This window comes from Nonomuraea glycinis, from assembly GCF_014646515.1.
In the GTDB taxonomy this organism is placed as follows: Bacteria; Actinomycetota; Actinomycetes; order Streptosporangiales; family Streptosporangiaceae; genus Nonomuraea; species Nonomuraea glycinis.
Map to the genome: position 1 here is coordinate 241,381 of NZ_BMNK01000005.1, position 54,778 is coordinate 296,158.

General features: G+C 71.4%; 56 protein-coding genes and 1 pseudogene (2 of these 57 running past the window's edge). 30 read left to right on the forward strand and 27 right to left on the reverse strand.

Annotation, left to right across the window (positions count from 1 at the left end):
- Positions 1-70 (reverse strand): annotated as a pseudogene (gene tnpA / locus IEY87_RS17025) (IS200/IS605 family transposase) (it extends 324 nt beyond the left edge of the window).
- 75 nt (positions 71-145) lie between these two features.
- Between tnpA and IEY87_RS17030 the strand changes: the two are divergent.
- The gene (locus IEY87_RS17030) at positions 146-1,288 is read left to right on the forward strand and encodes an RNA-guided endonuclease InsQ/TnpB family protein (protein ID WP_189139638.1); all 1,143 of its coding nucleotides are present in this window, start codon (positions 146-148) and stop codon (positions 1,286-1,288) included.
- A 53-nt stretch (positions 1,289-1,341) separates the two neighbouring features.
- On the opposite strand, the gene IEY87_RS17035 is transcribed toward IEY87_RS17030, so the two are convergent.
- Entirely contained in the window at positions 1,342-2,589 is a 1,248-nt protein-coding gene (locus IEY87_RS17035) for an NAD(P)/FAD-dependent oxidoreductase (protein WP_189139639.1), read from the reverse strand.
- 161 nt (positions 2,590-2,750) lie between these two features.
- Here IEY87_RS17035 and IEY87_RS17040 point away from each other — a divergent pair, with 161 nt between their 5' ends.
- From IEY87_RS17040 to IEY87_RS17050, 3 genes are all read left to right on the forward strand, one after another.
- On the forward strand, positions 2,751-3,167 hold the full coding sequence (locus IEY87_RS17040; RefSeq protein ID WP_189139640.1) for a hypothetical protein: 417 nt from the start codon (positions 2,751-2,753) through the stop codon (positions 3,165-3,167).
- A 245-nt stretch (positions 3,168-3,412) separates the two neighbouring features.
- Complete coding sequence (locus IEY87_RS17045) at positions 3,413-4,702, forward strand: BtrH N-terminal domain-containing protein (protein ID WP_225277050.1); 1,290 nt, start codon at positions 3,413-3,415, stop codon at positions 4,700-4,702.
- A 231-nt stretch (positions 4,703-4,933) separates the two neighbouring features.
- A complete protein-coding gene (locus tag IEY87_RS17050) occupies positions 4,934-6,211 on the forward strand; it encodes a hypothetical protein (protein ID WP_189139641.1) in 1,278 nt (425 codons plus the stop codon).
- A gap of 99 nt (positions 6,212-6,310) precedes the next feature.
- On the opposite strand, the gene IEY87_RS45780 is transcribed toward IEY87_RS17050, so the two are convergent.
- The 3 genes from IEY87_RS45780 to IEY87_RS17060 all read right to left on the reverse strand — a co-directional run bounded on the left by IEY87_RS45780 (position 6,311) and on the right by IEY87_RS17060 (position 8,118).
- On the reverse strand, positions 6,311-6,973 hold the full coding sequence (locus IEY87_RS45780) for an RNA-guided endonuclease InsQ/TnpB family protein (protein WP_308426446.1): 663 nt from the start codon (positions 6,971-6,973) through the stop codon (positions 6,311-6,313).
- A gap of 15 nt (positions 6,974-6,988) precedes the next feature.
- Positions 6,989-7,528: a hypothetical protein gene (locus IEY87_RS45785; RefSeq protein ID WP_225277048.1), complete on the reverse strand. Its 540-nt coding sequence runs from the start codon at positions 7,526-7,528 to the stop codon at positions 6,989-6,991.
- A 239-nt stretch (positions 7,529-7,767) separates the two neighbouring features.
- Positions 7,768-8,118, reverse strand: coding sequence for an arsenate reductase family protein (locus IEY87_RS17060; protein WP_189139642.1), 351 nt, complete (start codon positions 8,116-8,118; stop codon positions 7,768-7,770).
- 146 nt (positions 8,119-8,264) lie between these two features.
- Here IEY87_RS17060 and IEY87_RS17065 point away from each other — a divergent pair, with 146 nt between their 5' ends.
- A complete protein-coding gene (locus IEY87_RS17065; RefSeq protein WP_189139643.1) occupies positions 8,265-9,011 on the forward strand; it encodes a helix-turn-helix transcriptional regulator in 747 nt (248 codons plus the stop codon).
- Between the two features lie 44 nt (positions 9,012-9,055).
- Here IEY87_RS17065 and IEY87_RS17070 read toward each other — a convergent pair whose 3' ends face one another.
- Together IEY87_RS17070 and IEY87_RS17075 are read right to left on the reverse strand one after the other, a co-directional pair.
- Positions 9,056-9,964 (reverse strand): NAD(P)H-binding protein, encoded by a 909-nt coding sequence (locus IEY87_RS17070; RefSeq protein ID WP_189139644.1) that lies wholly within the window; start codon positions 9,962-9,964, stop codon positions 9,056-9,058.
- A complete protein-coding gene (locus tag IEY87_RS17075) occupies positions 9,961-10,995 on the reverse strand; it encodes a saccharopine dehydrogenase NADP-binding domain-containing protein (protein ID WP_225277047.1) in 1,035 nt (344 codons plus the stop codon). Before IEY87_RS17075 ends, IEY87_RS17070 begins: the two co-directional genes overlap by 4 nt.
- 84 nt (positions 10,996-11,079) lie before the next feature.
- Between IEY87_RS17075 and IEY87_RS17080 the strand changes: the two genes are divergently transcribed.
- Positions 11,080-11,670 (forward strand): TetR/AcrR family transcriptional regulator, encoded by a 591-nt coding sequence (locus IEY87_RS17080; RefSeq protein WP_189139645.1) that lies wholly within the window; start codon positions 11,080-11,082, stop codon positions 11,668-11,670.
- Positions 11,671-11,800: 130 nt separating this feature from the next.
- Here the strand turns inward: IEY87_RS17080 and IEY87_RS17085 are convergent, their stop codons facing one another.
- Positions 11,801-12,751 carry a GlxA family transcriptional regulator gene (locus tag IEY87_RS17085; protein ID WP_189139646.1) on the reverse strand — a complete coding sequence of 317 codons (951 nt, stop codon included), beginning with the start codon at positions 12,749-12,751 and terminating at the stop codon, positions 11,801-11,803.
- A 187-nt stretch (positions 12,752-12,938) separates the two neighbouring features.
- On the opposite strand from IEY87_RS17085, the gene IEY87_RS17090 reads away from it, so the two are divergent.
- The 3 genes from IEY87_RS17090 (at position 12,939) to IEY87_RS17100 (ending at position 14,510) form a co-directional block, all read left to right on the forward strand.
- Entirely contained in the window at positions 12,939-13,361 is a 423-nt protein-coding gene (locus tag IEY87_RS17090; RefSeq protein ID WP_189139647.1) for a DUF6010 family protein, read from the forward strand.
- 66 nt (positions 13,362-13,427) lie between these two features.
- Entirely contained in the window at positions 13,428-13,910 is a 483-nt protein-coding gene (locus tag IEY87_RS17095; RefSeq protein ID WP_189139648.1) for a DUF4396 domain-containing protein, read from the forward strand.
- Positions 13,911-13,973: 63 nt separating this feature from the next.
- A complete protein-coding gene (locus IEY87_RS17100; RefSeq protein ID WP_189139649.1) occupies positions 13,974-14,510 on the forward strand; it encodes a hypothetical protein in 537 nt (178 codons plus the stop codon).
- Here IEY87_RS17100 and IEY87_RS17105 read toward each other — a convergent pair.
- Complete coding sequence (locus IEY87_RS17105; RefSeq protein WP_189139650.1) at positions 14,500-15,258, reverse strand: SpoIIE family protein phosphatase; 759 nt, start codon at positions 15,256-15,258, stop codon at positions 14,500-14,502. The genes IEY87_RS17100 and IEY87_RS17105 overlap by 11 nt on opposite strands.
- 279 nt (positions 15,259-15,537) lie before the next feature.
- Between IEY87_RS17105 and IEY87_RS17110 the strand changes: the two genes are divergently transcribed.
- The 3 genes from IEY87_RS17110 to IEY87_RS17120 are packed head-to-tail and all read left to right on the forward strand — an operon-like array spanning position 15,538 to position 18,472.
- A complete protein-coding gene (locus IEY87_RS17110; RefSeq protein ID WP_189139651.1) occupies positions 15,538-16,692 on the forward strand; it encodes an ATP-binding protein in 1,155 nt (384 codons plus the stop codon).
- Positions 16,689-17,807, forward strand: coding sequence for a hypothetical protein (locus tag IEY87_RS17115; protein WP_189139652.1), 1,119 nt, complete (start codon positions 16,689-16,691; stop codon positions 17,805-17,807). The genes IEY87_RS17110 and IEY87_RS17115 overlap by 4 nt, the downstream gene beginning before the upstream one ends.
- Positions 17,777-18,472 (forward strand): helix-turn-helix transcriptional regulator, encoded by a 696-nt coding sequence (locus tag IEY87_RS17120; RefSeq protein WP_189139653.1) that lies wholly within the window; start codon positions 17,777-17,779, stop codon positions 18,470-18,472. Before IEY87_RS17115 ends, IEY87_RS17120 begins: the two co-directional genes overlap by 31 nt.
- 44 nt (positions 18,473-18,516) lie before the next feature.
- On the opposite strand, the gene IEY87_RS17125 is transcribed toward IEY87_RS17120, so the two are convergent.
- The gene (locus IEY87_RS17125; RefSeq protein WP_189139654.1) at positions 18,517-18,864 is read right to left on the reverse strand and encodes a winged helix-turn-helix transcriptional regulator; all 348 of its coding nucleotides are present in this window, start codon (positions 18,862-18,864) and stop codon (positions 18,517-18,519) included.
- A 90-nt stretch (positions 18,865-18,954) separates the two neighbouring features.
- On the opposite strand from IEY87_RS17125, the gene IEY87_RS17130 reads away from it, so the two are divergent.
- A complete protein-coding gene (locus IEY87_RS17130) occupies positions 18,955-20,067 on the forward strand; it encodes an FAD-dependent oxidoreductase (RefSeq protein WP_189139655.1) in 1,113 nt (370 codons plus the stop codon).
- Between the two features lie 39 nt (positions 20,068-20,106).
- Here IEY87_RS17130 and IEY87_RS17135 read toward each other — a convergent pair whose 3' ends face one another.
- From IEY87_RS17135 to IEY87_RS17145, 3 genes are all read right to left on the reverse strand, one after another.
- Entirely contained in the window at positions 20,107-21,738 is a 1,632-nt protein-coding gene (locus IEY87_RS17135) for a GMC oxidoreductase (protein ID WP_189139656.1), read from the reverse strand.
- A gap of 103 nt (positions 21,739-21,841) precedes the next feature.
- Entirely contained in the window at positions 21,842-22,330 is a 489-nt protein-coding gene (locus tag IEY87_RS17140) for a carboxymuconolactone decarboxylase family protein (protein ID WP_189139657.1), read from the reverse strand.
- Complete coding sequence (locus IEY87_RS17145; RefSeq protein WP_189139658.1) at positions 22,327-23,400, reverse strand: NAD(P)H-dependent amine dehydrogenase family protein; 1,074 nt, start codon at positions 23,398-23,400, stop codon at positions 22,327-22,329. The genes IEY87_RS17140 and IEY87_RS17145 overlap by 4 nt, the downstream gene beginning before the upstream one ends.
- Positions 23,401-23,504: 104 nt before the next feature.
- Between IEY87_RS17145 and IEY87_RS17150 the strand changes: the two genes are divergently transcribed.
- The 3 genes from IEY87_RS17150 (at position 23,505) to IEY87_RS17160 (ending at position 24,649) form a co-directional block, all read left to right on the forward strand.
- On the forward strand, positions 23,505-23,918 hold the full coding sequence (locus IEY87_RS17150; protein ID WP_189139659.1) for a fluoride efflux transporter FluC: 414 nt from the start codon (positions 23,505-23,507) through the stop codon (positions 23,916-23,918).
- The gene (gene crcB, locus IEY87_RS17155; protein WP_189139660.1) at positions 23,915-24,277 is read left to right on the forward strand and encodes a fluoride efflux transporter CrcB; all 363 of its coding nucleotides are present in this window, start codon (positions 23,915-23,917) and stop codon (positions 24,275-24,277) included. The genes IEY87_RS17150 and crcB overlap by 4 nt, the downstream gene beginning before the upstream one ends.
- Before the next feature lie 93 nt (positions 24,278-24,370).
- Positions 24,371-24,649, forward strand: coding sequence for a hypothetical protein (locus IEY87_RS17160; RefSeq protein WP_189139661.1), 279 nt, complete (start codon positions 24,371-24,373; stop codon positions 24,647-24,649).
- 126 nt (positions 24,650-24,775) lie between these two features.
- Here the strand turns inward: IEY87_RS17160 and IEY87_RS17165 are convergent, their stop codons facing one another.
- Positions 24,776-25,060 (reverse strand): hypothetical protein, encoded by a 285-nt coding sequence (locus IEY87_RS17165; protein ID WP_189139662.1) that lies wholly within the window; start codon positions 25,058-25,060, stop codon positions 24,776-24,778.
- A 61-nt stretch (positions 25,061-25,121) separates the two neighbouring features.
- Between IEY87_RS17165 and IEY87_RS17170 the strand changes: the two genes are divergently transcribed.
- Positions 25,122-25,262, forward strand: a complete 141-nt coding sequence (locus IEY87_RS17170; protein ID WP_189139663.1) for a hypothetical protein — start codon at positions 25,122-25,124, stop codon at positions 25,260-25,262.
- Between the two features lie 112 nt (positions 25,263-25,374).
- Here the strand turns inward: IEY87_RS17170 and IEY87_RS17175 are convergent, their stop codons facing one another.
- The 3 genes from IEY87_RS17175 to IEY87_RS17185 all read right to left on the reverse strand — a co-directional run bounded on the left by IEY87_RS17175 (position 25,375) and on the right by IEY87_RS17185 (position 28,421).
- Positions 25,375-26,535 (reverse strand): serine hydrolase domain-containing protein, encoded by a 1,161-nt coding sequence (locus tag IEY87_RS17175; RefSeq protein ID WP_189139664.1) that lies wholly within the window; start codon positions 26,533-26,535, stop codon positions 25,375-25,377.
- Positions 26,536-26,719: 184 nt separating this feature from the next.
- Positions 26,720-27,586 carry an aldo/keto reductase gene (locus IEY87_RS17180; protein WP_225277046.1) on the reverse strand — a complete coding sequence of 289 codons (867 nt, stop codon included), beginning with the start codon at positions 27,584-27,586 and terminating at the stop codon, positions 26,720-26,722.
- A 43-nt stretch (positions 27,587-27,629) separates the two neighbouring features.
- A complete protein-coding gene (locus tag IEY87_RS17185; RefSeq protein WP_189139665.1) occupies positions 27,630-28,421 on the reverse strand; it encodes a maleylpyruvate isomerase family mycothiol-dependent enzyme in 792 nt (263 codons plus the stop codon).
- 139 nt (positions 28,422-28,560) lie between these two features.
- On the opposite strand from IEY87_RS17185, the gene IEY87_RS17190 reads away from it, so the two are divergent.
- The 5 genes from IEY87_RS17190 to IEY87_RS17210 all read left to right on the forward strand — a co-directional run bounded on the left by IEY87_RS17190 (position 28,561) and on the right by IEY87_RS17210 (position 33,120).
- On the forward strand, positions 28,561-29,616 hold the full coding sequence (locus tag IEY87_RS17190) for a Rieske 2Fe-2S domain-containing protein (RefSeq protein WP_189139666.1): 1,056 nt from the start codon (positions 28,561-28,563) through the stop codon (positions 29,614-29,616).
- Entirely contained in the window at positions 29,616-29,831 is a 216-nt protein-coding gene (locus tag IEY87_RS17195) for a hypothetical protein (RefSeq protein WP_189139667.1), read from the forward strand. The genes IEY87_RS17190 and IEY87_RS17195 overlap by 1 nt, the downstream gene beginning before the upstream one ends.
- Positions 29,828-30,766 carry a PDR/VanB family oxidoreductase gene (locus tag IEY87_RS17200; RefSeq protein WP_189139668.1) on the forward strand — a complete coding sequence of 313 codons (939 nt, stop codon included), beginning with the start codon at positions 29,828-29,830 and terminating at the stop codon, positions 30,764-30,766. The genes IEY87_RS17195 and IEY87_RS17200 overlap by 4 nt, the downstream gene beginning before the upstream one ends.
- 24 nt (positions 30,767-30,790) lie before the next feature.
- On the forward strand, positions 30,791-31,564 hold the full coding sequence (locus IEY87_RS17205; RefSeq protein ID WP_189139669.1) for an IclR family transcriptional regulator: 774 nt from the start codon (positions 30,791-30,793) through the stop codon (positions 31,562-31,564).
- A gap of 92 nt (positions 31,565-31,656) precedes the next feature.
- Complete coding sequence (locus IEY87_RS17210; protein WP_189139670.1) at positions 31,657-33,120, forward strand: flavin monoamine oxidase family protein; 1,464 nt, start codon at positions 31,657-31,659, stop codon at positions 33,118-33,120.
- A gap of 86 nt (positions 33,121-33,206) precedes the next feature.
- Here the strand turns inward: IEY87_RS17210 and IEY87_RS17215 are convergent, their stop codons facing one another.
- The 4 genes from IEY87_RS17215 to IEY87_RS17230 are packed head-to-tail and all read right to left on the reverse strand — an operon-like array spanning position 33,207 to position 38,531.
- Positions 33,207-33,452: a hypothetical protein gene (locus tag IEY87_RS17215; RefSeq protein WP_189139671.1), complete on the reverse strand. Its 246-nt coding sequence runs from the start codon at positions 33,450-33,452 to the stop codon at positions 33,207-33,209.
- 11 nt (positions 33,453-33,463) lie between these two features.
- Positions 33,464-35,680, reverse strand: coding sequence for a hypothetical protein (locus tag IEY87_RS17220; RefSeq protein ID WP_189139672.1), 2,217 nt, complete (start codon positions 35,678-35,680; stop codon positions 33,464-33,466).
- A complete protein-coding gene (locus tag IEY87_RS17225) occupies positions 35,677-37,254 on the reverse strand; it encodes a peroxidase family protein (protein ID WP_189139673.1) in 1,578 nt (525 codons plus the stop codon). The genes IEY87_RS17220 and IEY87_RS17225 overlap by 4 nt, the downstream gene beginning before the upstream one ends.
- A 2-nt stretch (positions 37,255-37,256) precedes the next feature.
- Positions 37,257-38,531, reverse strand: a complete 1,275-nt coding sequence (locus IEY87_RS17230; protein WP_189139674.1) for a cytochrome P450 — start codon at positions 38,529-38,531, stop codon at positions 37,257-37,259.
- Positions 38,532-38,744: 213 nt separating this feature from the next.
- Between IEY87_RS17230 and IEY87_RS17235 the strand changes: the two genes are divergently transcribed.
- The 3 genes from IEY87_RS17235 to IEY87_RS17245 all read left to right on the forward strand — a co-directional run bounded on the left by IEY87_RS17235 (position 38,745) and on the right by IEY87_RS17245 (position 42,269).
- Positions 38,745-39,692: an acyl-CoA desaturase gene (locus IEY87_RS17235; RefSeq protein WP_189139675.1), complete on the forward strand. Its 948-nt coding sequence runs from the start codon at positions 38,745-38,747 to the stop codon at positions 39,690-39,692.
- Positions 39,693-39,770: 78 nt separating this feature from the next.
- A complete protein-coding gene (gene argG, locus IEY87_RS17240) occupies positions 39,771-41,219 on the forward strand; it encodes an argininosuccinate synthase (RefSeq protein WP_189139676.1) in 1,449 nt (482 codons plus the stop codon).
- A 150-nt stretch (positions 41,220-41,369) separates the two neighbouring features.
- Positions 41,370-42,269 (forward strand): CHRD domain-containing protein, encoded by a 900-nt coding sequence (locus IEY87_RS17245; protein WP_229699345.1) that lies wholly within the window; start codon positions 41,370-41,372, stop codon positions 42,267-42,269.
- 102 nt (positions 42,270-42,371) lie between these two features.
- Here IEY87_RS17245 and IEY87_RS17250 read toward each other — a convergent pair whose 3' ends face one another.
- The gene (locus tag IEY87_RS17250; RefSeq protein ID WP_189139678.1) at positions 42,372-42,539 is read right to left on the reverse strand and encodes a glycosyltransferase; all 168 of its coding nucleotides are present in this window, start codon (positions 42,537-42,539) and stop codon (positions 42,372-42,374) included.
- 72 nt (positions 42,540-42,611) lie between these two features.
- Here IEY87_RS17250 and IEY87_RS17255 point away from each other — a divergent pair, with 72 nt between their 5' ends.
- Positions 42,612-42,803, forward strand: coding sequence for a hypothetical protein (locus tag IEY87_RS17255; RefSeq protein WP_189139679.1), 192 nt, complete (start codon positions 42,612-42,614; stop codon positions 42,801-42,803).
- A gap of 217 nt (positions 42,804-43,020) precedes the next feature.
- Here the strand turns inward: IEY87_RS17255 and IEY87_RS17260 are convergent, their stop codons facing one another.
- From IEY87_RS17260 to IEY87_RS17270, 3 genes are all read right to left on the reverse strand, one after another.
- Positions 43,021-44,388, reverse strand: a complete 1,368-nt coding sequence (locus tag IEY87_RS17260; RefSeq protein WP_189139680.1) for a sensor histidine kinase — start codon at positions 44,386-44,388, stop codon at positions 43,021-43,023.
- Positions 44,389-44,527: 139 nt separating this feature from the next.
- Positions 44,528-45,514: an endo-1,4-beta-xylanase XynA gene (gene xynA, locus IEY87_RS17265; RefSeq protein ID WP_189139681.1), complete on the reverse strand. Its 987-nt coding sequence runs from the start codon at positions 45,512-45,514 to the stop codon at positions 44,528-44,530.
- A 340-nt stretch (positions 45,515-45,854) separates the two neighbouring features.
- The gene (locus IEY87_RS17270) at positions 45,855-46,568 is read right to left on the reverse strand and encodes a hypothetical protein (protein WP_189139682.1); all 714 of its coding nucleotides are present in this window, start codon (positions 46,566-46,568) and stop codon (positions 45,855-45,857) included.
- 89 nt (positions 46,569-46,657) lie between these two features.
- Between IEY87_RS17270 and IEY87_RS17275 the strand changes: the two genes are divergently transcribed.
- On the forward strand, positions 46,658-48,970 hold the full coding sequence (locus IEY87_RS17275; protein WP_189139683.1) for an MMPL family transporter: 2,313 nt from the start codon (positions 46,658-46,660) through the stop codon (positions 48,968-48,970).
- A 125-nt stretch (positions 48,971-49,095) separates the two neighbouring features.
- On the opposite strand, the gene IEY87_RS17280 is transcribed toward IEY87_RS17275, so the two are convergent.
- Complete coding sequence (locus IEY87_RS17280; protein WP_189139684.1) at positions 49,096-51,330, reverse strand: Orn/Lys/Arg family decarboxylase; 2,235 nt, start codon at positions 51,328-51,330, stop codon at positions 49,096-49,098.
- 75 nt (positions 51,331-51,405) lie between these two features.
- Positions 51,406-52,482, reverse strand: coding sequence for a LacI family DNA-binding transcriptional regulator (locus IEY87_RS17285; RefSeq protein WP_225277045.1), 1,077 nt, complete (start codon positions 52,480-52,482; stop codon positions 51,406-51,408).
- Between the two features lie 198 nt (positions 52,483-52,680).
- Between IEY87_RS17285 and IEY87_RS17290 the strand changes: the two genes are divergently transcribed.
- The 3 genes from IEY87_RS17290 to IEY87_RS17300 form a co-directional block, all read left to right on the forward strand.
- Positions 52,681-53,580 carry a carbohydrate ABC transporter permease gene (locus tag IEY87_RS17290; RefSeq protein ID WP_225277044.1) on the forward strand — a complete coding sequence of 300 codons (900 nt, stop codon included), beginning with the start codon at positions 52,681-52,683 and terminating at the stop codon, positions 53,578-53,580.
- A gap of 3 nt (positions 53,581-53,583) precedes the next feature.
- Positions 53,584-54,465 (forward strand): carbohydrate ABC transporter permease, encoded by an 882-nt coding sequence (locus IEY87_RS17295; protein WP_189139686.1) that lies wholly within the window; start codon positions 53,584-53,586, stop codon positions 54,463-54,465.
- A 62-nt stretch (positions 54,466-54,527) separates the two neighbouring features.
- Positions 54,528-54,778: the beginning of an ABC transporter substrate-binding protein gene (locus IEY87_RS17300; protein ID WP_189139687.1), read on the forward strand. Its footprint extends 1,105 nt past the window's final position; the window shows 251 of its 1,356 coding nt (coding positions 1-251); its start codon is at positions 54,528-54,530; the stop codon falls past the right edge of the window.

The window sequence follows — 54,778 nt, forward strand, 5'->3', positions numbered from 1 at the left end:
GTCATCGGTTAACACCTCGCGCCGGTACCTGGGCTTGACAGACCACAGGGGCATGCGGACTGTCAACCACGCTGCGTCCCGCGCCGGATACTCAGAGTCCGATTTCCTATGCGGCGGCCCATGCCACACGCTAGCGTGTTCGATTGTGAAACTGGTGGTGCAGGTGAAGCTCCTGCCGACGCCCGAGCAGGCGGCGGCGCTGGAAGCCACCCTGCACGCCGCCAACCGAGCGGCGAACCTGGTCGCGGCACTGGCGTTCCAGCAACGCTGTTTCCGCACCTTCGATCTGCGCAAGCACACCTACGACCGGATCAAGGCCGACTTCGGCCTGGCCGCCCAGGCCGCCCAGCACGTCATCAAGAAAGTGTGCGACGCCTACCGCACCCTGCACGCCAACCTGGCCGCCGGGAACCTGGGCAAGCCCGGATCGCCGCGCCGGATCAAAGCCGAGACCAAACCGATCTCCTTCCGGCCGCTGGCTGCCCAGCCGTTCGACGACCGGTGCCTGTCCTGGCAGCATGACGCGCGGACGGTGTCGATCTGGACGACCGCCAGGCGGTTGAAAGGGGTGGCCTTCACCGGCTCGGCGCGGCAACTGGCGCTGCTGGCCGCCCACCGCCGGGGTGAGTCGGATCTGGTGTGCCGGGACGGGATGTGGTTCCTGCACGCCACGGTCGAGGTCGCCGATGCCCCGATCGCGGTGCCGGACGGTTTCGTCGGGGTGGATCTCGGTATCGCCAACATCGCTACCACCTCCGATGGGGTCCGTCATTGCGGCAAGGCCCTGAACGCGGTCCGCCACCGCAACCGCGAACTCCGCCGCCGTCTGCAGGCCAAGCAGACCAGATCGGCCAAGCGGCTGCTGAAGCGCCGCCGCCGCAAGGAGGCGCGGTTCGCCGCGAACGTCAACCATGTGATCGCCAAAAGCATCGTGACCGAGGCAGCACGCACCGGGCGCGGGATCGCTCTGGAAGACCTCCAGGGCATTCGCGAACGGGTACGGCTTCGCAAGCCCCAGCGGGTCACGCTGCACTCCTGGAGCTTCCACCAGCTCGGAGCCTTCATCGCCTACAAGGCGGTCCGGGCAGGCGTGGCGGTGATCGCCGTGGATGCGGCCTACACCTCACAGCAGTGCTCGCACTGCGGGAACGTGGACAAGCGCAACCGGCCTGACCAGGCCACCTTCTCGTGTACGTCGTGCGGTTTCGCTGAGCACGCCGACGTCAACGCAGCCCGCAACATCGCCTCACGCGGTGAGACGGGCTGGGCAGTCAGTCACGCTGCCTGACGCGGACCGGACCGTCGAAGCCATCGACGGCGAGAAGCTGCAAGCTCGGTCGTTCACGGCCGAGAAGCTGACCGTCCTTTGCCGCCCAGGGTGTCGCGCAGCCAGCGCGCGCCCACCGCGAGGGCCAGCGGCGGCGGCACCGTACCGGAGCCCAGGCCCACCTCCACCAGCAGGTCGAAAACCTCCTTGCGGTGTACGGCGGTGCCGATCGCGGCGTCGATGAAGCCGGTCGACTGCGCCAGCCGGGCGAGCACGTCGGTGGTGCGCAGGTGCCGGCCGAGCGCCTGCCGGAGCTTGCGCCGGTAGAGCGGGAGGGGGTCGCCCGGCGCTTCGACGGCGGACTCCCCGGCGAGCCGCCCCGACAGCAGCGCGTAGTAGATGCCCTCGCCGGTCAGCGGGTTGATCAAGCTCGCCGCGTCCCCCGCGAGCATCACCCGCCCCGCCCCAGGGCTCGGCCGGCCGGTGGACAGCGGCAGGTGGTGGGCGCGCAGATCGCGGGCGGGCCGGTCGGGCAGCAGCTCGGCGAGCCTGCCGTGCAGCACCTGCCGTCCGGGGGCGCCGGTGGCGTGCAGCCGGGGCAGCAGCATCCCGAAGCCGACGTTGGCGGTGCCGTCGCCGATCGGGAACGACCACGCGTAAGCCGGCCAGCCGGCCTTCTGCATGGCGATCAACTGGACGTCGTCGTCCGCCGGCACGTCGGCGTAGCCCCGGACGGCGATGGCGGTGTGCCGGGAGGCGGTGGCCGGCAGTCCGATCAGCCGTCGTACGGCGGAGTTGGCGCCGTCGGCGGCGACCACGGCGCGGGCCCGGTACCGGCCGTCGATGACGACCACCGGCCCGCCCAGGTCGAGCGTCCTGACGCGGTGACGGCGCACCCGCACACCGGCGGCCCGCGCGGCCTCCACCAGCCGGGCGTCGAACACCATCCGGGGCACCACGTGGTTGGGCCGCGCGACGTCGGCCGAGACCCGGACGCCGCTGGGGGAGACGACCGACAGGCGGGGCGTGGGCCGGTAGTCGTCGATCAGATCGGGGATGCCCAGCTTGGCCAGCTCGTCACGCCCGTGCGCGGCGATGCCGTCGCCGCAGGCCTTGTCACGCGGGAAGTCCGCCTTGTCCAGCAGCAGCACGCGCAGGCCGGGCCGCATCCGCACCGCGCCGAGCGCCGCCGCCGCCCCCGCCGGCCCACCCCCCACGACCACCAGATCCCATACGTCCTGCTCCCGACCGTCCTGCTCCCGACCGTCCTGCTCCCGACCGTCTGAGTCCCGATCGCCGCCGTCACCCCTGGAGTCATCCATGGCAAGAACTGTGCCACCGCCGGTATCGGGGAAACGCTTTCTCGCTGTGTGGAGTAGCGCACGTCCGGTGTGTGGACTAGTGCGCAGATCGCCAGGTCGAACGCTCGTAATCTCCGTGGTGTCGGACAAACCGGCAGCACCTACTGGGGGAGGAACCCGAAATGCGTAAGACCCTCGCGATCGCGGCTCTGGCCGGTTCGATGGCCGTCACCGGTCTCGCCGTGGCGCCGGCGGCTCAGGCCGCCACGCAGACCGCCACCACCACGACCGCCTCCACCGCCACCGTCGTCAAGTGGGGCAAGTTCTTCTCCAGCGACCACAAGGCGTACACCTACGGCAAGACCTGGGAGAGCTACGGCAAGGTGTTCACGAAGTGGTACGGGGTGGACAAGTTCGGTGGCAAGAAGGGCTGGGTGTGGTTCGAGGTCTACCAGGACGGCCACTGGCGCAAGTTCAACCACGCCTGGGACGGCAAGAAGACCGGCGCCTGGAGCGGCCACGGGATCGACAAGGTCTACACCTACACCTGCTGGGCCGGCAAGTTCGACAACTGCGGCAAGAAGTACCGCATCTACTAGACACAGACGTCACCAGCGGCGGTTGCTCCAGGGCAGCCGCCGCTGCTGTGTACTATCATCCGTTTCCTGGCGGTTGTTCTCCCGCCTAACCTCCAGAGCGGGTCCCCACGCGACCCGCCGCACGCGGAGGCAAAGGGGACGTACGAGCCTCGAGCGCAGGAGTTCCGCACGTCGGCGATCTCACGTGGCCGCCGAGGACCGCGGGCGTGGGCCGGGCCCTGGGCGATGGCCGCGAGGAGAGTCGCATGACCAGCAAGAAGCAGCTCAAGGCCCGCATCCGTGAGCGGATGGCCAAGACGGGCGAAAGCTACACCACGGCCCGTCACCACATCGCCGGCCCGGCCGAGGCGCGGTCGGACGCCGGATGGCGTTTCACCGGGGGCCGCTGTCCCGCCAGCGCCGCCATCACCGCCATCCTCGTCAACCAGGGCACGGACGTCAGCGAGCCGCTGGTGTTCCTGGCGGGCGGCGGCATCGGCGCCGGCTACATCCTCTGGGAGTTCAAGCACGATCAGAGCCGGCACGTGGTCATGGGGTTCCGCAACCAGTGGCAGTATCACCACCGCTCCATGGACAAGACCCTCACCCGCCTCGGCGTGCCGTTCGAGCAGCACACCACGGGCGGCGTCCGGGCCGCGAGCGCCAAGCTCGCCGGGGAGCTGGACGCGGGGCGGCCGTGCGTGATCCTGCCGGATCGCCACCACCTCGGCTACTGGGGGCTGCCCGCCACCCTGGACGGGCACGGCGGCCATCCCGTGGTGGCCTACCGGCGCGACGAGGGCGGGGTCTACCTCGACGACCGTGGACACGCGACGATCCGCGTCCCGCAGGACCGGCTCGACGCGGCGCGGGCGCGGGTCGGGTCGTACAAGAACGTGACGCATGTGCTGGGGGAGGCCGTGCTGGGGGAGGCGGCGCTCGCGAGCGCCGCGCGGGAGGGGCTGCGCGACTGCGCGGAGCACCTGTCGTCGGCGTCGGAGTCGTTCTCCTTGCCCGCGTGGCGCAAGTGGGCCCGGATGCTCACCGACACCCGCCACGCCAAGGGGTGGCCCAACGTCTTCTCCGACGGGCGGAGCCTGGCCGGCGCCCTGCTGTCCATCTGGGAGGGCGCCGAGCCGGTGGGCATGGAAGGGGGCAACCAGCGTGACCTGTTCGCCGACGGGCTGGACGAGGCCGCCGTCCTGCTGGCCGAGCCGGGCCTGGCGGCGGTGGCCGGGGAGTTCCGGCAGGTCCACGCGCTCTGGCACGACCTGGCCGAGGTGGCGCTGCCCGCGGACGTCCCGGAGTTCGCCCGGATCCGCGACCTGACGGCGGCGATCAAACAGAGCGTCATGGAGGAGGGCAGCGCGGGCGTCGAGCAGTCGGCGCAGACCGCCGCCACGCTGTGGGAGGTACGCGCCGCCGCGGACGAGTCCTTCCCCGGCGGCGACGCGACCGCGCTCCTGACCGACCTCGGCAATCGGGTGAACGCCATCTACGAAGCCGAGCGCTCCGCCATCGCAAGACTCGCGACCCTGACCGGACAGCCGGCTTAAGGGACGCTGACCGGATAACCGGTCTCAGGGGAGCACGGCGGCGTCGAGAACCGACAGGGCGGAGCTCGCGGTACGGAGCTCGCGGTACGGCGGGAGCGATCCACTGCTCCCGCCGTGCCGCGTCGTCGTGCCGGAGCGGTGAAGACCAGTCAACTGATCTTGTTAAAGAGTCGGGGTCCTCCTAAGCTCGCCAGCGGTGCACGGGCCTGCCCCTCAGGCGAGAGGAACACTGTGGCGAAGCGATGGATCGCGATCGTGCTGGCCGGGAGCGTGGGACTGGGGACGGTGATCGCCACAGCCCAACCGGGCCTGTCGTCCGCGACTGTGGCCGCTCCGCTCCAGGCGCTGTCGCTGTCCGGCCTCAACCTGCGCACGGGCAGCGATCCGTACACCGTGCCGCCCGCGGCGGAGTTCGAGCAGGTGGGCATCGACGGCGCGCTCACGGGAAGCGACCGCACTGCGCTGCCGGCCAACGACAGCGCCGCCTGCGCCGGGCGTGCCCGCTATCTGCCGTCGCTGCCGGTCAGCTCCTGGTTCTGCTGGGACAGCTCGGCACAGGGCGACAAGCAGGACATCCCGCACTCGCCCTGGGTGCCGCAGGGCATGGCCACCTCCGGTGAGGCCCAGCTCGACGGCACGCCCATCGGCAGCGATCACAGGGCACTGATCACCAGCTGGACCTGGCTGAACTCGCCCGACCCCGACGACCCGGACTACCGCACCAACTCGGTCAACCTGTCAGTGGTGAACCTCGACGACCGCCGCTATCGGAAGGTCCTGCCCGTCTGGGTGGACAAGACCGGCAGCATGCGGCGCGTCTACGGCCACGGCGGCGGCCTGGCGTGGTACGGCCCGTACGTCTTCATGACGTCCAGCTCCAACTGGAACGGCTATGCGGGACCCAGCTCGACCGCGCACACCATCAGGGTGTTCGACACCCGCAAGATCTACCGCAAGAGGGACGGCACGGGCGGCGACTACCGCTACGTCATGCCGGAAGTGCGCCACTATCTCACCCCCTTCCTGCTCGACTACGTGTCCCTGGACCGCCACAGCACGGGCGGCGCCACCCTCATCGGCGGCTCCTACAAGAGCTCCAGCGGCTCGGCCGCCTCGCTGAGCGGCACCCGGCTGATCCGCTACCGTTTCCAGCCGGGCACGGACGGCGACTATCGGCTCAACAGCACCCCGGTGCAGGCGTTCGTGTCCACGACCCCGGCGAACAAGGCCGACGCCATCAGCGATGTTCAGGGGGTGCATGCCGACGGTGACCGTATCTTCCTCAACATGTCGGCGGGCGCCCACCCCGGCCCCGACCCTCGACGGCGCTTCGCCACCGTCGAGGTCAGCGGGGCGGCGTCCACCTGGACGATCAGGTCTCACACCAAGTGGGGCTACCGGCCGGAGGACCTGTCGCTGTGGTACGGGACCGGCGAGCTGTGGGGCCTCACCGAAGGCGAGGAGGAACGGGTGGTCTACTCGGTGAAGCTGACGGACCTGAATCCTTGAAGGCTCCCCCGTCTGAACTGAAGGCGGGGGATTCCCGCCCGGCCTTGCGGCCGGACGCCGCTTTCGCGGCACCTTCGGGCGTGCGTGGGGATTCCAGGCTCAGGCGGCCTCCGGGAGCGGCGCTCCCGGAGGTCTTACGCCCTCGACACCTGCCGGGTTCCAACCTGCCCGGACCAGCATCACGCGGGCGCTGTTCTTGTCCCTGGGGGAGACAGCGCCGCACGCGGTGCAGGCATAGGTTCGTTCTGAGAGAGGCAGTGCGTGCTTGGTTCTCGCTCCGCACCGCGCGCAGTCCATGGTGGTGTGCGCGGGATGCACGAGACGGACCTCCCGCCCGTGCTTGCGGCCCATCTCGATCAGGGCGCGCTTGGTCGCCGAGATGGCCGCGTCCGCGGCCTTGCGCGCCATGCTCGACTTGGCCAGGAACTTCGGCCGGAAGTCCTCCACCGCGATCCGGTCGTGGTCGCGGGCAACGGCCTTGGCCCACTTCCGTCCGGTGTCCTGCCGCTGGGCCGCCACCTTCCGGTGCAGCTTCGCGGCCTGCCGCTTCGCCTCGCGGTAGCCCTTCGATCCCGCCTGCCCCTTCGCGGGCTTGCGGCGAGCCATCATCCGCTGATAGCGGGCCAGCCGCTGCGCGGCCGTGCGCCCGTGCCCGGCATGGGGAAGATCGTGGGCATCGCTGGTGGTCGTGGCCGTCTCTTTCACGCCCCAGTCGATACCTATCGCCCGGCCGGTCTCGGGCAAGGGCTCGACCTGCACCACGACGACGAAGGACGCTCACCAGTGCCCCACCGCATCGCGGTACACCCGCACCGAGGAAGGAGCGGCGGGCAGTTCCCGCGACCACACCGGGCGCACCACGATCCCGCCCGCCAGATGCAGACGGCCGTCCTTGAGGCGAAACCCGCGCTTGGTGTAGTTCAGACTCGCCGCAGCCTCGCGCTTCTTCTTCCAGCGCGGCATCCCGGCCCGCTGCCGCATCGGCAACCGATCCTTGATGTCCTTCAGGGCCTTGGCGCGGGACTTCCCGAAGTCACGTATCACCTGCTGCTGCGCAACGCTGGAGCCTTCCGCGAGCCACGGCGTGCGCCTGCGGGCCTCGGTCAGCATCTTGTCCAGCTGCGCCGGACCACACGTGCGCTTCTCCCCGGTCGCCTTGTTGTGCCGGTACACCTGCTTGGACTTGGCGACCGACTCATTCCAGACCCACCGGCACCGATCCCACTCAGCCTCAAGCAGACACCGCGCCGTGGACGACAGACGCACCCGGAAGGTATACCGAGCGTGCCCGGCATCCTGCGTAGCCACTTCCGTCATGCAGCCGAACCTACCTGGCAGGACCGACAGTTTTGAGCCCTATCGATCTTTGCGGTGTCCCACACCCGCGAGATGGTGGACGCCGGATCACCCTGGCGGCGATCCGGCCACCTCTGCTCCGCTCCGCAGGAGTCCGATTCCTCCCCCGACCTGAAGGGCCGGAGCATCCTCGGAGGGAACGAAAACGGACCTGAATCTGTGTGGCTGACGGACCTGCGTCCGTCGCGGGGTCGTCGGCTTCAGGAGAGCGCGGACCGCACGGCCTGCTCGCTGCGGCCGACCACCGCGCTCCCGTCGTCGGCTGTGATGATGGGCCGCTGGATCAGCACCGGGTTGGCCGCCAGTGCCTCGATCCAGCGGTCGCGGTCGTCGCGCGGCCAGGTGCCGATGCCGAGTTCGGCGGCTCTGGGCTCGCCGGTCCGGGTGATGTCCCACGGTTCGAGGCCGAGCCGGGCCAGCACCTCGCGGATCTCGCTCGCGGCCGGCGGGTCGTCCAAGTAGCGGCGCACGGTGTAGGCGGCGGCCTCGGCGTCGAGAATCGACAGGGCGGAGCGGCATTTCGAGCAGTCCGGGTTGATCCAGATCTCCATGGACCCCATGCTTCCTCACATCCCGCCGAAGGTCGTCGACGGCACCTTATTCCGCTAACAAGTTTTAGTTAAACCAGAGGAGCCCGTCAATGGTCAAGGCATGAAAGACCGTTCGGCCCATGACAGTGGGTGTTAACCTCGATGGTATGGCCCAGGATGACGTCTCTCCCATCGAAGCCGTCGCGGCGCTCAGCGACGACCTGCGCCGCCGCATGTACGACTTCATCCGGCGCTCGGGCCGGCCGGTGACGCGGGACGAGGCGGCGCAGTGCGTCGGCATCTCCCGCAAGCTCGCCGCCTTCCACCTCGACAAGCTCGTCGACGTGGGCCTGCTGTCAGCGGGTTATGCCCAGCCGGCCGGGCTGCGCCGGGTGGGACGCGCCCCCAAGGTGTACGAACCCACCGATCTCCATGTCCAGGTCAGCATCCCGCCGCGCGAGCACGGCCTGCTCGCCGACATCCTGCTGCGGGCCGTACGCGCGCAGAGTCCGGCGGAGAGCGCCCGGGACGCCGCGCTGCGGGTGGCCGCCGAGCGTGGCCGCGACCTCGGCCGGGCCGAGCGTGACCAGCTCAAGCCCGGACGGCTCGGCGCGGAGCGGGCCCTGACCTGCGCCGGGCACCTGCTCGAACGGCACGGCTTCGAGCCCGAGCGCGCCACCTCGACCCTGATGCGGCTGCAGAACTGCCCGTTCCATCCGATGGCGGCCAGGGACCCCGGCCTGGTCTGCGCGATCAACCAGGCCTTCCTGGCCGGAGTCCTCGACGGCCTGGGCGCCACCACCCTCGACGCCACCCTGGCGCCGAGACCGGGCGCGTGCTGCGTCGAACTCGGCACAGCCGGCCCCCAACCGGCCGAGCACCCCGGCGGCGCCCAGGAGAGCTCCACCGCCTGAGTCACCGGCCCGGCCCGGCGCGGTCCTGGCCGGCTCCGGCAGGGTCACCGGCTCGGCGCGGTCCCGAAGAACTCCCGCAGTGTCATCGGGGCCCGGCCGCCGAGGCGTTCGATGCTTTTGGTGACCCCGTAGAGCGGGTGGTGGCCGGTGCCGATGAGGCGGAAGATCGCCCACAGGTGGGTCAGGTGCTCCACGGTGTACGGGTCGCGGTAAATCTCCATCGCCCGCGCCTCCCACTCAGCCGGTGGCAGATCGACGTATTTCACCCCCATGGCGTCGGCCGCCTCGCCGACGCTCGCCATCTGCCCGGTCACCAGGCACACCGGGTCGGCAGGCCCGGGGTCCAGCAGCAGCCCGGCCGCCACCCTCGCGACGTCGCCCGCCGCGACGAGCGGGATCAGCGTGTCCCCGGAGCCCAGCGGCAGGGCCAGCTCACGGCGGTCTCCCGCGGCGGCCGCCACGACGGCCAGGTTCTCGAAGAACACCGCTGCCCGCAGGTGCACCGCGCCCACCCCGGCCCGGTCGAAAACCTGCTCGGCCACCCAGTGCCGGCGCATCCGCGGGGTGAGCGCGTCGGGGGAGGCGTCCAGCTGGGACACCTCGACCACGCGCGTCAGCCCTTCCTCCCGCGCCGCCGCCGCGAAGGCCCCCGTGGCGTCCAGCAGGCCGGCCGTCACCGGATAGGTGAAGAAGGCCCGGCTCACCCCGCGCACGGCCGGTCGTACGGAGGAGATCTCGCGCAGGTCGCCCACGACCACCTCGGCCCCGAGCCCGCGCAGCTCGTCGGCCCGGTGGTCGTCGGTGCGCACGAAGGCCCGTACGGCCTCGCCGCGCTCCAGCAGGTGGCCCGCGACCGCGCGGCCGGTCGAGCCTTGAGCCCCGCCGGCCGCGCCCGCGACCGAGCGGCCGGTCGAGCCCTGCGGTCCGCCGGCCGCGCCCGTGACCAGGATCATCGCGCCGTCCCTCGCGGGAGTCTGAGGGTGAAGAGCCCGAGCTGTTCAAGCTCGCGCAGGTACGGCTCGGCGGGGAAGGCCTCGGCCGGGCTGAAGACGCCGCCTCCTTCGGGCCCCCGGTCGTCGGCCAGCCGGACGGCGGCCGCCACGGAGGCGACGGCGCTGGCCCGCCAGAGGTCGCGCCCACTGGCCTGCCCGGCGCGGCCCCCGTCCGCGGTGATCGCCTGGACGGCGACGGTGAACTCGGACCCGGCCCGGGTGGCGGCGTCGACGTGCTCGCTGGTGAACGCCTGCTCCTCCTCGAAGGTATGCGCGGTGAGCTGGGCCTCCACCTCGCGGACGGCCACGTGCCGGGGGATGGTCACCACGTCGGAGGAGGGGATGGGGGCGATCATGGTGCGCGGGCCGAGGGGCGGCGGGAAGGGGAAGACGACGTTGCGCGGCTCGACGTATCCGACCTGGAAGGCGCCCCCGGTGTAGGAGATCCGGCGGGTGTCGGCGAACAGCAGCTCCGCGGTCTTCCTGGCGCCGGTGGTCAGCCGCCACCCGGTCACCGCGTAGGCGACCACCAGCCGGTCGACGCCGGTCAGGCCGCCGGCCACGGCGGAGGCGAGCAGGTCGCCCAGCCCGCCGTAGAAGCTCATCGCGGTGATCATGGCGATGCCCGCGCGCTCGGCCGGCTCTCGCATGGCGTCGAACATCCAGGCGGTGTGGTGCTGCTCCAGGCCGTGGTCGACGTAGTGGCAGCCGGCCTCGGCGGCGGCTCGGGCGACGGGCCGGCCCGTCTCGGTGAAGGGGCCGGCGCAGTGGACCAGCACGGCCGCCCGTGCCGCCAGCGCCCGCAGCGCCTCCGGGTCGTCCAGGGCGGCCTGGTGGACCGGGAGGCCACCGAGCTCGTCGGCCAGCGCCTTGAGCGCTTCGCCGTCACGACCGGCCAGGACGACCTCCCGGCCACGGGCGCGCAGCTCGGCGGCGACCAGGCGCCCGGTGTGGCCGGTGGCTCCGTAGACGGCGATGGGTGGTGATGACACGGCTCACCTCAAGGTTTCATACTGACGGTATGTAACTTCCCTTCGAAGTTACATACCGCGAGTATGTAAGTCAATGGGGGATCGATGACCCGCCGTACCCAGGCCGAGCGCTCCGACGCGACCACGGCCCTGCTGATCACCACCGCGCAGCGGCTGTTCGGCGCCCACGGCTACGCCGCCACCTCGATCGACGCGGTCGCCGCGGCGGCCGGCGTGACCAAGGGAGCCGTCTACCACCACTTCGGCGGCAAGACGGCGCTGTTCCGGGCGGCGTTCGTCCGGGAGCAGGAGGAGACCGCCGCCACCCTGGAACGGGTCGCGTTCGAGCAGAGCGACGGCTGGGCCGCCCTGCGCCGTGGCATCCGGACCTTCCTGGAGCACTGCCTGGATCCCGGCTTCCGGCAGATCGTGATCCTGGACGGGCCGTCCGTGCTGGGCTGGGAGACGGTCCGGGAGATCGAGTACGGTCACGCGCTGCGCGTCCTGCTCGACGGCATGCGGCTGGCACAGGCGGAAGGGTTGTTCGCGGAGGGAGACCTGCCGGCCCGCGCCCAGCTCGTCTTCGGCGCCCTGTGCGAAGGCGGGATGCTCCTGGCCCGTGCCGCCGACCCGGTGGCCGCCCTGCCCGGCCTCGCGGCGGAGGCGGACCGCCTGCTGGAGGCGTTCAAGGTCTGAGATGGACCGCCTGCTGGAGGCGTTCAACGTCTGAGATGGACCGCCTGCTGGAGGCGTTCAAGGTCGGAGAGCCCGGCCCGTCGGGGACGCCCCGGCGCCGAGTGCGGCGAAGCGGCGCCTGTGGGCGTTCTCAGTCGCCGGAGGCGCGGAAGGTGCGGCGGTAGGTGTGCGGGCTGACGCCGGTGGTGCGTTTGAAGTGGTCGCGGAAGGTGGTGAGCGAGCCGAAGCCCACCTGGGCGCCGATGCGCTCCACCGAGTGCCGGGTGGTCTCCAGCAGGTGCTGGGCCTGCCGGACGCGGGCCAGGTGCAGCCAGCGCAGCGGCGTCGTCCCGGTCTGCTCCCGGAAGTGCCGGATGAGGGTGCGGGTGCTGGTGCCCGCGTACGCGGCGAGATCGGCCAGGGTGAGGGCACGCGACAGGTTGTCCCGCATCCAGGTGAGCAACGGTTCGAGCGCGGCGCCCCGGGGAGTGGGCGGGTGCCGCTGGACGATGAACTGGGCCTGGCCGCCCTCGCGCTCCAGCGGCATGACCGACAGGCGGGCCGCGTCGGCGGCGACGGCCGAGCCGTAGTCGCGGCGGATCAGGTGCAGGCACAGGTCCAGCCCGGCCGCGGCGCCGGCGGAGGTGAGGAACTGCCCGTCGTCCACGTACAGCACGTCGGGGTCGACGTCGAGGTCGGGATAGGCGGCGGCGAGCCGGGCGGCGGCGATCCAGTGGGTGGTGGCTCGCCGGCCGGCGAGCAGCCCGGTGGCGGCCAGGGCGAACGTGCCCGTGCAGATCGAGGCGATCCGGGTGCCGTGCGCGGCCGCCGCCCTGAGCGCGTCGCCGACGGCGGGCGGCAGGGGGGACTCGGGGGTGGCCGTCCCCGGCACGATGATCGTGTCGGCGTCCCTGAGGCCGTCGAGGTTCCAGTGCGCGCGCAGGGTGAACGTCCCGGCGTCGACCTCCGGCGTATCGGCGCAGACGCGAACCTGGTAGCCGGGGCGGCCGTCGGGCAGGCGGGTGCGGCTGAAGACCTCGATGGGGGTGGCCAGGTCGAACGGGGTCACCTGGTCCAGCGCCAGGACGGCGACGGTGTGCATGGCGGAAACCTACCGCGCCACCGGGTTCGCGCCGCCCCGCTGTGGTCGTACGAGCGAGGTCTTCTGCCTGTTCGGAGCCGTTGGCGCGATCCCGGGGGAAGTTGTCATCACTGCCACTAGGAGTGCGGGGCCGCGCTGGCTAGCCTCCGGAAAGGCCGCTTTCCGTACGACTCCTCAAGGACGAACGATGACCGTCATCGCACCGATTCTGGTCGGCCTCGCCTACGTGTTCCTGATGTCCCTCATCCGTGAACCGCATCGGCGCCCCTTCAACGCGATCATGCTGGCCGGAGCCGGCGCGGCCTACCTCAGCAGCGGCGGCGGTTTCGGTCCCTGGGAGTTCGCTCTCACGGCCGCCGTCACCTACTGCGCCTACCGCGGCCTGCGGTCGTGGACGTTCATCGGGATCGGCTGGCTGCTGCACACCGGCTGGGACATCCTGCACCACCTGAACGGCAGCCCGCTCATCCCCTTCGCGGCGGACTCCTCCTTCGGCTGCGCGATCTGCGACCCGGTGATCGCCCTGTGGTGCCTCACCGGCGGCGTCTCGGTCACCGACCACCTCCGCGCGCGCCTGGCTCGCGCCCGCCCGGACCGGGCGGCCTCCTAGCGGCCGCCCGTTGTCTCATACCCCCTATGGGTATAAGTTGAGGGCCTGGTACGAGAGGAGTGCGCTATGTCCGAGCACCATGGCGACCATGCCCAGCACCACCCGCCCGCCAAGGCGACCTGGGGGATGGCGTCCTCGGCGACCCTGCACTGCCTCACCGGGTGCGCCATCGGCGAGGTCCTCGGCCTGGTGATCGCGACGGCCCTGGGCTGGTCCGTCGCGCCCTCGATCGCCCTGGCCATCGTCCTGGCCTTCCTGTTCGGCTATCTGCTCACGCTGATCCCGCTGCGCCGGGCCGGAGTCGGCTGGGGCTCGGCGGTCAAGCTGGCCCTGGCCGCCGACACGGTGTCGATCATCGTGATGGAGATCGTGGACAACGGCGTGATGCTGGTCATCCCGGGCGCGATGACGGCCGGGCTGACCTCGGCGCTGTTCTGGGGGGCGCTGGCCGTCTCCTTCGCGGTGGCCTTCGTGGTCACCACCCCGGTCAACAAGTGGATCATCGGCCGGGGCAAGGGTCACGCCGTCATCCACGCCTACCATCACTGACACCGATGAGCCGGCACCGGCCGGACCGGCACAGGCGGGCGGGCTGACTGGCAGGCTGGGGGGATGGGATTCGGGGTGCGCCAGTTCGAGCTGGCCTTGATGCATCGGATGCGCGACCTCAACGCCGAAAGGGTGGAGGCCGCGATCGAGGCCATCGGCGCCTCCCGGGCCGAGTTGCGCGCCGCGCACACCCAGTGGACGAGGATCCTGCACGTCCGCAAGGGGCCGGCCCCGCTGCGCGCCGCCCTCGGCCCGCCGTCCCACCGGGGGCCGCAGCCGTTCGGGAGCCTGACCTGCGAGGTGCTTCGCTGGGCGCTGCCGTCCTGGCCGGAGTTGGCGTACGAGGTCCTGCTCGGCCCCGGCGGCCAGGTGTGGAACCAGTGGCTCGTCCGCCCCGGCGGCCCGGTGACCCTGACCTTCGAGGAGCTGACCCCCTGGCGGTGCGTCGTCGCCGACGTCCAGGCGAGTTTCCCCGGCGCCGCGCACGGCGAGGGCCAGGCCCCGCACCACTGGGCGGTCGACTTCACCCACCAGGACACCACCTACCGCGCCCGTTTCGTGTACGGCCTGTACCAGCGGCTCGACGTGCTCAGACGGTGACGAAGTCCGCGATGATCACCGTGGCGTCGTCCTTCGGCTCGACGGCCGCCATCTCGTCGTACACCCTGTCCAGGCAGACGGCGGGGGAGGCCCCCTCGGCGATCAGCGCCGTCAGCCGCGCGACGCCGAGGGCCTGGAGCACGCCGTCGGTGACGATGACGAGGCGGTCACCCGGGCGCAGCGGCACGGTGCCGACCTGGGGCCTGGGGCCGGACGCCTGGCCGATCCCGCACGCGCGCGAGTCCTCGCCGTGCGACGTGGTGAGCAGCCGGGGCGCCGCGGACTTCGCACAGTGCCAGATGGCGCCGCCGCCGACGTGCGCGTAGCGCACGCACGGGCGCTCACCCGGGTCGAGGATGATCAGATCCAGGGTGCTGGACAGGCCGGACATGGTCGGCGTGCTCATCGAGGCGGTGCGGACGGCGTGGTGCGCCACCTGGGCGCATTCGGTCATGTCCTCCTCCCGGCTGCCCGGGTGCTGCGGCCGGGCGGCGACCACGGCCCCCAGGGCCAGGGCCGCGGCGCTCTGGCAGAGCTCCGCGCCGCCGACGCCGTCGGCCGCCGCGATCAGCCGCTCCTGGATGACGTACGCGTCGGAAGGGTGGCCGTGCGAGCCCTCGTACGTGCCGCCCATCGCCACCAGGCGCGGCCGCGTGGTCGGCAGGCCGGGCGGCCAGTTCCGGCGTCGGCCGTGCACCGCCATCGCGGACAGGCAGCTGGCCAGGATCGTGACCACGATGAAGGTCATGAAGTCCCCTTTGTCGCGACAACGGGTGTCGCGTCCGCGCGACACCCGTCCAGTGAACGCGACCGGGTGGGGATGCGACTGACGGCCGATCGACCGTCATGCCGGGCGGCCGTCGCGGCGGACAGGGTGTGAGATGCGGCGAATGTCGTGTGAAGGACGGTCCAAGGGATGCAGCCATGACCCCATCCGCTTACTTGACCGGAGATTTCCACCGGCTCACACACATAAGGTGCGCTATCGTGATGCCCTTCCTGTGCTCTCATCACGGGCGGGCGGCACGTGACGCACCTCGGATCCACCCGATACGACTCGGCGACCAGGCAGGTGGAGTCGGCGATCACGCGCACCGCCGCGGGCGTGCGCGGGGTGACGGGTCTGGTGGTGGTCGTCGCCGCGACCCTGGGCGCGGCCGAGCCGGTCTCCGCGCTGTGGCTGGTGCCCATGCTGGCGCTCGAGCTCGGGTGGACCCTCCTGTACCTGCGCCTGGCGTGGCGGCGGCTGCCGCTGCGCCGCCGGCTGGTGGCCGGTGATGTGGCCACCACCGTCGTGCTCTGCCTCGCCCAGCGCCACCTGGTGGCGACGGAGGCACTCGAAGGCGGGGCGAGCTGGATCGCGGGGCTGGTCACGATGAGCATCATCCTGGCCGGGGTCGCCTGGACGCCCAAGGTGGCGATCCCCGCCGCGGTGACGGTGGCCGGGGCGTACCTCGTGGGGATGCGGCTCGCCGCTCCCGCGCAGGACGTCTACGGCACCCTGGTGATCCATCTCGTCCAGATCGCCTCGGTCGTGCTGCTGATGACGCTGCTGCGCCGCTCGGCCGCGTCGGCCGACGCCTTCCTCGGCAGGAGCGCGCGCGTCCAGATCGAGCTCATGGTCGAACGGCTGCGGCGCGAGGACGAGCTGAGGCAGGTCAGCAGCGTCCACGAGACCTCGCTGCACACGCTGACGATGGTCGGGCTGGGCACCTATGACGGGCCGTCGGCCACCCTGCGCGCCCAGGTGGCCACGGACCTGTCGGCGCTGGAGCGGCTGCGGGACCGGCCGCGCGCCGACTCCGCCCCCATCGCCCTGGACGCCCTGCTGGAGGAGGTGGCCGGGCGCGCGAAGGGCCTGGAGGTCCGCAGGAGCCTGATCCCGGCGACGGTGCCCGGCGAGGTGGCCGAGCGCTTCGCCCGCGCCGTCACCGAGGCGCTGGCGAACATCGCCCGGCACGCCGGCGTGCGCGAGGCCGAGCTGGTCTCGTGCCGGCGCGCCGGTGAGATCCGGGTGGAGGTCGCCGACGAGGGCGGCGGGTTCGACCAGGACCGGTTACCGCCCGACCGGTTCGGCGTACGCGGCTCCATCCTCGACACGATGCGCTCCCTGCCCAACGGCGGCGCGGAGATCTCCTCCGGATGCCGGGGCACCCGGGTGAGCCTGTGGTGGCGGCCATGACCGACGACATCGAGCAGGTGGCGCGGCGCTACATCCGCTACACCGCGATCGGCGCCCTGGTGATCACCGTGGTCTGGCACCTGGGCTACGACCTCACGATGACGGTCACCGGCTGGCCGGTCTTCCGCTGGCCGGAGCTGGCGGCCGTCGCCTGGCTCGTGCACACCGCGATCGCGGTGATCGCCGCGCTCGCGCTGACCCGCGACTCCCGAGGCCCGGCCAGGGTACGCGAACTCGTCGTCGCGGCGCTGGCCGTGAACGTCGCGGTCATCCTGGCCTGCCACCCCGAGGACCTGCTCGGCCCGATCGACTGGGGCTGGGGATCGGTGGGCTGGCTCGGCGTCGTGCTGCTGTGGAACCGGCCGCGCTGGCGGGCCGAGGCGATCGCGTTCCTGTGCGCGAACGCGGGCATCATGCTGGCGGCGATGGCCGTGACCGGGACGCTCGACCGCGTCTCCGTCGCCAAGTATCTGGTGGTCATGGCCGGCAGCGCCACCCTGCAGCTCGGCTACATGGCGGGCTGCCACACCCTGCGCTCCCGCGCGGAGGACGCCGTGCTGCTGGCCCGCAGCCTCGCCGCCGACGACGCCTGGCGCACGTCGGCCCGGACCATCCACGCCGACCGGCTGCGCCGCTACGCCGCCATCCGCGAGGTCGCGGAGTCGCTGCTGGAGCAGCTCGCCGACGGCGCCGATCCCGGCGATCCCGGCGTCCGCGAGGACTGCACGGCCGGGGCCATGCGCCTGCGCCGCCTCATCACCGAGCGGGAAGACCTGCCCGACGAGCTGGTCTCGACGCTGCGCAGGCGGATCGACGCGGCCGAGCGGCGCAAGGTCCTGGTGACGGCGCCGCCGTTCGGCGCGAACCTGCCGGCCCTGCCGCAGGGCGTACGGGAAGATCTGCTCAGAGCGCCGATCCAGGCGCTGGACGGCGCCAGGTCACGGGCCCGGGTCACCGTGTCCGCGATGTCCGCCATGGTGAGCGTGGCCGTCGTCGCCGACAGCGACGACCTGCCCATCAGCACCAGCCCCGTGCACGAGTCCAGCGGGGTCGTCGTCACCTATCAGCGGCAGGAAGGGGAGGTATGGGTCAACAGCATCTGGCAGGGCGGGTGACGGTCGCCCTGGTGGAGGACCACCAGGTCGTGGTGGACGGCGTCAGGTCGTGGTTCCGGCCGCCGGGCCCGGTGGAGCTGGTCGCGCACGGGCCCACCATCGAGTCCGTCCAGGGGGTGGACGCCGACGTGCTGCTGCTCGACCTCAACCTGAACGGCACCATGATCATCGACCGGATCGCCGAGCTGTGCGGGGGCGGGCAGCGGGTGGTGGTCTTCTCCGAGCACGAGGAGCCGGAGACGGTGCGAGTGGTGCTGGACGCGGGGGCTTCGGCGTTCATCGGCAAGGGGCGGGCCACGCGGGAGTCCTGCCTGGAGACCCTGCTGGAGGTGGCGGCCGACCGGCCGAGCGTGACGCCGCCGATGGCGCAGGCGATCGCGACGGACGAGAGCCCGCACCGGCCGCAGCTGTCGGACAAGGAGCGGGCGGCGCTGCTGTTCTGGTTCCAGTCGATGTCGAAGGCGTCGGTGGCGGCCCGGATGGGCATCAAGGAGCGGACCGTGCGCCAGTACATCGACCGGGCCCGGATCAAGTACGCGGCGGCCGGTCGGCCCGCGCCCACCAAGGAGAAGCTGCTCATCTGCGCCATCCAGGACGGGCTCATCAGCCCCGACGAGGTGACCGTCTACACGTCCCTGGCCGCGGAGCCAGGCACCGGGACCTAGCTCTGCGCGGACCTAGCTCTGCGCGGACCTAGCTCTGCGCGGACCTAGCTCTGTGGGGGCAGGTGCTCTTCGGCCCAGGCCGAGAGCTGGTGCAGCGCCGGGAGGAGGGCCCGGCCGGCCTCGGTCAGCTCGTAGGAGACCGCGACCGGCGGCCCTTCGTCCACGGTCCGCGCGATCAGGCCTGCTCTCGTCAGCTCCGACAGGCGGTCCGACAGCACCGAGTCGCTGACACCGCCGACCGCCCGGGACAGCTCGCGGAACCCGGCGGGCCCGGACCCGAAACTGCCCAGCACGACGCCGCTCCAGCGCTTGCCGAGCAGGGAGAAGGCGCGCGTCAGCCCTTCCTCGGCGCTTACGCAAGCGTTCGTCTCGATCTGCTTGGGCGTGGCCATGTTTCCATGCTAGCCGCAGGATCATCACTTTGTTTTTCCTAGTAGATAGTATTAGCCTGGCGACGCGTTAATTCCTAGCGAGGAGAACTGATGGCGAAGCATGCTGGACACCGGCCGACCGTCGTGGTGCTGGGTGGCGGATACGGCGGCCTCAAGCTGGCCAAGGGGCTCGACGACGTCGCCGACGTGACGCTCGTCGACCCCGCCGAGGCCTTCATGCACAACGTCGCGGCGCTGCGTGCCCTGGTGGAGCCCGAGTGGCTCGATCGGATCTTCATGCCCTACGACCGGCTGCTGACCCAAGGGCGCTTCCTGCGCGATCGGGCCGTGGCGGTCGACGGGCTGAAGGTCACCCTGGCCTCGGGCCGCGAGCTGGAGCCCGACTACCTGATCCTGGCCACCGGGTCGTTCTATCCCTTCCCCGCCAAGACCGACGCCCCGGACACCGGGACGGCCCAGGCCAAGTTCCGGGACGCGCACCAGAGCATCGTGGACGCCCAGCGGGTGCTGCTGGTCGGCGCGGGCCCGGTCGGACTCGAGCTCGCCGGTGAGATCAAGGCGTCCTTCCCCGGCAAGCACGTCACCATCGCCGACATGGCGCCCGACATCCTGCCCGGCCCGTACGACCAGGCCCTGCGGGACGAGCTGCGCCGTCAGCTCGACGAGCTCGGCGTCGAGCTCAAGCTCGGCAGCGCGCTGCGCGAGCTGCCGAGCGCGCCGCCGGCCACCGCCGCGCCGATCGCGATCGCCACCGAGGCGGGTGACAAACTGACCGCCGACGTCTGGTTCCGCTGCTTCGGCGTCAAGCCGTACACCGACTACCTGCGCGGCTCGCTCGCCGAGGCCCGCGACCCGCAGGGCTACGTCCAGGTCGACGAGCACCTGCGCGTCCGGGGCCAGGAGCGGGTGTACGCCATCGGCGACATCGCCGACGCCGACCGCAACATGGCGGCCTTCGCCGGCGCGCAGGCCGAACTCGTCGCCGCGAACCTGCGTGCGCTGATCACCGGCGAGGGCGGGCCTGCCGCCTACGAGCCGTGGCCCACCCTGCTCGTCGTCCCGCTCGGCCCCGAGGGCGGCGCCGGCCAGTTCCCCGGCCAGGACGACATCGTCGGCCCGAACGTGGTGGCCGACGTCAAGGGGCGCGCCATGCTGGTCGAGGCCAGCGCCGCGCTGTTCGACGCCCCCGCCGACGCGCGCTGACGCTGGGGAGCCCGCGCCCGCGGGCTCCCGCCGTCGGGCTCACAGGTCAGTGGCGATGATCTTCTCGATGTTGCGTTCGGCGAGTGCCGTGATGGTGACGAACGGGTTGACGGTGGTGTTGCCGGGGATCAGCGCGCCGTCGATGACGTACAGACCGGGATAGCCGGCCAGCCGGCCGTAGTTGTCGGTGGCCTTGTTCAGCACCGCGCCGCCGAGCGGGTGGTACGTGAGGTGGTCGCCCCAGATCTTGTAGATGCCGAACAGGTCGGTCCGGTAGATCGTCCCCTCCTTGGCGTTGATCTTGTCGAAGATCGTCTTGGCCATGTCGATGGACGGCTGCTTCCAGGCGAGCTGCCAGTTCAGGTCGACCTTGCCCGTCGAGGCGTTCCAGGAGAACTGGGCCCGGTGCGTGTTGTTGGTGATCGACAGGTAGAACGAGGCCCAGGTCTCGATGCCGGTGGGCAGCGGCGCCACCTCGGCGAACGCGCCGCCGGCCGCCCAGTTGTCGATGCCGGAGCAGGGGATGGTCGACTGGAGGCTGCCGGTCGGGTCCCACAGGTGGTTGGCGCGGCCGCACATGACGTTGCCGTTGTCGCCCCAGCCCTTGCCGACCTCGCCGTTCAGGGCCGGCAGCGCGCCGGTGGCCCGCAGCTTGACCAGCAGCTTGCTGGTGCCGACGCTGCCGGCGGCGAAGAACACCCGGTCCGCGGTCACGGTCTTGGTGGTCGTGGTGTCGCCGGTGGTGTTCAGCTGGTCGATGACGACCGTGTAGCGGCCACCGCCCGCCGGGGCGACCGAGGTCACCTGGTGCAGCGCCGAGATGGTCACCCTGCCGGTGGCCCTGGCCTGGGCGAGGTACGTCCGCTGCAGGGACTTCTTGCCGTGGTTGTTGCCGTAGAGGATCTCGCCGGCCAGCGCCGACTTGGTGACGGTCCCGGCCGCCTCCTGCTTCATGTAGTCCCAGTCGTACACGTCGGGCACGAAGACGAACGGGAAGCCGGACCGCTGGGCGTGCTTACGCCCGACCCGCGAGTACTGGTAGCAGGCGGTGCTGTCGAACCACGCCGGGTCGATGGTGCCGACGCCCAGCCCGGCGTTGGCCCGTGGGTAGTAGGTGGCGTACATCTCATCGGCGTTGACCGACGGCAGGACGGAGGCGAAGTTCTCCCGCTTGGGGGTGACCGCCATGCCGCCGTTGACCAGCGAGCCGCCGCCGACGCCGCGGCCCTGGTAGACCGTGATGCCGCTGAAGTCCTCGGCATCCAGAATGCCGGTGTAGCGCGGGATGTCCCTGTCGATGGGGAAGCCGAGGAAGTAGTTGAGCGGCGCCTTGGTCCTGGTGCGCAGCCAGTAGGACCGGTAGTCCGGCTCGCGCGTGTTGCAGAAGATCTTGCCGTCGGAGCCGGGCGTGTCCCAGGCCATGCCCATTTCGATCATGTGCACGTCCACGCCCGCCTGGGCGAGGCGCAGGGCGGCGACGGAGCCGCCGTATCCGGTGCCGATCACCAGCGCGGGGACGTGCGCCCCGTTGGCGATCGGCGGGGCCGCCGCGACCCTCCTGGCCTGGGCGGCGGCGGGACCCGCGAGGGCCGCCATGCCCAGGATGGAGCCGGTTCCGGCGATGAACCCACGGCGCGAGACGGCGTTGGAGACGGGGGGATGGTCTCTCATCGGTGTTCCTCACTCTCGACGAAAGGAGAACGGGTCGTGCCTGGTGCTCGCGCCTGGGTGAAGGGGTGAAGTGTCGAGCGCCCGCCCCTGAGGCGGGCAGGTGCTATCGGTTGACGCCGCTGGGCAGCCTGCACACCGTGTCGAGGCCCAGGACGTGGTTGAGCCGGCCGAAGGCCAGCCAGGAGCCGAGGCTCATGCTCAGTTCGACGATCTCGCGCTGGGTGTAGTGAGTGGTCATCCGGGTCCAGAACTCGTCGTCCAGGCCGTGGTGGTCGAGGGCGTACCGCTCGGCGTACTCGGCGGCCAGCCGGGTGCGGTCGTCGAAGGCGTCGGTGGTGCGCCAGTGCGTCACCGCGTCGGCGAACCCCTCCTCGACCTTCTTTCCGTCCCGTTCGGTCCGCCAGTCGAGGCAGAACGCGCATCCGTTGATCTGCGCGATCCGCAGCCGTGCCGCCTCGAACTCGCGCAGCCCGAGGGTCGTGTGGGCGTACACCGACATGGAGAATTTCGAGGCGGAGATCCCGATGCCGGGGATCATCTCGCCCCACACGTACTCGATCGCGTCCTTGCCCTCGGGGATGTCGATGTTCACGCGGGTCTCCTTCCGAGCCTGCCGGGGCGCAGGGGGACGTCGAGCGCGTCGTACAGGCCCGGCTCGGCGGCCATCAGCCAGTCGATGGCGCTCACCAGGCGGGCGACGGCGGTGGCGTTCCCGCCCGCGGACCGGTTCCCGGCCTCGTCGACCGCCTCGATCGTGACCTCGATGCGCGGGCTGCCCTCGATGATCACCCGGTGCGCGCCCGCGCCGTCCGGCGGCGTCGGCCAGTCCGGTGCGCAGGAGGGGTGGATGCGGGTGACGTGCTCGATGACGATCCGGGGCTCGCCCTCGACGATGCCCTGCACCTCGAACCGCAGCGCGCCCTGGGTGCCCGCCTCGAACTCGCCCATCGACACCGTGCTCACCGTGGCGTCGAGCGGGCGCCGGGCCACGCTCTCGCGGATCTCCTCCACCTCCACGCCGAGGCCCCTGGCGATCAGCCGTACCTGCCCGCCCCACACCATGGTCGGGACCGTCGGCGCGATCATCGGCGGCTCGTAGTCCATCGGCTGGCCCATGCCGACCAGGTAGCGAACGGAGTCCGGCTGGTCGTAGGTGGTGTAGTCGAAGATCTCCTGGCAGCGGATCGCGTCCACGGTGGTGCCGAGCCCGCTGACCAGCAGGGGCAGCACGTCGTTGCCCCAGCCGGGGTCGACGCCGGAGACGAACAGCGAGCCGCCGCCTTCCCCGACGGCGGCCAGCACCGCCTCCCGGGTCTCCGGCGGGGCGTTGCGCTGGTCGTACAGCGCGTACAGGGAAGGGGTGACGACCACGGCGCCGGCCCGGATCGCCCGGAGGATGTCGGCGAGCGCGTCGTCGGGGCGGATGTCGCCGGACGCGGCGTACACGACGGCGCCCGGACGGGTGGCCAGCACCGCGTCCACGTCGCCGGTGGCCGCGATGCCCAGATCGCGGCCGAGCCCACCGAGGTCGCCCGCGTCGCGGCCGAGCTTGAGGGGGTCGTGGACGAGCACAGCGGAGAGTTTCAGCGCCGGGTGGGCGTCGACGGCACGGATGGCCGCGCGGCCGATGTTGCCGGTGCCCCAGACAACCGTGGACGTCATGGGCGGAGCGTAGCAAGCGCTTGGTTAAGTGTATAGGGCCCTCACAGCCCGATATCGCCACCTATGAGAATCGACGGCCGGCATCGCCGATAGCCTGATGGACGATGCTCACGACTTGGCCGGTGCTGGCGGCCGTCTCCGCCGGTGGCGTGCTCGGCGCGCTGGCCCGGCACGCGATCGCGACCGCGCTGCCGCACCCGCCCGGCGCGTTCGCCTGGTCGATCCTCTTGGTCAACGTGTCGGGATGCCTGCTGATCGGCGTGCTCATGGTGCTGGTCGTCGAGGTGTGGACCGATCGGCCGCTGGTGCGCCCGTTCCTGGGCGTGGGCGTGCTCGGCGGCTACACCACCTTCTCCACCTACGCGGTTGAGGTGCACCAGGCGATGGCCGCCGGCCGGCCCGCGACCGCGTTGCTCTACCTGGCGATCACCCCGGCCGCCGCCGTGCTCGCCGCGTGGGCGGGGGCCGCACTCACCGGCCGGGCCGTGCGGGCGTTCAGGAGAGGGGACGGCGGATGACGCTGCTGCTCGTCGCGCTGGGCGCCGCGGTCGGCGCGCCGCTGCGCTATCTGACCGACCGGCTCATCCGCGCCCGCCACGACTCGGTGTTCCCGTGGGGGACGCTGGCGGTGAACGTGGCCGGGTCGCTGCTGCTGGGGTTCGTGATCGGCCTGCCCGCCGGACCCGCGCTGACCGCCCTGCTGGGCACGGGCCTGTGCGGGGCGCTCACCACCTACTCCACCTTCAGCTACGAGACCCTGCGCCTGGCCCAGGACGGCGCCCGCTTCCTCGCCGTCGTCAACGTCGCCGTCAGCCTCGCGGCCGGCCTCACCGCCGCCATGATCGGCCTGCTGCTGGCACAGATCTTCACCGCCTGACTCAGGACCGCGCCGGGCCGTACCGAAAATAGAATCGCCGACGGGATCCTGCCGCCACGGGGCGGGCGGGAACCCAGCGGCGGAAGAGGCACCATGGCAGCGGAATTCGAGCATGACGACCACATCCTCGTGCAGGACGGCAGGACGCTGGAGATCTTTCACCGTGACGTGGCGGGGAGCAGCCGCTTTCACGTGGCGTTTCTCGGGGTGCACGCGACGCCGCACCGGGACGGGTTCAAGGTCCGCGTCGGCCGCAGGCACGGCGAGGACGCGATCGTCGACGGGGTGCGGCTGACCATGAGCCAGGAACGGTTCGCGGAGTTCCAGAAGTTCATCGCCCTGGCCATCGCGGCTCGTGACCGAACCGCCTGAACCCCCCCCGGCGGACCGGCCTCAAACAGGAGTGCAGCCCAGGACGGCACCGATGGCGGTCATGATCGGGATGGACAGCAGCGTGGTCAGCAGGACGGTGCCACGGGCCAGCCGCCGACCGGCGTCTTAGGTGACCGCGTACACGTTCTGCGCGGTGGGCAGGGCGGCGAAGAGGGTGGCGGCCGGCAGTGCCGTCCCGTCCAGGCCCAGGATGAAGCGGGCGGTCACGTACGCGATCAGCGGCTGGACGACGGCCTTGAGCGCCACCACGAGGGCGACGTCCCGGCCCGCGCCGGCCTCCTCGGGCGGCGCGGGCCTACGGAACCGCAGTCGGCCGACGAGGTTGTCGGACGGACTCGGCGCGGCGGCAATGGCAGGAATGCGGTGAAACATGGCAGCCTTGCGTCTCATGGCCGGCCGGCAGGCCATGTCACGCTTGTTCTGCATTAACGGGGATAAAAATGGAGGAACAATGCGACGTTTTGCTGTGGTGCTGTTGACGGCCGGCGTGCTGAGCGCCGGGTTCGCCTCGGTCTTCGCCGGCGCCGCTGCCGCTGACCCGCAGGGGCCGGACACGTCCGACAGCGTGCGCATCACCAACCGCGACATGTGACACCTTTCCCGGGCGGGCGGCCAACGCGATGGCCGCCCGCCCCATTGGCGACAAATACGCTTATGCGATATTTCGTGTCGTACGGCTAATGATCAGAACAGCCGCCGGCCGTCTACCCATGCGCTCGGTAGGCAGCCTCCACCAGGCGGCGGACCCGGTCGCCGCCTCCTTCGATCAGCTCGGCCATCCGGTTGGGCACGTACGCGAAGGCGAGGTCGCCGTCGGCGAAGGCGAAGGCCCCGGTGACGCCGGCGTGGCCGAAGGCGGCGGGGGAGTCCGCGCCGGGCCACATCGGACCGCCGGGCAGCATGAACCCGGAGCTGTAGGCGGTGTGGCAGCCGAGCACGAGATCCATCCCGCCGGCCTCGGGCGTGCGCGCGGCGGCCGTGGTTTCGGGGCGCAGCAGCCGGACGCCGTCGACCTCGCCGGCGAGCGCGGCGTACAGGCGGGCGAGCGCGGCCGCGTTGCCCGCCCCGCCACAGGAGGGAATCTCCACCTGGCAGGTGCCGGCGCTGCTCAGCAGCTCCGCGGTGACGGCCACGCTGCCGAAGGTGGAGCGGTGGAAGAGGGAGGTGGGGTCGCCGATGGCCCGGTTCAGCGCCTCCAGCTGCGGGTGGCCGCGCCCCCGCAGGAGCTGACGTTCGGTGGGCGGTACGAGTCCCGCCAGCCGCCCGTCCGTGCCGGGCGGCAGGGTGATGTGCAGGTCGAGCCCGAGCGGCCCGGCGATCTCCTCGGCGAAGAACTCCCCGACGGTCCGGCCCGTGACGCGCCGGACCACCTCGCAGACCAGCCAGCCCATGGTCAGGCAGTGATACCCGTGGCCCTGCCCCGGCTGCCAGGCCGGCCGCGCGGCGGCCAGGGCGTCCCGTACCGGGGTGCGGAGCCGGATGTCGGCCAGGGTCAGCGGCGGGTCGACGGCCACCACGCCGGACCGGTGCCCGAGCACCCAGCGCAGCGGGATCTCGCTCTTCCCCTCGGCCGCGAACTCCGGCCAGTACGCCGCGACCGGAGTGTCGAGGTCGAGCAGCCCCCGGTCGACCAGCACCAGCGCGGCGGCGGCGACCAGTCCCTTGGTGGCCGAGGCGAGGAAGGCGATGGTGTCACGCCGCCAGGCGCCGTCGCCCGCCAGGCCGCCCCACAGCTCCACGACCGGCCGTCCCGCCTGGTAGACGGCCACCGACGCGCCCAGCTCCCGGCCGTCGGCGAAGTTGCGCGCGAAGGCGTCGCGAACGCCGCCGAAACAGGGCTCGCACCACCCATGGACCTCGCCCACACCCTCTCCCCATGCCCGGCGGGGCCGGCTTGAGGGGCGAACCGGCTGCTTTCCCTCCGGCTACCCGGTGACCATGCCGAGAAACGGATGCGCGGGCGCCGGGAGCATGCCCCCGGCGGTCGCCGGCCACGCCCGTGACCTGGGCGCGACCGTACAGCCGAGGCGGGCGAGCCCTTCAGGAAGCTCAGCCGAGGCGGGCGAGCTCCTCCGAGGTGAGCTCCAGGGTGGCGGCGCCGACGGAGTCGAGGATGGTCTCCGGGCGGCTGGCGCCGGGGATGGGGATGACCACAGGGCTGCGGGCGAGCTCCCAGGCGAGGCAGACCTGCTGCGGGGACACGCCGCGCGCCGCGGCGATCTCGGTGAAGGCCGCCCGCTCGTTCAGCTCCCCGCCACGGGTGATGCCGCCGAGCGGGGACCAGGGGAGGAAGGCCAGGCCGAGCTCGGCGCAGACGTCGACCTCGGGCTCGCTGGACCGGAACCGGGGAGAGTACTGGTTCTGGACGCTCACCAGCCGGTCGCCGAGGATGTCGTGGGCGAGCCGGATCTGCGCCGGGTCGGCGTTCGAGATGCCCGCCATCTCGATCTTGCCGGCGTCGTACAGGTCCTTGAGTGCCCCGATGGTCTCCTCGTAGGGCACCTTCGGGTCGGGGCGGTGGTGCTGGTAGAGGCCGATGCGCTCCACGCCCAGAGCCTTCAGCGACCGGTCGCACGCCTGCTTGAGGTAGGACGGGCGGCCGTCGACCTCCCAGCCGCCGCCCGGCGTGCGGGTGTGGCCGCCCTTGGTCGCCACGAGCACGGTGGCGGCGTCGCCGTCCCACCGGGCCAGCGCCCGGGCGACCAGGCGTTCGTTGTGGCCGACGTCGTCATGCGAGGGCGTGTAGGCGTCAGCGGTGTCTATCAGGGTCACGCCGGCGTCCAGCGCCGCGAGGATGGTGCGGATCGACTGGTCCTCATCGGGCATGTGCCCGGCCACGGACATGGGCATGGCGCCGAGCCCGATGACGGACACGGAGCGGTTTCCGATGGCGCGTGTTGTCATGGCGTTGTGCATGAGGACACCCTCCCCGCTGGAGCGCACTCCAGGTCAAGTCGCCCTAAAAACCGGTGAAAACTCCGCGCAGCTCGTCCAGGGTGAGCTTGCCGCCCGTGAGCGTCACCGTGGCCGGCGTGTGCTCGGCGGCGTGGCGCCCGGAGGCGAGCCGCAGCCACCACTCGGCCGGGGCGCTGAGCACCGCGTCGGGCTGGGCGGGCTCGTCGGTGAGGGCGACCGCGTCGGCCACGCTCAGCCCGAAGGAACGATCGGGGGAGGTGACGCGGACGGCGATGGCGACCGGGCGGTCGTTCAGAGCCTCGGCCTTGGTGATGAAGCCGAGGAACATGCTCACCTGGTCGAGAAGCGGCTCCGTCGCGGCCGGGGCCAGGGTCGCCGCCGGGTCGAAGGCGACCTCGACGTCCCAGGTGTGCAGAGCGAACTCGTTGAGCCGCATGCGCGCCGCGGTCGTGACGTCCACGGGCGCGGGGAGGAAGCCGAAAACGATCCTCAGCTCCTTCCGCGTCCGCGCGTCGAGCCCTTCGTACCGCGCGACCAGCGTCTCGTTGGCGGTCAGGAAGCCCGCGGCCCGCTCGGCCGGGGACATCGCGTCCCAGCGTGCCCAGACCTCCTTGTTGAAGTCTCCGCCCGGCACGGCGGCGCCGTCCAGCGCGGCCTCCAGGGCGGCCAGCGCGATCTCCGCACCGCTGCCGAGGTGACTGAGCACCTGCGACACGTCCCAGTCCGCCGCTCCGGACCGCCGGGTGAGGTCGTTGGCCGGCAGGCCACGCACCAGGGCCGCCAGGTGGACGTGGCCGCTGCGCAGAGCGTCGATGATCTGGTCGGCATCGGTCATGTTCGTCTCCCGAGGGGGTGGGTCCGGCCTGATGACAGCTTTCGCTTTCCGGCATGCGGGAAGCGACATTCCGCCGCACGGGTGACCGAGGTCACCATCGAAGACGCGGGGACTGTCAGAAGATACGAAGGAGTTGCCTGTGTCGTCTATTCCCACCGACCAGTGGTACGTCGCGGCGTACGGACGTGAGATCGGCCAGGAGCTGTTCAGCCGCACCATCTGCGGCGAGTCGATCCTGTTCTGGCGCACCGGCGCCGGAGAGGTCACCGCCATGTCGGACCGCTGCGTGCACCGCCGCTTCCCGCTGTCCGAGGCGCCGAGCAGGCTGGTCGACGACCAGGTGGTGTGCGGATACCACGGCTTCACCTACGGCGCCGACGGCCGCTGCGTCGCCGTCCCCGGCCAGACCCGGGTGCCGCGCACCGCCCGGCTGAAGAGCTACCCGACCGTGGAGCGGGACTCGTTCGTCTGGGTGTGGATCGGGGACCCCGCCAAGGCCGACCCGGCCGCCGTGCCCAGGGCGCCCTGGCTGGCCTCGCCCGACTACACCACCGTGTCCGGCATGGAGCCGCTCAAGGCGCGCTTCGAGCTGCTGGTGGACAACCTGCTCGACCTGTCGCACGAGACGTACCTGCACGGCGGCTACATCGGCACCCCGGAGGTGGCCGCCACCCCGACGACCACCGAGGTCGACGACGAGGCCGGCATCGTCTACGTCAGCAGGCACATGGACGATGCCGAATGCCCGCCCTTCTACGCCAAGTCCACCGGCCTGACCGGCCGCATCATGCGCTGGCAGGACATCGAGTACAGCCCGCCGTGCCTGTACAAGCTGCACTCGCGGATCGCGCCGGTCGGCGTGCTGCCCCGCCCCGACGGCAGCGACCCGGACGCCTTCCACGTCGAGGTCGTCTACGCCATCACCCCCGAGACCGAGCACTCCACCCACGACTTCTGGGCCGTCGCCCGCGACTTCGCCCTCGACGACCAGGGCGTCTCGGACTTCCTCGCCGAGCAGAACCGTACGGTCGTGCTGCAGGACGTCGCCGCGCTCGACGTGCTGGAGCGGGTGATCGCGAGCGAGCCCCCGGGCTACCAGGAGCTGTCGATCAACATCGACACCGGCGGGCTGGCCGCCCGGCGGATGCTGGCCAAGCTGGTCGAGCCGAGCGCGGCCCCGGCCCGGACGGCCTGATGAACGTCGAACCCACCCGCATGCTCACCGGCCCCGGGGTGCTGCGCGTGGTGTGGCTGCCGGGCAGCGACCTGCTGCGCGGCACCTGCCACTGCGGCGCGGCCTACCTCGCGGAAGGCCCCGTCGAGGTGTGGGACTGGCTGCTCGGCCACCCGGTCGGACACGACGCCGCCGCCGTGGACGGCGCGGCGGAGCTGTCGGCGGCCCGGCGATGAGCTTCGAACTCGTCGTGCGCTCCCGCGCCCGGGCGGCCGAGGGGGTCGTGGTCCTCGACCTGCGCGACCCGTCCGGCGCCGCGCTGCCCGCCTGGGCGCCTGGCGCGCACATCGACCTCGTGCTGCCCGGCGACCTGGTCCGCCAGTATTCGCTGTGCGGGGATCCGGCCGACCGCCTGACCTGGCGGATCGCCGTCCTGCGCGAGCCCGCGGGCCGGGGCGGCTCGGCGCTGGCGCACGAGCTCCGCCCGGGCGCGACGGTCGAGGTCCGCGGGCCGCGCAACCACTTTCCCCTCCAGCCCGCGGCCCGCTATCTGTTCGTCGCGGGCGGCATCGGGATCACCCCCATCCTGCCGATGATCGCCGCCGCCGACGCGGCCGGCGCCGAGTGGCGACTGCTGTACGGAGGCCGTACGGCGGCGTCGATGGCCTTCGCCCGCGAGTTGCGCGCCGCCCACGGCGACCGGGTGGACCTGCGCCCCCAGGACGAGCACGGCCTGCTCGACCTGGAGAGCCTCCTGGCGCGGGGGACGCCGGACACCCTCGTCTACTGCTGCGGGCCCGCCCCGCTGCTGGACGCCGTCGAGAAACGCTGCGCCGAGCGCCCCCCGGGCACGCTGCACGTGGAGCGGTTCACCCCCAAGGACGCCGGCGAACCCCTGCTGGCGGGGTCCTTCGAGGTCGAACTCGCCGTTACCGGGATCACCTGCACCGTGCCACCCGGGCGGTCGATCCTCGACGTCCTCGAAGCGGCGGGCGTACAGGTCCTCACCTCCTGCCGCGAGGGCACCTGCGGCACCTGCGAGACGGACGTACTCGCGGGTACCGTGGACCATCGGGACTCCCTCCTCACCCCCGAGGAGCAGGCGGCGGGCGACACCATGCTCATCTGCGTCTCCCGCGCCGCCTGCCCGAAGCTGGTCCTCGACCTCTGACCCCCGCCGCCCCAGGAGCCGCCCATGCAGGTGCCCGCGCCCCGGCGGCCGGCCGAGCGCACCGGCCCGGTCGTGGCCCGCGCGCTGCAGATCCTCGGCGCGTTCACGCCCGATCGGCGCTCGCTCACCCTCAGCGAGCTGGCCCGGCACTCCCACCTGCCCGTCTCCACCGCGCACCGGCTGGCCTCCGAGCTGGTCGCCTGGGGCGCGCTCGAACGTGACGTCTCCGGCTGCTACCGCATCGGCCTGCGCCTGTGGGAGATCGGCTCGCTCGCCCCGCGTGGCCAGGGCCTGCGCGAATGCGCCCTGCCCTTCCTGGAGGACCTGTCGCAGGTGACCCGCGAGAACGTGCAGCTGGCCGTACGGGAAGGCCCCGAGGTGGTCTTCGTCGAACGCATCGCGGGTAGCAAGGCCGTGCCGGTGCTCACCCGGGTCGGCGGCCGCTTCGCGCTCACCGCCACCGGCGTCGGGCTCGTCCTGCTCGCCCACGCCCCCGCCGACGTGCTGGAGGAGGTCCTGGCCAGGCCCATCAAACGCTACACGGACCGTACGCTGACCACGCCGCACCAGCTGCGCGCCACGCTCGCCGACACCCGCGCCCGCGGTTACGCGATCAGCGACCGGCAGGTCACCATGGACGCCCTGTCGGTGGCCGCGCCCATCCAGGACGCCGAGGGCGACGTGGTCGCCGCGGTGTCCCTCGTCGTGCACTACGGCAGCGCCTCACCGCACGCGCTCGCCCCGCTCGTGCTCACCAACGCCCGCGCCATCTCCCGCGCGCTGCCACTGTTCGGCTGACCCCTCGCCTTCTCGTTTACTTACCGTAATAATAGGAACGCTTTCCGTTATCACTACACGAGGAGCGTGACCTTCTGGACGAGAACCGGGCAATGCCGACCTCCCTCGGCACAGGGGTGCCCAAGCCGCACCACGACCTGCGGGTGCCGGCGGACCTGATCGCGACGGCCGAGCGCGGGCTCGGCGCCGGCGGCCGGCCGCGCAAACGCGTGCTGATCATCGGCGCCGGCATGGCCGGCCTGGTCGCCGCCTACGAGCTCATGCGCCAGGGCCACGAGCCCGTCGTCCTGGAGGCCCAGCAGCGGGTCGGCGGACGGGTGCTCACCCTGCGCGACTTCGCCCCCGGCCTGTACGCCGAAGCCGGCGCCATGCGCATCCCCCGCGTGCACGACCTCACCCTCGCCTACTGCGCCCGCTTCGGGCTCAAGCTGCGCCCGTTCGTCATGGGCAATCCCAAGGCGCTGGCCTACATCCAGGGCGTCCGCACCACGATCGGCAAGCTCGACGCCGACCCGCAGATCATCGACTTCGAGCTGGCCGAGCACGAACGCGGCCGCTCCTACGAAGACCTGTGGCGCACCGCCACGCAGGAGATCCACGACCTCTACGCCCAGGAGGGCGAGAACGCGCTCGACCGCATCTGCGCCGAGTACGACCGCTACTCCATCCGCAGCTTCCTGCGTGAGCGTGGCTTCTCCGAAGGGGCCATCGAGCTCTACGGCGTCATGAGCTTCCGGGAGTCCAACCTCAACGCCGCGATCATCGAGCAGTTCCGCGAGATCATCGGGCGGGCGTTCGAGGACATGCAGGAGATCGAGGGCGGCTCCGACCGGCTGCCGACCGCCTTCTACCACGAGCTCAGGCAGCACATCCGGTTCGGCCACGAGGTCACGGCCATCGAACAGGGCGACCACACGGTCAGCCTGCACGTCAGAACGGGCTCCGGCAGGACCACGATCACCGGCGACTACGCCATCTGCACCATCCCGTTCTCGGTGCTGCGCGACGTCGAGACCACCCCCGCCTTCTCCCGGCGCAAACAGCGCGCCATCCGCGAGCTCAACTACAACGCCTCCACCAAGATCCTGCTGCAGGTACGGCGGGCGTTCTGGGAGCGCACCGACGGCATCGTCGGCGGCACCACGGTCACCGACCTGCCGATCCGGCGGATCTGCTATCCCTCGCACACGGCCCCCGGCGACGAGCGCTCGATCCTGCTGGCCAGCTACACCTGGGGGCAGGACGCGCTGCGCTGGGGCGCGATGTCCCCGCAGAAACGGGTCGAGCAGGCCCTGGAGGACGTCGCCAAGATCCACCCGGAGATCCACGACCACGTCGAGTTCGGCGTCACCCACGCCTGGTACAACGACCCCTACGCGGCCGGGGCCTTCGCCCTGTTCGAGCCACACCAGCAGAGCAACCTGCACGACGCGATCATCGCCCCGGAGGGCCGCGTGCACTTCGCCGGCGAACACTGCTCCCTGTGGCACGCCTGGATCGAGGGCGCTCTGGAATCAGGCCTGAGCGCGGCTCGAGCCGTCCACGAGGCAGCCTGATCTCACCCCGCACAGCCCGAGCCGTTCACCAGGCAGCCTGATCTCACCCCCCGTACAGCCCCGAAACCTATGGTGCTGTGCGGGGGTCAGGGGTGGGCCGTCGCGTTGCTGTAGTGGTGGAGGCGGGCTGCTGCCGTGTTCAGGTCGGTGGCGGCTTGCAGGCAGGCGGCGCGGTGGGCGTTCACCGAGGCGCGGAGCCAGGACGGGGCGATGCCGCTGGCCGCGAGGCCGGCTTCGATCTCCCGGAGGCGTTCGGCGCAGGCGGTGAGGGCCTGGGCGTCCGCGCGCAGGACTTCGGCGTGGGCGGCGATCGCCGCGAGGTCGGCTGACATCGCTCCTCCGGTCAGGTGGCGGAGATGGGGACGGCGGCGTCGCGGAGCGCCTGACGACGGGTGGACGCCAGGCACAGCAGGGGCCGGGCGCCGTCGAGCCCCAGCTCCCGCAGCCGGTCGGCCAGCGGGTGCGCGGCCTCGGGGGCGACGCTCAGCCGCAGCAGCGGCAGGGGGTGCAGCCGGGCCGGTCCGCGGGTCCGCACACACGAGCGCAGCGTGGTGCCGCCCCCGCCCGCGTAGCCGACCAGGTCGCGGTCGAGCGTCGGCAGCCAGGGACCGAGCCGCCCCCGCAGGGTGAGAATCTCGTCGCCGGGACTTCCGACGGTGACACGGGCGCACCGCCGGGTGAGCCGGAACTCCAGCGGCGTCCGGTGCGGCTCGCCGCCCCACAACCGGGGCGCGACGACGAAGGTGGCGGCGGTGTCGACCACGGAGCCGACCAGGTAACTGCCCGAGCGCCGCCGCGCCGCGCCGCGCAGCAGGTCGGGCCAGGCCAGGAACGACCGCCGGCGCCCGCCGCCGTCCGGCCCCGGCACGACGACGCCGAGGTGCAGCTCGCGGTAGCCGCCCGCGCTGGTGCGCCGGTTCCAGGCGGCGTGCACGCAGACCAGGGCCCGGCCGCCGACCCGCAGGGCGGGACCCGTCCCGGTGCCCTCCAGCAGCCGGGCCGCCGCCGAAGGGTCCACGGTGAAGTACGCCGTGAGCGCGCTGCCGTCCCGGCACCTGATCGGCAGCTCGACCGCTCCCGCCGGGCCGTCCAGCGAGTAGGTCGGCACGGTCAGGAAGGGGAAGCCCGTCAGGTCGGGGACGTGGTCGAACAGCTGGTAGGCCTGTGAGCGGACGACGGGCCCGGCGAAGGGTGCGAGCCGCTCGTCGAGGTGCGCGCGGGCCTCGGGCAGGTCGTCGGCGAGGTTGGCCAGATAGTGCTCGATGCTGTGGCAGAGCGGAAACAGGTGGGTGGAGTCGAAGTAGTCGACCACGTACCAGTCGGGATGCAGGTCGAAGCAGCCACCCGCGCCCTGCCCGTCGAGGGTGGGGATGATGTCGTGCTGGTTGGTGACGCTGGCGACGAAGGTGCGCGGGTCGGCGGGCCGCTTGAAGTCGACGGGCGAGCCGATCGCGATGACGTGGGTGACCGCGTAGCGGGCGCAGAACTCGGCGTCCTGCGCCAGGTTCATGATCGCCGCGCCGCCCGCGCTGTGCCCCATGAGCGCCAGCTCGGCGCCCTCCGCCAGGCCGTAGTCGGCGACGGCCCTGGCCAGCGCGCGACTGAAGGGGCTGCTGTCCAGCACGGCACTGCTGAACGCGCCGAGCAGATCCTGGGGCGAGTCGCCGCTGGGCCGTCCGGCTCGCATGCCCGGCGCCTGGAGAACGTGACGGACCACGCCGTCGGGACCCTCGACGCTCCGAATGAGGATCCGCCCCGTGGTGCCGACTGTGCTGATGTCGCGCAGGAATCCGAGCAGCGACCCACGCCGGCTCAGCCGGGCGGCTTCGGCGCCGGTCAGTTCGGTCCGGCGTGCGACGCCCTCGCCCGTGTCGAGGGCGGCCACGGCCCTGTTGCTCAGACCGGTGAGCGGGTCGGCGGTGACGTAGCCCTTGCCGGTCGCGATGAGCCAGGCGGCGGCGTCGTTGAGCGGGTTCTCGTCCAGCAGCGCGCGCAGGGCGAGAACTTCGCCGAAGACCGGGGCGAGCTGGCTGAGCGCGTGCACCGCGCCACGGTCCTTGAGCAGGGCGCGCAGCGCCCGGACGGCCTCCAAGTCACGGTCGGCGGCGGCCGCGTCGATGAGCCGGGCCAGCATGGGGTCGTCGGTCAGCTCGGGATGGTCGACCGCGACGGCGGCGATGCGCAGCCGCAGCGAGGTGGCCAGCACGTGCACGGCCAGGCTCTCCGCCCCCGCCATGGCGCCGATCTTGGCGGCCGCGGTGGCCAGCCGGCCACCGGTGAGCGCGCAGCCGAGGCCCTGGCCGTTGGTGGTCGCCCGCAGCAGCGCGCGGTAGGCCGGACGAGCCGCCGCCGGCCTGCGCGGCAGGGCCCGCAGCAGCGCGCCGTCGGTGAGCGCGGCCGTCGCGTGGGCCGCCGTTTCCTGGATCGTGACCGCGACCTCGACCAACTCGCGCGCCGCCCCCCGCAACGCCCCAGCAGCCGAATCGCCGATCCCGCTCGCCTTTCCGGCGGCCGGGGCGGCTTTCGCGTGCTCGGGCGCCGGATCGTCGTTCCCGTTCACCTGTCCGACCGCCGGGACATGCTGACGAAGCGGGGGCTGGGATCCTCCGGCGTGTTGCGGTGCAGCACGTCCGACAGCGTGTGGGTGGTCGCGATGATCCGCATGCCGTACGGGGAGAAGGTGGCGGCGTTGAACACCCTCGGCGCGAGCAGCGGGTTGGTGAGCGCCTGGGAGAAGGCGTCGATAGCGATGATCTTGGTCAGCAACGGTGGCAGGATCGCGTCGGGGGATCCGGGCTCCTCGGCGAACAGCCCGACGTACAGGTCGAGGTCGTCGACGCCGTGGTAGAGCTCGCGCAGCGCGCCGGTGACCCGCTCGTCGCCGGAGATCTGCTCGAACGCGCGCACCCGGGGAAAGCGGCAGTGCTCGCGGTAGCTGTTGTACGGGGCCAGGTCGAGCGTGCGGGAGTCGGCGATGCTGGCCACATCGACCTCCCGCAGCAGGGGATCGGTGTTGAACAGGCCGAGGCGGCCGGCCCGCTGGCGTGAGGCGTCCTCGAAGAGCCGGCCGAGACCGGGACCGGGGATCAGCGAGCCGCCGAGCAGGGTCTGCGCCATCGGCAGCTCGCCCCCGCCCACCGACAGGCGCGACGGGATCAGGCTGTGCCAGCGGTAGACGAGGTTGAACTCCACCGACGCCCAGTTCTGCCGGTGCCAGGGTGCGCCGGTCAGCATCGCCGACAGCTGCCGGTCCAGGGTGAACCGGAAGTGGTAGGGGGTGATGTGGTTGATGTACTCCTCGACGACCAGCTTGATCAGCAGCACGATGAGGATGTTGCGCGTCGTCTGGAACAGCCGCTCGTCGTCCCAGCCCGGGTAGTGCCGGGCGAGCAGCCGGGCGACCCTGTTGTGCTCGCGCAGGAACAGCACCGTGAGCATGGTGAACCCGAGCTGGATGTTGCCCCGGTCGCTCCCGGTGGCGAACAGCGTGTCGCGCTGCGCGTCGGTGAGCTCGTCGAAGCGGATGACGCGCAACGCGTCGAACTCCGGCTTGATCTTGCCGTTCTCGCACAGGTAGGGCGGGAACTCCCCGCCGTTGACCAGCCGGCTCTTCAGCAGCCCGCCGTCGAAGGCGCGCAGCGCCGCCGTCACCGCCGGGTTGAGGCCGTACAGCTGATTGAGGTCGATGTGGTGGTTGGAGCTGTTCTTGCGCGGGTCGCGCGGGACGGTGGTGTCGCCGCGCAGGAAACCGTCGGTGAACCACTGGGCGAAGTAGGCGAACAGCACCGTGGAGCGCGGGCAGGGGATCGTCTCGCCGCGGGTGAACAGGTCGGCGGCGCGCTCGGGCGTGGGCCGGCTCCCCTCGGGGGCCGGCATCGGGGGCAGGTGCCTGCCGCTGTAGGTGCGGTCGGTCAGCGAGGCCCACGAGGTGTAGCCGGCCATCGTGCTCAGCGGCTCGGGGCGCGGCGGCATCTCGCGGATCGCGTGGTCGATCAGGGAGGCGTTGACCCGGCGCCGGACCGGCTGGATCGACTGTACGAGATCCCACACCGGCCGGCCGTTGGTCAGGGCCAGGAACCTGAGCCGGTTGACGAGGCCGTCCGTGGCGATGCCGCGCGCTGTGCTCGCCGCCATCGTCAGCTCTCCTGCCCTTCGGCGCCGAGCCCGAGGACGAACCGGTCGGGGAAGATCCCCGCGGCGCGCTCGATCCGCCCTTCGGGCGGCGGGAGCAGGCGCACCCCTGGACGCAGCAGCAGACGGCGTACGGTCTCGGCGACCACCACCCTGGCCGGATGCACGCCGAGGCAGGCGTGGTGGCCGTAACCGAAGAACAGCTGGTGGTGGCCCGGCCGGTCGAGCCGGAACGCGTCGGGCTCCGGCACCACGTCCGCGTCGAACATGGCCGACGCGGGCGACGCCAGGACGAACGTGCCCGCCGGGATCACCGTGGCGCGCGGGGTGCCGGCGGCCAGGACGTGGTCGCGCTCGCACAGCCGGGGGAGCAGCTTGAAGAGCGGGTTGAACCGCAGCGCCTCCCAGACGTAGCGGTCGAAGAGCTCGGGGTCGCCGGCGGCCGCGGTGGCCTCGGCCAGCCTCTCGGGGCGCAGCAGCAGCTGCTCGACGGCCTCGACCATGGCCCCGGGCGCGCTCTCGACGAAGCCCAGGGGCAGGCCCGCCATGTTGATCACGATGCGGTCGTCGGGCAGGTCGGAGCGGGCCAGCCGGGCGAAGACGTCGTCGGGCAGGTCGTCCAGCCCCGCCCGGTATGCGGCGAGCCGGTCACGCAGGTAGCCGATCATCTCCCCGCCCGCCTGGACGGACGAGGCCTGGATGTCCGGATCGCCCAGGAAGTTGGCGAAGCCGTCGGTGACGACGGCCCGCGTCCAGCGCGACAGCGTCTGCTGGTCGGGGCCGGGAAAGCCGAAGTAGCGCGCGCACACGCCCAGGGCGACGGGCCGGAACAGCGCGTGGACCGCCTCCACCCGCCCGTCGGGCCAGGCGGCGTCCAGCAGCTCGTCGGCGATGCTCCCGGCCAGCTCCCGCACGTCGGCCACGTCACGCGGGTCGAGCATGACCTGCATCAGGCCCTTCTCCCGCCAGTTCATGGCGGTGGCGTCCCGGCCCAGCATGAAAGGGCCGCCCAGCGCGGCGTCCAGCCGCGGACCGAAGGCGCGCACCGAGAAGACCTCCTCGCGGGAGAGCACCTCGGTGACGTCGGCGTAGCGGGTCACGACCGTGAAGGCGGGGGTGACGAAGATGGGCCGCCGCTCCCGGAGCTCGGCGAACAGGGCCCGCCACTCGGTGCGCATCCACTCCCGGACCAGACCGAACGCGGCCAGCGGGTCCCGGGCGAGGGCCTCCTCGTATCTCTCCAGATGGCCACCCGTGGTCGCCTGATCGACAGCACCCATGTCGTGGCACCCTTCCGCCTGATTTCGGAGCGAACAGCGATGATCACGCTGTGCAACCACAATCTAGGGACGTGTCAGGTATTTCTTCATGGCTACGGAGCGCATTGTTTTGCTTCCGTTACGTGACGAGGTCGTCACTGTCAGGCCATAGCCGCATGGCGGGGATCCGGCCTTTGAATAGGTGCCCCATCGTCTGGCTCAGGAGGAGGCAGTGTGACCTCGTCATCCACGCCACGGCCGGGATCGGGCCCGGTGGAGACGGTGGCGGTCACCGCCGGCCGCCGCGCCGTCTACCTGGTCGTCCTGGTCGTGCTGCCCGTTCTGCTCCTGGCCCTGGCGGTGCCGGCCGCCTGGGGGTGGGGCGTCGGCCCGCGCGACCTGGTCATCGCGCTCGTGATGTACCTGGTCAGCATCTTCGGGATCGCCATCGGCTACCACCGGCTCTTCACGCACCGGGCCTTCAGGTGCGGTCGAGGGCTGCGGATCGCGCTCATGCTGGCCGGCGGCATGGCGGTCGAGGGGCCCGTCATGCTGTGGTCCGCCGAGCACCGCAGGCACCACAAGTACGCCGACCGCGAAGGCGACCCGCACTCTCCCTGGCGCTACGGCGACAGCGGCCCGGCGTTGCTGCGCGGCATGCTGCACGCCCACATCGGCTGGTTCTACACCGCCCGTCGCCGCTCCAACGCCCAGCACTGGGTGCCCGACCTGCTGGCCGATCCGGACGTACGCCGTTTCGACGCCGCCTATCCGGCCGTCGTGCTCGCGTCGTTCGCGCTGCCCGCGGCCGCCGGCGGGCTGTGGTCGATGTCGTGGGCGGGGGCGTGGAGCGCGCTCTTCTGGGCCGGCCTGGTCCGCTATGCCGTGGTCCACCACGTCACCTGGTCGGTCAACTCCGTCGCGCACACCTTCGGCGACCGGCCGTTCCGCACCCGGGACCGCTCCTCGAACGTGTGGTGGGTGGCGATGCTGACGCTCGGCGAGGGCTGGCACAATTGGCACCACGTCGAGCCGACCTGTGCCCGCCACGGCGTGCTCAAGGGCCAGTTCGACCCCAGCGCCCGGCTGATCCGCTGGTTCGAGCAGGCGGGCTGGGCCTACGCGGTGCGCTGGCCGATCCCGTCCCGCCTCGCCGCCCACCGGCACGATCGCCCAGGGTGAGGCCGGTCCGACCGTCTGCCGGGACCCGGCGTGGACGCTCTTGCATGGTCATGCAGTCCTGTGTATATACTTCTGATCGTGTCCAAGGTACTTACCTCTCTGCCCGTCGGCGAGCGTGTCGGGATCGCCTTCTCCGGCGGCCTCGACACCTCCGTAGCGGTCGCGTGGATGCGCGAGAAGGGCGCGGTTCCGTGCACCTACACCGCTGACATCGGCCAGTACGACGAGCCCGACATCGCCTCGGTCCCCGGCCGGGCCACCGCCTACGGCGCGGAGGTCGCCCGGCTGGTCGACTGCCGGGCGGCCCTGGTGGAGGAGGGGCTCGCGGCGCTGGCCTGCGGAGCCTTCCACATCCGTTCCGGCGGCCGCACCTACTTCAACACCACCCCGCTCGGCCGGGCCGTCACCGGCACCCTGCTGGTGCGCGCCATGCTCGAGGACGGCGTGCAGATCTGGGGAGACGGCTCCACCTTCAAGGGCAACGACATCGAGCGGTTCTACCGTTACGGCCTGCTCGCCAACCCCTCCCTGCGGATCTACAAGCCGTGGCTCGACGCCGACTTCGTCACCGAGCTCGGTGGCCGTCGGGAGATGTCGGAGTGGCTGCTCGAGCGTGACCTGCCCTACCGCGACAGCACCGAGAAGGCCTACTCCACCGACGCCAACATCTGGGGCGCCACCCATGAGGCCAAGGCCCTGGAGCACCTGGACGCCGGCATCGAGATCGTCAACCCCATCATGGGCGTGCGGTTCTGGGACCCGGACGTCGAGATCGCCGCCGAGGACGTCACCATCGGCTTCGAGCAGGGCCGGCCGGTGACCATCAACGGCAAGGAGTTCGCCTCCGACGTCGACCTGGTGCTGGAGGCCAACGCCATCGGCGGCCGGCACGGCATGGGCATGTCCGACCAGATCGAGAACCGCATCATCGAGGCCAAGAGCCGGGGCATCTACGAGGCGCCGGGCATGGCACTGCTGCACGCCGCCTACGAGCGGCTGGTCAACGCGATCCACAACGAGGACACCCTCGCCGGCTACCACAACGACGGGCGGCGGCTGGGCCGGCTGCTCTACGAAGGCCGCTGGCTGGACCCGCAGGCGCTGATGGTCCGCGAGGCGCTGCAGCGCTGGGTCGGGACGGCGATCACCGGCGAGGTGACGTTGCGGCTGCGGCGCGGCGAGGACTACTCCATCCTGGAGACCTCCGGCACGGCGTTCAGCTACCACCCGGACAAGCTGTCCATGGAGCGCACCGAGGACTCCGCCTTCGGGCCGGTGGACCGCATCGGCCAGCTGACCATGCGCAACCTGGACATCGCCGACTCCCGCTCCAGGCTGGAGCAGTACGCGAGACTGGGCCTGGTCGGCAGCGCGCACCCGGCGTTGCTCGGTGCCGCGCAGCCCGCCCCGACCGAGCTGATCGGCGAGATGCCCGAGGGCGGCGCCGAGGCGATCGCCTCGCGCGGCGAGGTCCCCGAGGACGAGGTGCTGCTCGACCTCGCGGCGATGGAGTCCGGCACCGACTAGCCGAGCGGGCGGGGGCGGCGTCCTTCAGGCCGCGCCCGCCATGGCGAGGTACGGGGACCGGCAGCGAGTGCGTATTTATCCACAATCGAATAGTTGAACCCCTGGCGGTAGGGAGCCGTACCACGGCGAGAGAGAACCGAAGGGGTAATGATGAACATGCGCACCCTCACCGTCCCTGGCCTGGCCGCCGCCGCAGCACTGCTCGCCACCTCGCTCAGCCCGATCTCGGTGCAGGCCAGCACGCCCATCTACCTGGCCGCACAACTCAACGGCGAGAACGAGATATCCCCCCAGGGAGCCAAAGCGGGCGATCTGGACGGCAGCGCGCTGGCCGTGTTCCGCATCCATGGCCACCGGGTGGACTACGCCGTCCGGTGGGCCAAGGTCGCGGCGCCCAGCGGGTTCCACATCCACCGGGGCCGATCGGACGAGAACGGCGACGTCAAGGTCCCGTTCTTCGGCGAGGAGTTGCCCAACTCGCTGCACGCCGTAAAGGGCACCGTCCTGGTCAAGGACCTCGGCCTGCTCCGCCGGATCGTCACCAACCCCGGCAACTGGTACGCCAACCTGCACAACGCCGAGCACGTCCCCGGCGCCGTACGTGCCCAGCTGCACCGGGTCCGTCCGGTGGACCTGAATTCGGTGCTGTCCCACGGCTTCGGCACCACCCTCACCACCCAGGCCGACGGGCGGCAGGAAGTGCCCGCGCCCGGTATGAAGGTCGGCGACCACAACGGCCGCGCCGCCTGGCTGGTGCAGCCGGAGGGCGGCCGGATGTGGTTCGCCACCGCCTGGAAGGGCGTCAGCCGGCCGGTCGCCGCGCACATCCACCGGGCCCGCAAGGGCAAGAACGGACCGGTCGTGGTGCCCTTCTTCACCGCGAAGAAGGGCCTGCCGCCCAGCGTCAACGGCCTGGCCGGCAGCGTGGTCACCCCAGACCCGGTGGCCCGCCGCATCTGGAACAACCCGAAGAACTGGTACGTGAACCTGCACACCGCCCAGTTCCCCGGCGGCGCGGTCCGCGGCCAGCTCTACAAGGGCGACTGGTAAGGCCGCCCGCCGACCCGGGCAACGCGCCGTACGAACCCGTGCTCGTACGGCGCGTCTCTTCACAGGCACGCGACGGCGGCTGCGCCAAGCACCTGGCGCTGGTCAGCCGGAGTCGGTCACATCCTCGATGCCGTGCCGCGCGGCCAGGGAGCGTAAGCGGCGCGGGGCCGCCACGAGCGGCCGGTGCCCGGCGGCGCGCAGTCCGGCTGCCAGCGCGAGGTACGGCTGCACGTCCCCACGGCTGCCCACCGTGATGAGCAACGGCCTCATCGCTCGTCCTTCGGGCGGTCCCAATCGTCCAGGAGGCTGGGGAAGCGCTCCACCATCTCTTATAGGTCGGGCGTGCTGACCACGGCACAGCTCGGCGGCCTGTCCCGGTTCGCCGTTGCCTACCTTGGCTCCGGAGTCCTCGGGCTGGTCACCGCCGGCCTGTGGGCGACCTTCGGTCCCTACTGCCTGGTGCTGCTCCTGGCGCCGGCCATGGTGGTCCCTTGCGTGCATCGGTCGGCCCGGCGCGTCGGCTCCGGGGGCTGAGGGGGGCGGCCGCGAAACTGCCCCAAACGCGGGTTGCGCTTGAACGGGGCATTACGTCATCCCGGGTAACAAGACAGCAGGTCAGCGCCAGCCGGAAACTGACGGCGGTGACCGGGGCGACCGCTCGCTTATCGGGGGGTTGGCGAGCGGGCGCCAGATGTTGATGGCGGGCCGGGTGGCATGAGGCCGCCCGGCCCTAGGGGTGTCCGGGCCTGAGTCAGCGCTCCGCGGGCGGCATGCGCAGCACGAAACGCGCGCCGCGGTCGGAGGGCTCGATGGTGAGCGTGCCGCCGTGGCTCTCCGCGATCTCGCGGGCGATGGTGAGGCCGAGCCCGGTGCCCCCGGCGTCGATGTTGCGTGAGGCGTCCAGGCGGGTGAAGCGCTGGAACACCGTTTCCCACTGGTCGGGCGCGATGCCGGCGCCGTCGTCGAGGACCTCCAGCACCGCCCGGTCATCCTGCTGCCGCACGGTCACCGTGATCTGCGACTCGGCGTGCCGCTCGGCGTTGTCCAACAGGTTCGTCACGAGCCTGGCCAGGCGTAGCCGGTCGCCCGTGACGATCACCCCTATCTGCACCCTGGTGACGATGCGCTTCGTGCTGGGCCGGCGGGTCTCGGTGGCGACCAGCTCGCCCAGGTTCACGGGCTCATGGACGGCCGGGGCCCCCGTGTCCAGTTTGGTCAGCGTGAGCAGGTCGGTGACGATGGCCTGGAGCCGGTCCAGGCTGGCCATCAGCGCGGCGGCGGTCGCCGGCCAGTCGGCCTGCTCGGGGTGGAGCATGGCCTCCTCGACCTGGGTGCGCATCGCCGTGATGGGGCTGCGCAGGTCGTGCGAGGCGTCCCCGGCGAACCTGCGCTGCTGCTCCATCGCCGCATCCTGCTTCGCCATCGCGGTTTCCAGCCGCTCCAGCGTCTGGTTGGCGGTCTCGGCCAGGGTCCTGATCTCGTCGTCCAGGTTCTCCGGCACGGCCATGCGCATCCCGCCGCCGTCCGCGGTGATCTCGGCCAGGTGCCTGGTGATGCTGTTGACGGGCGCGAGGGTCTGGGCCACCACCCGCGACACCCCGAACCAGGCCAGCATGATCAGAATCGTCGTCACGCCGAGCTGGAACGCCAGTACCTGGAGGCTGACGTACCAAGGCACGTCCGGGGCGAGGGCGTAGATGAGCCAGGCGCCGTCGGGCTGGTACGCGCTCATGGCGATCACGAGGTGGCACTCGCCGGGAAGCCCCGGCAGATCGCAGAACTCGGCGACTCCGTTGGCCTGGCCGGGAAGGGGGATCGCCTTGGTCAGACGAGGAAGGCCGGCGAGGTTCGGCGTCGCGGCGGTCACTCGTCCGGACGGGTCCACCACCTGGACACCGTCGAGGTCTCGGACGTCCAGTACCTCGGTCAGCCGGCCGCGTTTGATCGTGAGGAGCACCGGCACCGCTTTGCCGAACACTTGGTGGGCCTGGGCTTCAACGGTCTGGTTGTGCACGGAGTACATCACGATGGCGTTGACCACGATGCTCAGCAGAAGCATGGCGATGCTGGCGAACAGTGCCAGTCGCACCCGCAGCGACCGGCCCACCCGTCTGTTCATGCACACCCCGGAGTCCAGAAGATCACGCCGGGATGCGTTCACCATAATCACGGGAGGTTCCCGTACGAATCGTCCTATGGCCGGGTTGCGGCGGTGTGGCGCGCCGGCCGGGGCCGCCGCGCCACAGGGTTCGCGGAGGTCAGCCCGCGCTGCAGGAGACCGTCGGCCAGGTCCAGTTGCCGTTGTGCTCGATCGTCACGCCCCAGTTGTTGCCGCTGCCGTTGGGCCTGGCGGTCAGCACCTGGGCGCTGGGGTAACTGGCGCTGATGTTCCACGTGGACAGGATGCGTGCCGGGGACGGCACGTTCATCGTCACGGTCCAGTTGCTCGAACCGCTGACCGCGACGTTCAGGTTGTACCGGTCGCTCCACTGTGAACCCGCGGACAGCGAGGCGCTGCAGCCGCCACCGGGGTTGCCAGGGTTGCCGGGGTTGCCGCCGGAGGAGCCGCCCAGCGTGATGGTGGAGTTTCCGCTGCTCTGGTAGCCCTCGGTGGCGAGGATCATGTAGTCATGGTTGCCCAGATTCATGCCGTTTCTGGCCCAGGCGTCGAAGTGGTTGCCGGAGGTGATCGTTCCGCCCGTCTTCTTTGACTGACGGACGCTCCAGAACTGGGGGAAGGTCCGGGTGCCTTCGATGGAGGGGGCGTTGTAGCGCATCGTCTGGTAGATGTCGTACGTCCCGCCGTCGCTGGTCACCGTGCCCTTGTACGTCCCGGTCGGTCGAAAGGTGCCCCAGTTGTCGACGATGTAGTACTCCACCAGCGGGTTTCGCGTCCACCCATAGAGGGTCAGGTACGCGTTGCCGGACGGGTTGAAGCTGCCCGAATAGCTCACCGACCTGCGCCCGCCGGTGCTCCAGCCTTTACCGGCGACGAAGTTCCCGGTGTTGCTCCATGAGGTGCTGTAGTTGCCGCCGGAGCCCAGCTCCATGGAGACCGTGCCCTGGCTGTCGGTCCAGAAGGAATAGAAGTAGCCGTTGTTGGTGCCGGTCTGATTGGTGGTGATGGCCGCGTGGGCGATGCCGGGCAGCATCGCGATGGCCACGGCCAGCACCACGGCGCAGGCACGGGCGATGAACAGCCTCGTGCGGCCGCGTCTGCGGCTTCTCGGGTGGGCGGGGTTCATGTGCGTGCTTCCTCCTTGTTGAAGGCTGGGGGGCCAGGAAGCGTGATACGACCCGGATCGACAGTGGTGGGGGCTGCCGACGGCGTCAGTGTTCGTCCGGCTCTGACAGGCTGTCAACGACGCCGGCGCGAACGCGAAGATCTTCTGTTCCAGGAACTTTCGGAGACGATGTTCGGCCTGTTCAGTGCTGATATCAGGTCGAAACAGGCCGAGGCTGGAGAATGAAACTTTCAGGAGTGATCAGAAACATTCGATGGCCGCCGCACGAGCATGTGGACATGGCGCGTCAGTTGACCAGGGGTGGCGCTTTCCGCGCCACCCCTTCGGCGGCTCCGGTCGCTCAGGCGAAGGAGATCCGGCCGGATCCGGTCAGCTGGGTGAAGCCGGAGGGGGCGGTGCACTGCCGCAGGTCGGACGTCATGGTGCCGGTCCCCTCGAAGTGACGGCCGTTGAGCCGGCCGGAGACGACGTCGCCCTGCAGCAGGTTGTCGGCCGGGGTGGCGCTGCCCGGGTGCTTGGCGGAGAGCTTGGAGGTGCCGGTCACCTTGCCCTGTGCGTCGCGCCAGGTGACGGTGCCGCTGCCGCTCAGGTCGGCGACGCCCCGGCAGCTGGCCACGGCCGTGCCGCTGACCTCCATCCGGCCCGAGGCGACGTCCGTGATGGCCCCGCTCGGCGAGGTGCAGTTCTCGAAAAGAATGACTCCCTGTCCCTTGGTCGGCTGCGGGGCCGCGTCGCGCAGCGGCGGGGTGAGGGTGATGGGGTGGTTGGGCGCGGTGCGCGCGGCGCAGGTCAACCTGGCCGGCGCCAGGGCCGACGCCGGCGCGTGAGCCGACTCCGGCGCGTGAGCCGACGCCAGCGCGTGAGCCGGAGCCGGAGCAGAGGCCGGGGGCAGGGCTGAAGCGGAGGTCGGGGCCGAGGCTGAGGCGGTGAACGCCGTCGTGGCCGGCGTGGCCTGGGCGGAGCCCGTGGTGGCCAGGAACGGCACCGCGAGGGCGGCGGTCGCGGCGGCGAAGGCGATCCCGCGGGTGCGGCTGAGGCAGGACTGGCGAATCATGGAGCCCTCCGAATGACGGTTACGATGGGTCATCGTTTAGCGACTCTTTGTAACATGATTGCCTGACCTTTGAACAGGAGGCGGCCGCAGTGACGCTGTCCCCGCGCACGTCGACCGGCGAGCTGCGGCCACTTCCCGGCGGGGGTCGCCGCTCCCTCTGGCGGCGCCTCGGCGACCTGGCCGCGCGCCGTCATCGGGCGGTCCTCGCCGCGTGGCTGGCCGTGGCGGCCCTGTCGGCCATCCTGATCCCCGGCCTGGTCGAGCGCGCCATCGCGCCCGTCGTACGGGTCGAGGGGTCCACCTCACTCGCGGGGGCGCGGCTGGTGGAGCAGGGGTTCCCGCAGCTGGGCGCCGAGCAGCTGATGATGATCTTCGCGTCCGCGACGCTCTCCGACGCCGACGAGCCCTACCAGCGCGCACTCCACGACGCCGTACGGGCCGCGACCGCCCTGCCCCAGGTGGGCGGCGTGCAGCTGCTGCCCGTCCTGCCGGGACAGGACCGGCGGCACGCGTACGCGATCGTGGGGGTCAACGGCGACCAGCGGGCCCGCCAGGCGGCGCTGCCGGTGCTGCTCAGCGCGACCAAGCAGGCCGCGGGCCGGGCGTCAGGCTCGCGCGTGGACGTTCACCTGGTCGGTGAGAGCGCCCTGCTGGCCGAGGAGAAGCGCACCGATCTGGCCGACCTGCGCCGCGCCGAGCTGCTGGCCGTCCCCCTGTCCCTGCTGGTGCTGCTGGTCGGGCTCAGGTCGGTGGGCGCCGCCCTGGCCGTCATGGGCGTGGCCGGGGTCGTCACCGTGACCACCCTCGGTGTGCTGGGGCTGGCGAGCCTGCTCGGTACGTCGGCCGACACGTTCATGCTGGCCGTGGCGGCCACCGTGGGGCTGGCGCTCGGCCTGGACTACGCCCTGCTGACCCTCTTCCGCTACCGCCACTCCCGGACCGCCGGGCATGCCCCGCACCAGGCCGCCGCCATCGCCGTGAGCACGGCCGGACGCACCGCGACCTGGTGCGCCGTGGGCGTCGCGTTGACGGCGACGACCCTGCTGGTGGTGCGTACCCCCATGATCCGCGCCATGGGGGCGGCGGCGAGCCTGTCGGCCGTGGTCGCCGCGGCGGCAGCCGTCACGCTGCTCCCCGCCGTCCTCGTGGCCGCCGACCGCTGGCTCCTCCGCCGCGGCTCCCACACCCGGGCCCGGCGCGCCGGCGGGGCCGGGCCGGAATCGCGCGCACAACCGCAGGTCCGGCGTGCCGGCGGGGCCGGGTCGGGGTCCTGCATACGACGGTGGGTTCGGATCGTCGGCTGGGGTCGGGGCTCTCGCGGGCGACGGCGGGGTCGGCGGGATGGGTGGGGGTGGTGGGCGCGGCATCTCATGCGCCATCCCGTGGCCTACACGCTGGCCTGCGCCGGGGTGTTGCTCATCGCGGCCGCGCCGGTGACCGAGTTGCGACTGGGGTTCGATCTGGACCGTGACTCGATCGCTGGGACCGACTTCGGGCGCGGGCTGGCGTACATGGAGGCGGACCAGATCTCCTCGGCCCTGGGCGTGGTGCTGCCGCATCCGGCGGGCACGCCGCCGGTCGACACCGCCGCCCTGGTCGCCACCCTCGAACGGGACGCCAAGGTGGCTTTCACGACCTCGGTCGACAACGGCAGGGATCTGACCATCGTCGTCGTCATCATCCGTACGCACCTCGACGAACCCGCCACCACCGCGCTGGCCAGACAGATCACCCGGCAGTTCGTTCCCGCCACGCTGCCCCCGGGCCAGGAGGCCCTGGTGACCGGGCCGAACGTGATCTTCTCCGACCTCATGGACGAGACCACCGCCCAGCTGAGCACGGTGGTCCTGCTGGTGCTGGGCTGCTCGATGGTCTTCCTCCTGGTGACCTTCCGCAGCATCCTGCTGCCGATCAAGGCCGTGCTGATGAACCTGCTGGCCGTCACCGCCGCGTTCGGCCTGCTGACCCTGGCCACCCGCCACCTGCCGCACCTGGTCGGCAGCCAGGTCAACACCCTCATCCCGCTCTTGGCCTTCACCCTGGTGTTCGGCCTGTCGATCGACTACGAGATCTTCCTCATCCACCGCATCGGCGAGCACTACCACGCCATCGGGGACAACACCGCCGCCGTCGTCCACGGCCTGCGGCACACCGCCCGCCCCATCACCATGGCCGCCGCCGTCATGGTCGTCACCTTCGCCGCATTGCTCACCGCGCACCGCTATCACCTGGTCCAGCTCGGCCTCGCCGTCGCCGTCGCGATCACCCTGGACGCGACGGTCATCAGACTGGCTCTCGTCCCGGCCCTGATGCGCATCCTCGGCACCCGCAACTGGTGGCTTCCCCCACCTCTGGCCCGCCTCCTGAAGGGTCATCCGTCCAGCCGGCGTCGGGCGGCGTAGAGACCGAAGGCACGGCGGACGGCCCACAGCCGGGCGCGCGGCGGGAACGGGCCGTCGTGTGCTGCCCGGACCCGGCGCGCGCCCATGTCCGTGCTCTTCGACGTACGCCCATGCCGAGCTATCGGTCAGCGTTCGACCTCGACGTGGTAGCGGCCGTCGGCGTCGCGGTGGGCGCCGTGGATGTCGGTGGCCAGGTCGGGGAAGGAGCGGTCGAAGTCCTCCAGAGCGTGCAGGTACGCCATCAGCGGGCCGTCGGCGGGACCCGTCGCCTCGCCCGGCATCAGCATGGGGATGCCCGGCGGGGTGACGACGACGGTGGCGGCGGAGACGCGGCCGGGCAGGTCACAGAGCGAGACGCGTTCGGTGCGGGAGCGGATCAGGGCCTGGTAGGTGTCGGCGGGGGTGCGTACGGGCTGGGGCAGCGTGGTGAAGATCTCGTCGAGGAGCGCGCCGAGGCCGAGGGCGTGCAGCTTGTCGTGCACGTCGGTGCAGAAGCGGCGCAGGGTGGTGGCCGGCGGCCCGAAGCCCGGCAGCACCTCGGCCAGGGGCAGGTCGTCGTCGTAGGCACGCTTGAAGTCGGTGAGCGCGTCGATCAGCGTGCCCCACTTGCCCTTGGTGATGCCCATGGAGAACAGCACCAGCAGCGTGTGGTCGCCGGTCTTCTCCACGGCGATGCCGCGCTGCCGCAGGTAGGTGGCGACGACCCGGGCGGGGATGCCCCAGTCGAGCGTGCCCGTGGCGGCGTCGGCGCCGGGGCAGGTGATCGTCACCTTGATGGGGTCGAGCAGGCAGTAGCCGTCGGTCAGGCCCTGGAAGCCGTGCCAGGCGGCGCCGGGCTCCAGCGTCCAGCAGGCCGGGTCGGTGCTCAGGAGCTCGGGGTCGGCGTCGGCGAAGGGGACGGGCAGGCCGGTGGCGGGGTCCGTGACGTGCGTGGGCTGCCAGACGCCGAAGTACCAGTCCGGCCGCCGGTCGTCCTCCCGAATGCGGGCGGCCAGCCTGACCATGGCCTGGCGGAACCGTACGGCCTCGATGATGGCCTCGCCCGTGAGGTACGGCCCGGACGGGCCGTCCATCATCCCGGCCGCCACGTCGAGTGAGGCGATCATCGGGTAGAGCGGCGAGGTGGAGCAGTGCATCAGGTAGGTCTCGTTGAGCCGCTCGTAGTCCACCGGGGCGCGCTCGGCCGGCCGGACGTGCAGCATCGCCGACTGCGACAACGCCGCCAGGAGCTTGTGCGTGGACTGGGTGGTGAACACGGTGGGCCGCTGCGGCCCCGGCAGTGTCCGCTCGTCCACGGCCATGCCGTAGCGGCGGGTGTAGAGCGGGTTGAAGCGGGCGTAGGCGAACCACGCCTCGTCGAAGTGCACCCGGGGGACGCTCTCGCTCAGCAGCTCGGCGACGCGTACGGCGTCGTAGCAGAGTCCGTCGTAGGTGGAGTTGGTGATCACGGCGTAGGCCGGGCCGGTCCGCGCGAGAGGGTGGCCGGACAGGCGGTCACGCAGGGTGTCGGCGCGCAGCGCGGCGGGTGGGATGGGGCCGGCCAGGCCGAGGCCGTTGCGTTCGGGCACCAGGTAGACGGGGCGTGCGCCGCTGATGGTCAGCGCGTGCTGGAGCGACTTGTGGCAGTTGCGATCCACCAGGGCAGTCTCGTCGCGGGCGATGGCGTGGTGGCCGACGATGCGGTTGGCGGTGGCGTTGCCGTTCATCACGAAGAAGGTGCGGTCGGCGCCGAAGACGCGGGCGGCGTTGCGCTCGGCCTCGCCGATCGGGCCGGTGTGGTCCAGCGGCGAGCCCAGCTCGGGGACGGAGATGGACAGGTCGGTGCGGAGCAGGCGCTCGCCGTAGAAGTCGAAGAACGCCCGCCCGACCGGCGACTTCAGGAACGCGACGCCGCCGGCGTGCGCGGGGGTGTGCCAGGAGTATTGGTGGTGGTCCTGCAGCTTGCGCAGCGCGCGGAAGAACGGCGGCAGGATGCGCTCGGTGTATTCCTCGGTGGCGTGCGCGATGCGGCCGGCGATGAAGTCCGGGGTGTCCTCCAGGGGGAACACATAGCCCTGGATGACTTCGTACACCCACAGGGGGAGCTCCTGCTCGGTGGTCATGAGGAAGACCGGCAGGCCGCGGAAGCGCCGCGTGACGGCCCTCAGCACCTGCTCGGCGCCCGGCGCGTCCCAGTCGGCCAGCATCCCGGCCAGTGAGGCGTCCGAGCCGATCACCGCCAGCGCGTCCTGCGTGCGGTGCGTCCAGCGCAGCTGGACGTCGAGGTCGTCCATGGCCGCGCGGACCCGGCGGACCTGCTCGGCGAGCGCCGTGTCGGCGTCGGGGCGTTCCGCGATCGCGGCGAGAACCGTTCGTTCCATGCGAACTCCATGACCGGGGGATTGATATTCTTTACCTTACCCTCGGTCATTGAACGATCGCGGAAAGTGTTCGACTCAGCTGTTGGGTGGTGCCGTGCTTGCGCGGGTCACCAGGCGGGTGGGGACCAGGTCGGTGCCGGGGGCGCCGGAGCCGCCCTCGCGGATCTGCCGGAGCGCGCCTTCGACGCAGCGGCGGCCGACCTCGGCGAAGTCCTGGTGGACGGTCGTCAGCGGGGGGACGAAGCAGGCGGCGTCGGGGATGTCGTCGAAGCCGACGACGCTGATCTCGGCCGGCACCGCTCGGCCCCGCTCGTGGAAGGCGCGGAGCAGGCCGAGGGCCATCTGGTCGTTGGCGGCGAACACCGCGGTGCAGTCGGGCCGGTCGGCGAGGGCCAGCCCGGCGGCGTAGCCCGACTCGGCGGACCAGTCGCCGTGCAGCGGCGGGGGGATCGGCCGGCCGTCCCGCTCCAGCTCCAGGCGCCAGGCCTGGGCGCGGCGCTGGCTGGCGAAGGAGGTGCGCGGCCCGGTGACGTGCCAGACGGTGCGGTGGCCCAGGTCGAGCAGGTGGCGGACGGCCAGGCGGGTGCCCTCGGCCTGGTCGGTGTCGACGACGCTGTAGCGATCCCCGGCGTCGGAGTCCACCACGACGACGTGGACCCCGGGCGGCAGTGTCACCGTGCCGGCGTCCAGGAGGTGGACCTCCAGGATGACGATGACGGCGTCGACGGCCAGCTCGCCCATCCGGGTGAAGGCGCCCAGCACGTTGTCCTGGGTGGGCATGTCGAGGGGGATCAGGGTGATCGCGTAGCCCTCGGCCGCCGCGTGGGTGGCGATGGCCTCCACGGTGCGGCTGTTGCCGGTCGAGGCCAGGCTGAAGAGGATCACGCCGATGGTGTTGAACCGGCCGTACCGCAGGGCCCGCGCGGCGCTGTTGGGCCGGTAGCCGAGCTCGCGCATGGCGGCGAGCACCTGCTCGCGGGTGGTGCCGATGACGCCGGCGTGGCCGTTGGCGACCCTGGAGACCGTCTGGGAGGAGACGCCCGCGAGCTTGGCCACGTCGGCCATGGAGACGCGCTGCTTGCGGCGCCCGCCCGGGATGTCCGAGCCGCCCCGTCGCGCGCCGCCGGTCGACGCCGGGCGGTCCAGATCCATCGTGGTGTCGCTCCTGCCTGCTTCGTTCCCTGTCGTCGCGAATCTTGCGCTGAGCCGTCATCGGCTGTCAACGTGGCGGGCCTCTTGACCTCGGGGTATGACGACTGCCACCATCCGCAGCAGAAGTTTACGTAAACATCCCCGAAATGTTCACGTAAACATTTCGTCGGGATGAGACGGGATGAGAGGAGTGGCCCGGTGGTCGCGGGAAGTCATGCGCATGGGCGGGGCATCAGGGGCCGCTCCTGGCTCGGCTGGCAGTTCGTCGGGCCGTTCATGGTGGTGTTCGCGCTCGTCTTTCTGGCGCCGATCGCCTACTCGATCTACCTGAGCCTCTACCGCACCCGCCTGATCGGCGGGACCGCCTTCGTCGGCATCGAGAACTACACGAAGGTGCTCCAGGACCCGCAGTTCTGGGCCGCGTTCGGCCGGGTGGCGGCCTTCCTCGCCGTCCAGGTGCCGATCATGCTGTTCCTCGCGCTGCTGGTCGCGCTCGCCATCGACAGCGGGCGGCTGTACGGGGCGGCGTTCTTCCGGATCTCGGTGTTCCTGCCCTACGCGGTGCCCGCCGTCGTCGCGACGCTGATGTGGGGCTTCATGTACGGGACGCAGTTCGGTCTCGTCGGCAACATCAACGAGGCGTTCGGCGCCTCGCTGCCCGACCCGCTGTCGCCCGACCTCATCCTCGCCTCCATCGGCAACATCGTGACCTGGGAGTTCGTGGGCTACAACATGCTGATCATCTACTCGGCGCTGCGGGTGGTGAACCCCTCGCTGTACGAGGCCGCCGAGATCGACGGAGCCGGCCAGCTGCGGATCATCTGGGCGATCAAGCTCCCCGCCCTGCGCGGGGCCCTGGTCATCGCCACGATCTTCTCGATCATCGGCAGCTTCCAGCTGTTCAACGAGCCGAGCATCCTCAAGACGGTGGCGCCGAACGCGATCACCACCTACTTCACCCCGAACGTGTACGCCTACTCGCTGTCCTTCGAGGGCCAGCAGTACAACTACTCCGCGACCGTCGCCATCGTCATGGGCGTCATCACGATGGTCATCGCCTACGCGGTCCAGCTTCGCGGCATGCGGAAGGGGAGCTGACCGATGGCCACCCGCCCTCTGGTGATCAAACGCCGCCCGGCGCGCACCCGGCGCAGCGCGACGCTGACCGTCCTGACCACGCTCATGCTGGTCTACACCCTGCTGCCGCTGGCCTGGCTGGTGATCAACGCCACCAAGACGCAGGAGGGGCTGCTGAACTCCTTCGGCCTGTGGTTCACCGGTGACTTCGCGCTGTTCGACAACATCGCCACGACCTTCGCGTACCAGGACGGGGCCTTCACCCGCTGGCTGCTGAACACCCTGCTGTACGTGGTCGTGGGCGCGGGCGGCGCGACCCTGCTGGCGACGCTCGCCGGGTACGGGCTGGCGAAGTTCGACTTCCCCGGAAAGAAGGCGGTGTTCGCCACCGTGATCGGCGCCGTGGCGGTGCCCGGCACCGCGCTGGCCGTGCCCACCTTCCTGATGTTCGCCGGCATGGGGCTGACCAACACCCCGTGGGCGATCATCATCCCCTCGCTGGTCTCCCCGTTCGGGCTCTACCTGATGTGGACCTACTCCGCCGACGCGGTCCCGAAGGAGATCCTGGAGTCGGCGCGGGTGGACGGGTCGGGCGAGTTCCGCACCTTCTTCCGGATCAGCCTGCCCCTGCTCGCGCCCGGCTTCGTCACGGTCCTGCTGTTCAACGTGGTCGCGACCTGGAACAACTTCTTCCTGCCGCTGATCATGCTGAAGAACCCCGACTGGTACCCGCTCACCCTCGGCCTCTACACCTGGAACGAGCAGGCGGCCACCACGGGCGGCGAGGCCGTCTTCAACCTCGTGATCACCGGCTCACTGCTCACGATCGTCCCGCTCGTCGCGGCGTTCCTGCTGCTCCAGCGTTACTGGCAGTCGGGCCTGGCCGCCGGAAGCGTCAAGGAATGACCCTCCCCGCACAGATCAGACCCGCACAGATCAGACCCGCAAAGATCAGAAAGGCCGTCCCCATGACGATGACCCGTCGTCGCGCCCTCCTGCTGGGCGCAGCCCTGTCCGTGTCGCTCGTGGCCGCCGGCTGCGGCTCACCCGGCAGCCCTGTCCCCGCCGGCGAATCGGCCGCGCCCACGTCCGCGGGCGTCTCCGACGCCGACCTGAGCAAGGCCCTGGAGGCCGGCGGGAGCATCACCGTCTGGGCCTGGGAGCCGACCCTCAAGCAGGTCGCCGCCGACTTCCAGGCGAAGTACCCCAAGGTCAAGGT

Bases quoted from the DNA above. Each gene is read 5' to 3' on its own strand.
- IEY87_RS17035 (WP_189139639.1), bottom strand. From the start codon at position 2,589: ATGGATGACTCCAGGGGTGACGGCGGCGATCGGGACTCAGACGGTCGG.
- IEY87_RS17040 (WP_189139640.1), top strand. From the start codon at position 2,751: ATGCGTAAGACCCTCGCGATCGCGGCTCTGGCCGGTTCGATGGCCGTC.
- IEY87_RS17045 (WP_225277050.1), top strand. From the start codon at position 3,413: ATGACCAGCAAGAAGCAGCTCAAGGCCCGCATCCGTGAGCGGATGGCC.
- IEY87_RS45785 (WP_225277048.1), bottom strand. From the start codon at position 7,528: ATGACGGAAGTGGCTACGCAGGATGCCGGGCACGCTCGGTATACCTTC.
- IEY87_RS17060 (WP_189139642.1), bottom strand. From the start codon at position 8,118: ATGGAGATCTGGATCAACCCGGACTGCTCGAAATGCCGCTCCGCCCTG.
- IEY87_RS17065 (WP_189139643.1), top strand. From the start codon at position 8,265: ATGGCCCAGGATGACGTCTCTCCCATCGAAGCCGTCGCGGCGCTCAGC.
- IEY87_RS17070 (WP_189139644.1), bottom strand. From the start codon at position 9,964: ATGATCCTGGTCACGGGCGCGGCCGGCGGACCGCAGGGCTCGACCGGC.
- IEY87_RS17080 (WP_189139645.1), top strand. From the start codon at position 11,080: ATGACCCGCCGTACCCAGGCCGAGCGCTCCGACGCGACCACGGCCCTG.
- IEY87_RS17085 (WP_189139646.1), bottom strand. From the start codon at position 12,751: ATGCACACCGTCGCCGTCCTGGCGCTGGACCAGGTGACCCCGTTCGAC.
- IEY87_RS17090 (WP_189139647.1), top strand. From the start codon at position 12,939: ATGACCGTCATCGCACCGATTCTGGTCGGCCTCGCCTACGTGTTCCTG.
- IEY87_RS17095 (WP_189139648.1), top strand. From the start codon at position 13,428: ATGTCCGAGCACCATGGCGACCATGCCCAGCACCACCCGCCCGCCAAG.
- IEY87_RS17100 (WP_189139649.1), top strand. From the start codon at position 13,974: ATGGGATTCGGGGTGCGCCAGTTCGAGCTGGCCTTGATGCATCGGATG.
- IEY87_RS17105 (WP_189139650.1), bottom strand. From the start codon at position 15,258: ATGACCTTCATCGTGGTCACGATCCTGGCCAGCTGCCTGTCCGCGATG.
- IEY87_RS17115 (WP_189139652.1), top strand. From the start codon at position 16,689: ATGACCGACGACATCGAGCAGGTGGCGCGGCGCTACATCCGCTACACC.
- IEY87_RS17120 (WP_189139653.1), top strand. From the start codon at position 17,777: ATGGGTCAACAGCATCTGGCAGGGCGGGTGACGGTCGCCCTGGTGGAG.
- IEY87_RS17125 (WP_189139654.1), bottom strand. From the start codon at position 18,864: ATGGCCACGCCCAAGCAGATCGAGACGAACGCTTGCGTAAGCGCCGAG.
- IEY87_RS17130 (WP_189139655.1), top strand. From the start codon at position 18,955: ATGGCGAAGCATGCTGGACACCGGCCGACCGTCGTGGTGCTGGGTGGC.
- IEY87_RS17135 (WP_189139656.1), bottom strand. From the start codon at position 21,738: ATGAGAGACCATCCCCCCGTCTCCAACGCCGTCTCGCGCCGTGGGTTC.
- IEY87_RS17145 (WP_189139658.1), bottom strand. From the start codon at position 23,400: ATGACGTCCACGGTTGTCTGGGGCACCGGCAACATCGGCCGCGCGGCC.
- IEY87_RS17150 (WP_189139659.1), top strand. From the start codon at position 23,505: ATGCTCACGACTTGGCCGGTGCTGGCGGCCGTCTCCGCCGGTGGCGTG.
- crcB (WP_189139660.1), top strand. From the start codon at position 23,915: ATGACGCTGCTGCTCGTCGCGCTGGGCGCCGCGGTCGGCGCGCCGCTG.
- IEY87_RS17160 (WP_189139661.1), top strand. From the start codon at position 24,371: ATGGCAGCGGAATTCGAGCATGACGACCACATCCTCGTGCAGGACGGC.
- IEY87_RS17165 (WP_189139662.1), bottom strand. From the start codon at position 25,060: ATGAGACGCAAGGCTGCCATGTTTCACCGCATTCCTGCCATTGCCGCC.
- IEY87_RS17170 (WP_189139663.1), top strand. From the start codon at position 25,122: ATGCGACGTTTTGCTGTGGTGCTGTTGACGGCCGGCGTGCTGAGCGCC.
- IEY87_RS17180 (WP_225277046.1), bottom strand. From the start codon at position 27,586: ATGCACAACGCCATGACAACACGCGCCATCGGAAACCGCTCCGTGTCC.
- IEY87_RS17185 (WP_189139665.1), bottom strand. From the start codon at position 28,421: ATGACCGATGCCGACCAGATCATCGACGCTCTGCGCAGCGGCCACGTC.
- IEY87_RS17195 (WP_189139667.1), top strand. From the start codon at position 29,616: ATGAACGTCGAACCCACCCGCATGCTCACCGGCCCCGGGGTGCTGCGC.
- IEY87_RS17200 (WP_189139668.1), top strand. From the start codon at position 29,828: ATGAGCTTCGAACTCGTCGTGCGCTCCCGCGCCCGGGCGGCCGAGGGG.
- IEY87_RS17205 (WP_189139669.1), top strand. From the start codon at position 30,791: ATGCAGGTGCCCGCGCCCCGGCGGCCGGCCGAGCGCACCGGCCCGGTC.
- IEY87_RS17210 (WP_189139670.1), top strand. From the start codon at position 31,657: ATGCCGACCTCCCTCGGCACAGGGGTGCCCAAGCCGCACCACGACCTG.
- IEY87_RS17215 (WP_189139671.1), bottom strand. From the start codon at position 33,452: ATGTCAGCCGACCTCGCGGCGATCGCCGCCCACGCCGAAGTCCTGCGC.
- IEY87_RS17225 (WP_189139673.1), bottom strand. From the start codon at position 37,254: ATGGCGGCGAGCACAGCGCGCGGCATCGCCACGGACGGCCTCGTCAAC.
- IEY87_RS17230 (WP_189139674.1), bottom strand. From the start codon at position 38,531: ATGGGTGCTGTCGATCAGGCGACCACGGGTGGCCATCTGGAGAGATAC.
- IEY87_RS17245 (WP_229699345.1), top strand. From the start codon at position 41,370: ATGAACATGCGCACCCTCACCGTCCCTGGCCTGGCCGCCGCCGCAGCA.
- IEY87_RS17250 (WP_189139678.1), bottom strand. From the start codon at position 42,539: ATGAGGCCGTTGCTCATCACGGTGGGCAGCCGTGGGGACGTGCAGCCG.
- IEY87_RS17260 (WP_189139680.1), bottom strand. From the start codon at position 44,388: ATGAACAGACGGGTGGGCCGGTCGCTGCGGGTGCGACTGGCACTGTTC.
- xynA (WP_189139681.1), bottom strand. From the start codon at position 45,514: ATGAACCCCGCCCACCCGAGAAGCCGCAGACGCGGCCGCACGAGGCTG.
- IEY87_RS17270 (WP_189139682.1), bottom strand. From the start codon at position 46,568: ATGATTCGCCAGTCCTGCCTCAGCCGCACCCGCGGGATCGCCTTCGCC.
- IEY87_RS17280 (WP_189139684.1), bottom strand. From the start codon at position 51,330: ATGGAACGAACGGTTCTCGCCGCGATCGCGGAACGCCCCGACGCCGAC.
- IEY87_RS17285 (WP_225277045.1), bottom strand. From the start codon at position 52,482: ATGGATCTGGACCGCCCGGCGTCGACCGGCGGCGCGCGACGGGGCGGC.
- IEY87_RS17295 (WP_189139686.1), top strand. From the start codon at position 53,584: ATGGCCACCCGCCCTCTGGTGATCAAACGCCGCCCGGCGCGCACCCGG.